This is a genomic window from Bifidobacterium favimelis, assembly GCF_037963085.1.
Lineage (GTDB): Bacteria > Actinomycetota > Actinomycetes > Actinomycetales > Bifidobacteriaceae > Bombiscardovia > Bombiscardovia favimelis.
Genome location: NZ_JBANDZ010000002.1, coordinates 1 through 57,671, shown reverse-complemented (window position 1 = coordinate 57,671; position 57,671 = coordinate 1). Strand labels below are relative to the sequence as shown.

The following is a 57,671-nucleotide window of genomic DNA, read 5'->3' as shown; positions in this document are numbered from 1 at the left end:
CTTCCGACCCCGGCCGCAGATGACCGACCTCAAGCCTGTGTGCGCAGGCTGGGGATGGCATCGAGCAGCTTGATCGTATAGTCGTTCTGCGGGTGCTGGAGAACCTGTGCGGTCCCTCCCCGCTCCACCACCACCCCCTGGTTGAGGACCATGATGGAATCCGTGATCAGACGGGCGGACAGAAGGTCGTGGGTGATATAGAGCATGCTCACGTTCAATCGGATTCGCAGGTCGTCCAGGAGGGCGAGGATTCCGGCCCTCAGGGTCATGTCCAGCATGGAGACCGGTTCGTCGGCCACGAGGACGTGAGGGTTGCTGGCCAGGGCACGGGCTATGACCACCCGCTGACGCTGGCCTCCCGACAACTGGTGGGGGAGCTTGGCCGCATACTGCTCCACAGGGGTCAGGCCGACCGTGTCCAGAAGCTCCAGCATCCTCTTCCTCGCATCGTCACCCCTCAGATGGGTGTAGTTGAGGATGGGCCTGGTCAGGATGTACTCCACCGTGTGGAGGGGGTTCAGGGCCGAGTATGGGTCCTGGAAGATCATCTGGATGTCGGAACGCAGGGAGGTGAGATCCTTGCGCCGCCTTATCCGGTCCACCCGCCTGTCTCCCAGGGTGATGGTGCCCGATGTGGGCCTCTCCACGCCGGTGAGCATCTTGGCTATCGTGGACTTGCCCGACCCCGAGGCCCCCACCAGGGCCAGCGACTGGCCGGGGGAAAGCGTGAAGGAGACATCGTCGACGGCCGTCACAGGGGATTCGCCCCTCTTGCGGGCCGGGTAGATCTTGGATACGCCGGTAACCGTCACCGTCATGTCTTCACCGTCATCGGCCCCGGTCGCAACCCCTCCCGCAGCCGGACCAGCCTGGCCGGAGACACCGGCGGAACCTGATTCCCCCCTGGGTCTGAGGCCGGGCACGGACACGTGTTCGGCCCTGGGATCGCCGTAGTGGCTGAGGAGCATCTTGGTGTAGTCGTCCTGCGGATCGGTCAGGATCCGTTGGCTGGGCGCATCTTCCACAATCGCGCCGTTGTGCATGACCAGGACCCGCTGCGTGGATTCGAGGACGACCCCCAGGTCGTGACTGATCAGGATGGCCGTGAAGCCCTCCTCCCTCTGTAGCTCCCTGATCGTCCCCATCACCTCGTGCTGGACCAGGACGTCAAGGGCTGTGGTGGGTTCGTCGAAGACCATGAGTTTGGGTTCCAGGGACAGGGCCAACGATATGGATACCCTCTGTCTCATGCCGCCGGACAGCTCGCCCGGGTAGGCATCGAGGACCGAGGCCTGCAGTCCCACCTTGTCCACCAGCTGTCTGGAGTGGGCCTCGTAGTCCTTCTTCTCCACGTTGCCGTGGGCCCGGTAGATGTCCACAAAATGCTTGCGGACCGTCCTCACCGGGTTCAGGGCGTTCATGCCAGACTGGAGGACCATGGCGAATCCGCCGCAGCGCTGCCTTCGCAGCTCCTCCTGACTGAGGGTGGTGATGTCCTTGCCCCCGAACAGGACACGGCCCTGGCTGATCCGGGCAGGCGGCTTGGACAGGCGGGTGACGGCGAAGCCCAGTGTGGACTTGCCCGATCCCGACTCTCCCACCAGGCCCACGAACTCACCCTGGTCCAGTGAGAAGCTCACGTCCTTGACGGCCTTGACCGGTTCCTGGTCGGGTGTGTCGTATTCGACGGAGAGGTTTTCGACACGTAAGAGTTCCATCATGCCTTCCCTTCACGCAGGCGGGGGTTGCTCAGACGGTCCACGCCGAAGTTGATAAAGGTCATGGAGACCGCCAGGAGGGCGACCATGAGACCGGGGGCCAGGAGCAGGGCCCACTGGCCGGTCAGGATCACGTTGTTGTTCTGGGCCCAGTAGAGCATGGTCCCCCAGCTGACCGTGGTGGAATCACCCAGACCCAGGAACTCCAGGCCGGCCTCGGACAGGGCCCCGGAAGTGGCCGCCCCGAAGAAGTTGTTGATGATCAGGGAGAGCATGTTGGGAAAGATCTCATGGAATATGATCCTCCATGAGCTGTCCCCGCTGAAGGCGGCCGCGATCACGAAATCCCTGGAGCGCAGGGATTGGGTCTGCGAGCGCAGGACGCGGGACCCCCAGGCCCATCCGGTCAGGACGATCACCAGGATGATGACGCTCATCCCCCCGTTCTGAAGGTAGGCGGCGATGATGATCATCAGGGGGAGGGAGGGGATGACCAGGAAGAGGTTGACGATGAAACCGACGAACTCGCCGGCGAAGGACCTGATGTACCCCCAGCTGAGTCCCACCAGGACCGCTATGCAGGTGGACAGGAGCCCGGAGACCATGGCGACCATGACCGAGACCCTGCCGCCCCACAGGAGCTGTGAAAGCACATCCTGCCCGTTGCTCGTGGTCCCCAGCCAGTGCTCCGCCGTGGGACCGATGCTGGCTTCGAAGTCCCCCGCCTTGGGATCGTAGGGACTCAGCCAGGGGGCGAAGATGGCCGACAGGAGGATCAGGCCCAACAAAACCAGGCCGAATCTGGCCTTGGGCACCTCCCACACCGTCTTGAAACCCTTGCCTATCACCTCAAGCGCTCTCATGATGGGGTTGGGCCCGTCCGACGGGCGGGTCTGCGGGCCATGCGGACCATGCCCCGCCTCTGTTCCGGGAGACTGCTTCCCGCTGCCGACGATGCTGTTCGTCATCGTCCTCACCTCCTCGTCCTCGGGTCTAGGACCCCGTAAAGAATGTCCACGATGAAGTTGGCCACGAGCACGCTGATCGTGATCATCAGGAAGATGGCCTGCATCAACGGGTAGTCCTGGTTGGTCACGGCCTGATAGAGGAGGAGGCCGACCCCCGGGTAGCTGAAGACCTGCTCGACCAGGAGGGAGCCGCCGACGACACCGCCCAGGACCAGTCCGAAGGAGGTCAGGTTGGGCAGGAGGGCGTTGCGGGCCGCGTATTTGAGCATGACCGTCCGCTGGCGCAGGCCGTTGGCCTCGGCGAAGGTGACGTAGTCATCGCCCAGGGTGCTGATCATGGTGTTCCGCATCCCCATCACATAGCTCCCCAGCGAGGTCAGCAGGATGGTCAGGGCCGGGAGGATGGAGTGCTCCAGTGCATCCGAAAGGAAGTCCAGCGAGAAGTTGGGTATCGAGGTCGACGAATAGGCGCCCGAAGTCGGGAAGAGACCCGCCTTGTAGCCCAGGAAGAAGAGGAGCATGAGGGCCAGCCAGAAGGAGGGGAAGGCCGAGAGGAAGGAGCTGGAAATCGTCCCGGTCACATCCACCGCCGTCCCCCTCTTCCAGGCCATGAGGGCCCCGAGGGCCGTGCCGATGATGAAGGAGATGATCGTGACAAGTCCCACCAGGGTCAGGGTCCATGGGAGGGCGGCCCCCACCAGATCCGACACGTTCTGCGGGAAGTTGCTGTATGACACACCGAAGTTCAGGTGGGCCACGTCGCCCAGATACTGCCAGTACTGACTGAGCAGGTTGCCCTTGGGCATTCCCAGCTGGGCCTCTATGGAGGCCCTGACCTCAGGGGTGACCGGCCCGTTCTGCGAGAGCTTGGCTATGGCCGCGTCGGCCGGGGAGCCCGGCATCATCCTGGGCAGGAGGAAGTTTACGGTTATGGCCGCCCAGAGGGTGACGAAGAACAAACCTATTTTCCCGATAAAATATCGCACGTGACGACCTTTCATCCGCGAGGGTGGAGGGCGGGGGCCGGGGTGTGAGAGGGGGCAGGGCAGGAAGACCGGGCCGGCAGACCCATAGGGACCGCCACCGGCCTTCCCGCCCTGCCCGGTCACGCCGGGCCGGACCTCTCAGGCCTTCTTGATATGGGTGACCACCATGAGCACCGACTGGGTCCAGGTGCTGGGAGAGGTGTAGGGGTCGTCCTTGCTGGGCCATCCCGTGTAGTTCCGGGTGCTGAACAGGCCCCACAGACCGCCGTAGAAGAGACCGATCACAGGCACGTCGTCGTAGACGATCTGCTGGAGCTGGTCCACGATGGCCTTCTGGGACTTCTCGTCCGCAGCCTGCTTGAGCTGGGCCAGGAGGTCATCGGCCTTGGGGTTCTTGTAGCGCTCGAAATTGGCGTTGGCCGACTGGCCCACCGGGACCGCGAACTCGCTGTTGAGCAGGCCGTTGTAATCCTGGAAGACGCTGCCGGTCCCGCCGAAGGAGGAAACCAGAAGGTCGTAGTCACCGTTGTTCTGGGCCTGCGTGTAAGCGGCAGGCTGGGGCTGGGTGAGCTTGACGGCGATGCCCAGCTTGGTCAGCTGCCCCTGCATGGTCTGCACACCCCTCAGCCAGTCGGTGTAACCACTGGGTACGGTGATGTTGAGCTCGAGCTGCTTGCCGGTTGAATCCACCAGCTGGTCGCCCTGCTTCTTGTAACCGGCCTTGCCGAAGTACTCCAGGGACTTGGCCTCGTCCTGGGTGATCCTGCCCTTGTCGGGGATGGACTCGTTGACCCACTTGTCGTGGTTGGGCAGGATGAGGCCGGTCTGGGTGGCCCCGTCCACATAACCCTCTTCGGCGTCCTTGGCTATCTTCGTGCGGTCAAGCGCGTAGCTCAGACCCTTGCGGAAGTTCGCGTCGTTGAAGGGGGCCTTGGTCAGGTTCGGGTAAAGGGAGACCGTGCCCCCCGGAGGGAACCAGTAGTGGTTGTGCTGCTTGTCGGCGCCGACCCAGGTCTTGTCCACGTTGTTTATGAAGGAGTAGGCCCAATCGTATTTCTTGTTGACCAGGTCGAGCTGCTTGTTGGAGGCGGGCAGGACGATGGTGTCTGCCGCCACCTTCTCCGCCTGCCAGTAGTCCTTGTTCTTGACCAGGGTGTACTGGTTGGGGGCGAAGGTCCCCAGCTTGTAAGGGCCGGTCCCCACGGGGTTCTCATTGGTCCACTTGAGGGGGTCCTTCACGCCCTTCCAGACGTGCTCGGGGACGATGTTCTGCTGGCTGACTATCGAGACGGCCGGCACATCGTTGTTCTTGAAATGGAAGGTCACCTTGGAGCCTGAGGCCTCCAGGGAGGAGATGTGCTGCCAGACCCCCAGGGAGTCCAGGGCCACGTCCTTCTTGACCAGGTTGAAGGTGAAGACCACGTCCTGAGCCGAGAAGGGCTTGCCGTCGCTCCACTTGACCCCGTCGCGGATCTGGAATTCAACCGTCTTGGGATCCACCACCTTGTGGCCGCTGGCCAGGAAGGGGGTCGACGTGCCGTCCAGGCTGTTGACCACCTCGAGGGGCTCGTAGATGAAGTTGATACCGATTCGCTTGCTGGTCGAGAAGGGGTTGAAATTGCGGATGAAGGTGGGGCTGCCACCGTCACCGCCGAAGAGTATCTGATTGCCCGCACCGGCCTGTTGCGCCGTGCCGGACTTGCCTCCGCACGCCCCCAGTCCCAGCAGGGTGGCCCCTGCGACCAGGGCTGCGAGGATTCTCACCGCCACTGTTTTCCGTCTCATATGTCTCCTTTGTCCGCACTGACATCCACGGGTCGATCCCGTCCTCTTCCATCGAGGTCAGGCGACACGTGCATGCACGGGTGGGTCCCGCACCTGCACGGCGTCCTGTGACGGGCCCGGGTCAACCATCGCACCTTCTTAGTGTATGCGCTTACATTCAAATGCGCAAATCCTATCCGTAAGATGCAGACAGAACCTGAAACTTTGACCGTTTACATACATATTCACAGGGGGTGCCACATTTTCGGAAGTGATGTCAGCGCTATCAAAAATAGCCAGACTGGGATGGTTTCGATGATATGCTGAATGAAATGAATGAAAGAAAGGAAACCGGATGGCGAGGAAACCGACCGTCTACGATGTCGCCCGTGAAGCCGATGTGTCCATAGCCACAGTCTCCAGGGTCCTGCGCACCCCGGAGAGGGTGAGGCCGCAGACCAGACAGACCGTGCTCAACGCCATAAGCCTGCTGGGGTATCTCCCCAGCGGCAGCGCCCGGAGCCTGGCCGCACGAAAGACCAACAGCATCGGCCTCTTCCTGCCCAACATCGACCAGCTTGACCAGATAGGCGAGTTCGAACTGACCAGCGACGACGCGGCCGACATGGTCATCGATCCGCCCCAAGGCCAGGAGGACAACACCGATTCCCTCTACTTCGACGAGGTCCTCAGGGGGTGCGAGCTGGAATCATGGCGCCAGGGGCTCTCCCTGATGGTCAGCATCGGGCTTAGGGGGAAGGGCGACGACATCCCCCAGTTGATCAACAGCATGTCCGAAAAGGTGGACGGACTGATTGTCCTGGCCCGTTCGGTGCCGGATACGGTCCTGGCCTTCCTGCGCAAGCGGCTGCCGGTCGTCATGATAGCCAACGCGCCGGCCAATCAGGAGAACGAATTCGACCTGGTCAGGGTAAGCAACCGCAAGGGGATGTATGTCCTGGTCAGACACCTGGTCGAAGAGCACGGGGTGACGAGCATGGCCTACGTGGCCGGCACGGATGACTCTCCTGACAACGGCAAGCGGTATGAGGGCTTCTGCGAAGGTCTGAGGTCCGAGGGTCTGGAACCCTCGGCAGCCCCCATATATCGGGGGCAGTTCTCCCAGTCGTCCGCCTACCAGATCACCGGGAGCCTGGTCAGACAGGGCACCCTCCCCCGGGCACTGGTCTGCGCCAACGACCAGATGGCGCTGGGTGCCCTGAGAGCCCTGTCCGAGGCAGGGGTGGACGTGCCGGGCCAGGTGATCGTGACGGGGTTCGACGGAATCAAGGAGACTGCGGTCTCCCGTCCCCGGCTGACCACTGTCAGGCAGCCCATGGTGGACCTGGGACGGGCCGCCGTGAGCACCCTGGTAAAGCGTCTGGAGGACCCTGACAGCCCCCCCATCTCCACCGAGCTGCCTGTCAGGGTCGAACTCAGGGAGAGTTGCGAGGGGGCCATGGACTGATTGCCCGCCCCCTTCGGAACGCTCCAAGAGGACAGCGGCATTCACGGCGCAAAGAGGCGACCCTCACAGAGGGCCGCCTGGAGGCACCGGCCTTGGAAGGACCGGCCGCCGTGACAGATGAAGGTCAGCGGGTCCTGGCCTGGCGGAAGGGGCTGGAGTCACGTCTCCGCTTGCCCCCGCCGCGCCTGAATCCGCCGTCGCGGTAGGAGGAGGGACCTCCCCGCCGACCGTCCTCCTCGGAGTGGCCCTCGTTGCGGCGGCCGTATCCACGGCCCCCCTCGGCACGGCCCTGACCGCGGTGGCCACCGCCGCGGTTGAAGTCGGCATGCCCGCTCCGTCTGCGTCCGTCGAAGGGGCCTTCCTCCTCGAAGCCGTCAGACTTTCCGAAGGGGGAGGTCCGCCGGTTTCCGTCGCGTCCCTTGCGGGAGCCGCCCGAGCGCGTGTCGGAACGGTCGTACCTCCTCCTGCGTCCGGAACCGCCTGAGCGCCTCCCGCGGGAGCCGCCCTCACGACCGCTGTCACGCTTGCGGTCCTCCGCCAGGGCTGCATCCAGGGACCAGCCCTCGACCAGGGGGGCGTGGGATCCCACAAGGTCACCCACCTCCTGGGAGTTGGCCGTGACCCCCACAGGTTTGGCGTCGATGTGGGCCATGCGGAGCATCCGCCTGGTGTCCCGCCTCTGCTCGGGCAGGACCACCGTCACCACATCGCCGGCGTGCCCGGCCCTGGCCGTACGGCCGGAGCGGTGGAGGAAGGACTTGTAGTCGGCCGGCGGATCCACCTGGACGACCAGGTCCACGCCGCTGACATCCATACCCCTGGCCGCGACGTCGGTGGCCACCATGACCCTGACCTTCCCGTCTGCGAAGGCCTTGAGGTTCCTGTCACGCTGCCCCTGTGAGAGGTTGCCGTGCAATTGGGCCGCGGGAATCCCGTTGTCGATGAGGTTCTTGGCCAGCTTCTTGGCCTGGTACTTGGTCCGTGTGAAGAGGATCCGCTTGCCCTGGCCGGCGGCCAGCTTGCGGACAAGGTCATGCTTGGCGGCCTGGGTGGTCTCGAAGATGTGGTGGGTCATCTGGTCCACATGCTGGGTGGCCGAGTCGACCTCGTGGATCTTGGGGTTCTTCAGGAAACGCTTGACGACCGCATCGACCCCATGATCAAGGGTGGCCGAGAAGAGCATCCGCTGGCCACCGGGCCGAATCTGGTCGAGGATGCGTTCCACGGCGGGCAGGAAGCCCATGTCGGCCATCTCGTCGGCCTCATCCAGGACGGCTATGCTGACCGACTCCAATGTGAGAAGCTTCTGGTGCAGGAGGTCCTCCAGACGGCCGGGGCAGGCCACCACGATCTGGGCGCCGCCGCGCAGGGCGTCGACCTGGCGGCTCTGCCTGACCCCCCCATAGATGGTGCAGGTCTTCAAGCGGTATATCTTGGCCAGGGGGGCCAGGACCTCGTCAATCTGGTTGGCCAGTTCACGGGTGGGGGCCAGGACCAGGCCGCGCGGACGGGGAAGGTCCCTCTTGCCGGACCTGCCGGCCGACTCGGAGGCGGTGTCCGCCGTGGCCTCATCAAGGGCCAGCCTTGCCACCAGGGGGACGGCGAAGGCCAGGGTCTTGCCGGAACCCGTCCTCCCCCTTCCCAAGATGTCACGGCCAGCCAGGGAGTCGGGCAGGGTGTCGGCCTGTATGGGGAATGCCGTGGCCTTGCCTTCCGCCTCCAAGAGGGAGGCCAGGGGGCCGGGTACGCCCAGCTGGCGGAAGGTCTTGCCGGCGGGGGAACCCGTACCGGCAAGGCCGGCGCCCCCTGCCTGCTCGGCCTGGAGGGCCTGGTCGGAACGTGAATCATCATCAACAAGGGCGCGACGGTCAGGTCGCACCGTGCCCTTTCCGGGCATGGAAGTGCTTGTCAAACAAAAGCCTTTCAAATGGGATATCATGCAGACTCGCCGGTCAGCGGTCCGCGCGGCCGCGAGCAAAGCAAAGAATCCGCGGAAGCATCCCGTCAATCAAAGCAATCAGGCGACAACTGGCCGGCCCGTATAAAAGGGCATTCGGCCAACCCGCTCATACTAGCACGCAGGGGTCACCGGGAAGGGAACCGGCACTCCCTCCCCCCCCCCGTGATTTCTGCCCCGCCCAGGCAGGCGACCGGGTGGTGGACGGATTCTCACCACCCCATGGCATCCACAGACTGGGGGATATATGGTTGGCACCAGGTCAGCCCCTCAGAGAGGCGGCATGGCAAACGGGCGGCAAAACCGCCGGAGGAGGTGGGTCCGATCAGACAGGAACTCCTCGATCTGATGGCGCAGAAAGCTCGGGAGCATACGGCCCGCGACCGCGAGCGAATACCCACCCAGACCCGACCGACCGCCGTCCTCTCCCTGTGGGACATCCCCTATGCGGACGACGGTCACCCCCTTCACCGCCTGGACATACACCTGCCCAAGAGCAGGGATGCCGGTCATCTCCTGCCCACGGTCGTCGACTTCCACGGGGGTGGCCTCTATCACGGGGACAAAGCCAACAACACCTGCCGGGACATGTACCTGGCCGACCGCGGTCTGGCCCTTGTCAACGCCGATTACCGTCTGGTCCCACAGGTCTCCTTCCAAGACCAACTCCATGACTCCATGACCGTCCTTGCCTGGGTGGCGGACCATGCCGGGGACTACGGGATGGATGCGGAACGTGTCTTCCTGGCCGGGGACTCGGCCTCCACCCTCCTGATCATCTACGCCTGCGCCTTGTTGAACTCAGATGCAATCGCCTCATGCCTGGGGGCCTCCGTCGGCGATCGGCCGGAAGTCCCCTCCCCAGTCGGCCTGATCGGGACCAGTGGAATGTACCGTTTCCAAGGAGGGGTGCATGCTGCAGCCCTCTCCTTTTACCGGGAGGCTTTCTTCCCCACGATGAGGGACCAAATCGAGTTCGCCCCCTATCTGGACATGGATCGGGTGGTCGTCGACGGGGACCTGCCGGCTTTTTACCTGGCGACCAGCTGCGAGGACTACCTGGCTGACAACACCCTGGAATTCGCCAGGATACTGACCCATCGCCATCAGGATTTCGACCTCCACGTCTACCCGAAGAGGGCCGGCCGGCCTCTGGCCCATAACTTCGCCATCCAGGAGTGCGGCACCCCAAACGGCCGGGAGGCAATTGAGGTGGTGGACCAGGTTGCCGGCTTCTGTCGGCGTCCCGGCCGGCAGGAACGCGCCGGGAGAACCTGATAGACCAGGCGGCCGGACAGGCCGGTCCGCCCGTCGCAGAGGAAACTCAAGGCCGCCGGGATCAGGCGTCCATTCCGAGGAGAAGCTCGGCCATCCCCTGGTTGGTGGCCAGGCCGGTGATCAGACCACCGACCAGACAGGCGTGAAGGGCCACGGCCCGCCACTTTTCCCAGACGGCTCCGATGACCAGGGGTATGCGGCGGAAGCGGTCGAAATCAATGCTGATGGTCCGTTCGCACAAGGAGGTGTGCACATGATTCCCTCTGGCATCGATGTGGTGGCCGCAGATGTGGCCCACGACCCCCTTCTCCTCCAGCTCCCGTGCCATGTCCGGACCTTCGAACCTGTCGAAGATACGGCCAGAGTGGCCATGGCGTATGGCCCCAACCCCGACCAGGGCGATGTCAGCCCGGTCTCCCAGGGCCAGAGTGGCCGCTATCAGCCTGTCCTCCTTCAGAGCCCTTGCCGTGCGAGAGGAGTCCATGACCAAGGGGGCCGGCAGAAGGGAGTATCCGCAGCCCAGGCGTTCGGCCAGCATCCGGCAAATCTCGGGAGAGTCGGTCAAGGAGCTCTTCGGGGCCATGGAACCTAGCATCTGTGTCACATGGGCATGGGGGTAGTCCAGGATGGGGACCATGCGGACCGTGGAGACCATGGGCGTGCCTGTGGAGGTAACCACCAGGGAGTCAGGCCTGAGGTGCTCCACCAGGAGGTCGGCCGCCGCCTGGGGAACCAGTGTGGAGGCTATGTCGTCGTCGTAGGACTGTGCCACCCTCACGCATGAAAGCGAGTACTTTCTGCGCAGCTCGTCCTCCAAAGTCATCAGCCGTTGGAGAGGGTGGCCTACGGAGATACGCACGATTCCGTCCTCCCGGGCCTGGGAGAGCATCCTGGAAACCGTAGACCGGGAGAACCCGACCCGGCGGGCCACCTGCTCTTGGCTCAGCCCCTCCAGGTAGTAGAGGCGGGCCACCTGTATCAACCCTTCAATCCTCTGACGGGTCCGTGCCGAGGACAGGGATGCTGAGGGGATGCTGTTGGTCATATGTGCATTGTAGCCAAGGGATTCTGACGGCATCTAATCGCCAGCTCTCGTTTTCATCGGCTTATCGTTGCTATCCCTACCAATTCCCCAGGCTGCTTCCACTGCATACTCTTCATTTCTGCTGCACATATTCCCATTACACCCCTTGGAGACCCCACTGCCACCCGCATAGCCTGGGGAAGGAATGTCCGCATGAGACCCGGAGGGACCAAAGGAATGCTTCTTCCGGAAAAGGAGAGAGACATGAAGCGACTATTCCCCACGAAAGCCCACAAGTGGCTGTCTGTATCCTTGATCCTCTGCCTGATCAGCGCCATTGCCACAGCGGCCATCCAGTGCGACTTCGGCAGGGTGAAGGTGGAGCACGTCACCATGGAGAGCATCAGCGGCCACCGCCTTGCAGGCAACCTCTATATCCCTTCCTCGGCCACCAAGCAGCACCCGGCCCCGGCCATCGTCGTGGCCCACGGGGGCAACAACACCAAAGAGATGCAGGACGTCTTCAACGTGGAGTATCCCCGCCACGGGTACATCACCTTCTCCATCGACATGTACTCTCATGGAGAGTCGGAGAGCCTGCCGGAAACCGAATGGTTGGACGGTGGCAGAGGCCTGTACGATGCGGCCAGATATCTGACGACCCTCCCCTTCGTCGACTCCGACCAGATCGGGCTCTCCGCCCACTCCAGAGGCGGCAAGGGAGCCAGCGAGACCGTACAGTTGGACAACAAGGCCGACAGGCGAATCATCAGGAACGTCTTCCTCAATTCCAGCGACCCCATCTACAAGGACGACGACGGCAAGTACACGGACGTGTACCAGGATAGGAACATCGCCGTTTTTTCGGACCGTCTGGACTCCTTCTTCTTCACCGAGAAGGGCTTCGTCGGCGGCACCTACAACAACAAGGTGGCCCGCCGGCAGCGACCCCTGACCCAGGCCAGGAACTACATCAAGACACGCAGCGCCCAATCCTTCCTCAATTTCGGCCTGGACCCCAAGGAGGGAGGAACCGAAGAACGGGGATTGGACAGGGTCTACTCCAAGACCTACGAGGACGGCGGCAAGGGTACCAGGCAGATTTTCTCCTCCATGCAGATACATGGGATGGGAACCTTCTCCATCAGCACTGCCCGTGACGCCCTGATCTTCTTCAACCGAGTGGCCCCCACCTCCCTGTCCGGCGACCCGAACAACCAGATTTGGCTCTGGACCGCCCTCTTCGCCCTGGTGGGCTTCGTAGGCATCGTCCTCTTCCTTATCTACTTCGTGCTGGTCATCGTGCAATATGGGGCATATAAAAAGGCAATCGTGGCCGACGAAGTCCAGCTTGCCCCGATTCGGAGGGGGGACAGGTCATGGTTCTGGATCTGGCAGATCCTTGGTATCGCCTTCTCCATCTTCGTGGCCTGGTCCCTGTCCATGCTCCAGGTCAACTCCTTCCACAATGGGTTCTTCCGCCAGGCGACTCCATTCTTCTACGGCATGTGGGGCCTGCTCAACGGAATTTTCAACATCGTCGTCTTCACGGCTTGGTACCGCACCCGGGGGCGCAAGAGGAATTTCGACCTGAGGCAGACCGGGGTGGTCATCCCCCGCCGGGCCGTCTGGAGGACCATTCTGATCGGCCTGCTGGGCATCCTGGCCCTGGTCGGCATCATCTTCGCCGCCGACTACCTCTTCCACACCAAGTACGCCCTATGGCAGTGGAACTTCTTCTACTTCCCGGCCGGCAAGATTCCTGACATGCTCAAGGTCCTCCCCCTTTTCCTGGGCTTCTTTGTGGTCAACTCCCTGGTGGTCAACTCCTTCAACTACAACACGACGCTGGGCAGGAGCAAGACGGCCAACACCATTTGGATGTCACTCCTGACCGCCGCCGCCCCGGCCATCCTCTGCCTGGGCTGCTACGGGTACTTCTATCTGACAGGCTGGAACCCCTTCTTCGGGGGCAACTCCTGGACCTCCGAAACCATCGTCACGATGATTCCCGCCATGTTCTCCGCCTCCTTCGTCTCCCGCAAGATCTATGAGAAGACCAAGAACCCCTACCTGGCGGGCATCCTTATGGGTCTGGTCATGACCCTCCACTCCTGCCTGACCACCGAGACCCTGCCCATGTGAGGGCGATGGGCCAGGCCTGGTGCGGGCCCATCCCCGCACCAGGCCTCTGCCCTCGGCATCACCTGTGATCCCGGATGATCCGCGCATACTCGTCGGCCGCGGCTGTCCTGACCCTGTCGAAGGAACCTTTTCGATTGTCCGCCAGGTCCCATAGGCCCATCCCGGACAGGTAGGAGACTGCCGGGTCTTTCCCATACCGGTAGGACCAGTCGATCATGTCGAAGAGGGACCACCAGGTGTACCCGACCAGGTCCATCCCCCCTGCCCGCAGGTCATCGACCGCTTGGACCGACTGCTTCAGCCAATCAATCCGCTCCTCCACCGGACCCGGCCAACCGGTCTCGGTCAGGTAGACCGGCAGACCGTAGCGGTCGGCGAAGAGGGTCAGGACCTCCGTAAGACCGGCCACGCCGTCGTTGCGGAAGGGCATGGGGTCCAGGGGGCTGCCGCTGTGGGGGTGGCCGGCCACGTATCGGACCGTTGAGACCTGGGGGTAGTAGTTGACACCAATCACGTCCGGCCGCACGGCGTGGGCCTTGTACCAGTCCAGATCCAGGTCGCCGAACCCGTGAGCCTGCAGCCAGGGCAGGAGGGGGTGATCACCGCCCACCTTCCCCATGATCAGGTCTTCCACCAGGAACCGTCTGCGGTCGGCGAAGGCCACCTGGTCCGGGTAGGCGTCCCTGTCACCTACATAGCGGAAGGAGGCCTCCACGTTTACTAAGACCGCCGAGGGGTCCGCCTCCGACAGAGCCTCATATGTCAGCACCATCCCCCGGGTCAGGCTGCGCAGGATGGCGGCGAAGCCCTCCTCCCCCTTGAAATACGGGGGCCAATATCCGTACTGGCCGCAGTAGAGGGCGTTGAGGAGGGGTTCGTTCATGGGGGTGTACACCCTCAGCCGGCCCCGGTAGCGGTCGGCTACAGCCTTGGCGTATTCCGCCACCCAGGAGGGGTAATCAGGATTGGCGAACCCCCCCTCCAGCCAGGTCGGGGTCCCGTAGTGCATCAGATCCACGATCGGTTCCAGATTCAGGGCGCAGAAGCGGTCCACGACCTGGTCCAACCAATCGAAGCGGAAAGCGTGGGGGGCGGTGTTGATCCGGTACCAGGGGATCCCCCACCGCACCTGGTCCACCCCCAGGGCGGCGGCCAGGCCCAGGTCATGAGACCAGTGCTCATAGTGGCCTGTCAGGGCGTACTCATCGAGGGGCCTCATGCCCGGCCCGGCCTGGGGGATGAAAGTGTCCTCGAACCCCACCGAGAAGTTCAGTCTCCTACCTGCAAACAAACGGTCCGCCATCCGGCGTCCTCCTTTTCCATTCCACCCTTCAGGGCGTCCTACCTGCCTCTCGGCCCTCATCTGCATCCCGTCTGCGCACAGCCTGGCGGGCTCCTCCTCACCCCTTCATCCCGGTCATGGCCACCCCCTCCACGAACTGCCTTTGGATGAAGGCGAAGACGATGACCAGGGGGATGGCGGCGATGACCGAACCGGCCATCATGATTCCGTAGGGCACGGCCCCGCCGACCGATCCGTTGAGCATGGACAGGCCCGCTATGAGGGTCCGGTCCTCCGTCCGATTGGTCATGATCAGAGGCCACAGGAGGTCATTCCAGTTGTTCATGAAATTGAACAGGCCAAGTGTGAAAAGGCCCTGTCGGGCATTGGGAAGGACGATGGACCAGAAGACCCTGAACTCTCCGGCCCCGTCCAACCTGGCGGCGTTGTCCAAATCCCTCGGCAGGGACACGAAGAACTGGCGCAGGAGGAAGATCCCGGCCACATCCGCCATCCGGGGCATGACCATGGCGACCATGGTGGAGGAGGCCATGACCCCCAGGGAGGCCAGCATCCTGTAAAGGGGGATGAGAAGGGCCTGGTAGGGAATCATCATGCTGGCTATCAGGACGACCAAGAGGGTGTTGCGCCCTCTGAAATCCAGACGTGCAAGGGCATAGGCCGCCAGAGAGTCGAAAACCAACGAGCAGACCGTGACCGCCGATGCAAAAATCAGCGAGTTGAGGAACTGCCTGCCCACGGGCACCCGCTGGAAGAGGGCCAGGTAGTTGGCCATGGTCCAAGAGGAGGGGATGAAACGGGGTGGCCAGGAATTCACGTCACGATCCGGCGCGAAGGACGTGATCAGACAGACCAGGAAGGGGAAGACCGTCACGGCCGCCGTAGCCGCCAAGACCAGGCAGACGGCCACCCGGCCGGCCAGGTGTCGCAGGAGGGAGGGTCTCGTCATAGGTCCTCCTTTTCTCGGCGTGCGTTGAGGACCAGCTGGATTACCCCGACGAGGAAGGTGACCAGGAGGAGGACGTATGAGAGTGCGGACGCCCCCGCCAGATGGAAATTCCTGAACCCCTCGGTGTAGATGCGGTAGACCATGGTCTCCGTCATGTGGTCCGGCCCGCCCGAAGTCATCACGTATATCTGGTCGAAGGCCTGGAAGGCCTGTATCAGGGCCATGATCACGACGTAGGTCATCGTCCCTGACAATCCTGGCAGCGTGACGGCCCGGAAGCGCTGCCAGGGGCCGCAACCATCCAGGTCGGCCGCCTCGTAGAGCTCGCGCGACACCCCCTGCAGACCCGCCAGGAAGATGACCATGAAATAACCGAAGTTCTTCCAGATTCCCACGGCGGTCACCGTAGGCAGGGCCCAGGCTGTGCTGCCGAGCAGGTCACCCATGTGGATGCCTACCTTCGACAGCCAATAGGGCAGGAAACCCAGATTGGGGTCAATGATGAACTTCCACGCCATGGCGGCGACGGCCATCGAAATGACAAAGGGAAGGAAGATGACCGACCGCAGGAACCCCCTGAAGGGCAGGTCGTCGCGGTTGAGGAGGATCGCCACCCCCAATGCGACGGCCACCAGAACCGGGACGTAAATCAGTGTGTATATGGCCGTGTTCAGCATGGCCCTCAGGGTCACTGGGTCGGAGAAGAGACTTCGGTAGTTTGCCAGACCTACCAGCGAGGGGCGGTTGAACCCCGTGGCATCGGTGAAGCTCAAATAGAGGGCGCTGAAGGCCGGGTAAAAGACAAAGGCCCCGATGATGATGACCGCCCCGGCACAGAAGACCCATGCCAGCCTGGCCTGGGACCTGCCGGGCGATGGTCTGCGGCGGGCCGGCGCGTCGGCCGTCACTATCTGCCTTCTCGGTCGGTATGGAGGCCGGATGCGTCCGGCCCTCTGAACTGACGGGTTCATGGATGGACTTCCTTTCATCCTCCTTTGGCTCACTTGTCAATCAGCGACTGGATCCGGTCGTTGGAAGCTTTGAGGATGGGTCTGATATCCCCCTGGGAGGCGGAGATCTTGGGCCCCAGGGCGTTGAGCTCGGACTGCACGTCGGCGAATCCGGTCTTCAGGCTGCCCAGGAGCAGCTTGGCCCTGTCCATGTATGGGGAAATCTGGGCGATCAGGGGGTTGCCCTTCAGCTCCTCACCCGTTATGTCCGTCCTGTTGGGAGGATAATTGGCCTCGGTGGCCCAGGTGATCTGGTTGCGGTGGTTATTGAAGAAACGCATGAACTCGTAAGCCCCCTCCCGCTTGGACTTGTCCTGGCCGACCTGGGAGGTGACATACCAGTAGAGGGAAGCCGCCTGGGTCACCCGGGCAGCCGGCCCGGCGGGAAACTCGAATGTACCGACGTCAATCCCTTTGTCCTTTGCAGTCTGAGCCACCCAGGGACCGATGAAGAACATGGCGGCCTTGCCGGAGACGAAGAGGGTCTGGGCATCGGTCAGTGAGATGTTGGAGGGGGAGAACCGGGGGGCGTAGACCTTGTCACGCCAATACGTCATGGTTTTCACGGCCTTGTCTCCATCCAGGGTGGCCTTGCCCCCCTCGACCAGGTCCGAGCCTGCGGCCTGGAGGAAGGTTGGGATGTAGCCGCTCTCCTTGTCGGCCAGTGCGATGCCGTACTGCTCGGGGGTGCCGTCCTTGTTGGCATCCACGGTCAGCTTCCGGGCGAGGTCTACCAGGTCGTCCCAGGTGGCGGGAGCTTGCCCCGGGTCGATCCCCGCCTTCCTGAAAGCCTCTTTGTTGTAGTAGACGGAGTAGGGGGCATGGCCCATGGGCACCCCGTAGTGCTTCCCGTCCAGCATCCCGTCCTTGACCACGTTGGCCCGGTAGACTTTTGTTTCATTGGCGGGATCGGCATAGAAGTCGTCGGTGGGCAGGAAGGCGCCCTGGGTGATGAAGCCCCTGGCCGAGTCTGCCTGGTAGGTCAGGATGTCCGGCCCGTTCCCGGCCGACAGGCCGGACATGAGTTTGTCGTTGATGACATTCCAGGGGTTCTTCTCCGCCTTGACCCTGTAATGCTTCTGTGAGGCGTTGAAATCCTTGATGATGGCCTGGAGGGTATCACCGTCCTTTTCCGTGAACCCATGCCATAGGGTGATGGTTGTCACCTTGTCTGCGCCCTGTTCGGTGGACTGGCCGCCGCAGCCCGTCAGTCCCACACCCGCAGCCAGGGCAAGGACCGCAGCCAGGACCCTGTTCGCCTTTTTCGTCATGATGATCGCTCCTGTCTTCATTGACCGGCCGACAGCCTGCGAGGGGTGCCGACCCGTTTTCTCCTGGAACCTATGTGGAACCGGCACGGCACCTGCCGCCGGCCGATTTCATCGATGAAATCTAACTCGGTTCTTTTTCATCGATGAAACCCATCATAGCACCCTTTTCTACGATGAAAACTCGGCGTTTCCAGGTGACCCAATCAGATGACAGAAAGGTCAGGAGACCTTCCGGGTGGACTGACGCTCCACAAGCCGAAAGTCGACCTCGACCACCTTCCGCGGAAAATCCGTCTGGGAGGACAGACGACGGACCAGGCCCTCCACAGCATACTCGGCAATCTGCTCGATGCCAGGGTCGACCGTGGACAGTGAGGGAATCAGGTACTGTGATTCGTCGTTGTCGTCGAATCCGATCACGGCCACGTCACCGGGGACCGACAGGCCCCTGATCTGGAGGGCGGTCATGGCCCCCGCCGCAACCTGGTCGGTGAATCCGAATACGCCGTCGAACCGGATTCTCCTCTCGCAAAGATCATTGATCGCCCGGAACCCATCCGACCGATGCCAGGCCCGGGTGACGACCTCCAGGTCGGGGTCCGGCTGCAGGCCGTGCGCCGCCAAGGCCTGACGATATCCCAGGAAACGCTGGGCGGAAGGACCCACCTTCTGGCCCGCCCCCAGGCCCAGGGCCACGATTCGGCGGGATCCCCCCCGGATGAGGAGGTCCGTGGCCGCCTGGGCGGCATCGGTGTTCCGTATCATCACATGGTCGTACTTGGGCCTTCCCTCGCACTGGGCCAGGACAACGACCGGAATCCCCAGGTCCATCCTATCCAGCTCCTCGGGGTTGATTTCCAAGGGGCAATATATGACCCCGTCCGCCAGCTGGCCGCGGACCCGGCGCAGGGCCTGTCGCTCCGTGGTGGGACTGGACAAGGTGGGTTCGATGATCACACTCATGCCGTGGGCCTGGGCCTGTGTGATGACGGCGTTGGCCAAGTCGGCGAAATAGGGCATGGTCAGGTCGGGCAGGGCCAGGGCGATCAAGCCGGCCTTGCCCTGCTTGAGTCCCCGTGCGGACAGGTTCATCGTATATCCCAGTTTGTCGATGGCCTCCCAGACCCTCTTGCGGGTCTCTTCACGGACAAAGGGATAGTCGTTGACCACGTTCGACACCGTTCTGGCAGTGACGCCAGCCACATCGGCGACATCCTGCATCGTCACCCTGCCTGAGCCCTTTCCCACAGCGCCTCCAACCTTCTCGGGTGATGACGGACCGGCATTCAACCGTTTCCGGCCCCGACCCCTGTTTTCACAACCATCGTAAACGCAGGGGGTGCTTCAGCGGCGGCCGCGCCCCTTGACCCGGCATCGGGGAACCCTGGCCCGGGCCGACCGCGTGTATTCGATCCGCCGGGACTCCTGAGCTCTGCCGGGCCGTCGATGGGGTCCCTGTCCGGAATCCATACACGAGAGGGCCCGGAAGGTGTGGTCTTCCGGGCCCTCTCGATGTTCAGGCATTGGCGCGAGGGGCCCTGCCGATAAAGGCAGGCCCCCTCCGATCAGTCTTCGTCCTCGGCCACGCGGGAGCGGCTGTAGATCATCTTCATCGAGCAGATGAAGATGACCAAGGCGGCCAGGATGACCACACCGCCGACCAAGAAGACATTGGCATAGGTCGATGCCAGACCGGGCTCTGTGCCAGCTGGACTGCCTGCACCCATGGATCCGTTGGCCATGAGCTGGCCGAACAGGGCCACACCGACGGAACCGGTGATGGCCTGGATGAGGTCGTTGAAGCCCAGCACACGGCCGGACTCTTCGGGCTCCACGGTCAGTGTGGCCGTGTCGACGATGGGCTGGTAGAAGAAGGAGGTGCCGAAGTAATAGATGCAGGGGGCAACCGCCAGGGCCCAGATCTTCCCGGCCGGGATGAGCAGGGCGATGGCGATCAGGCCGCCGCCCATGCAGGCAAGGGCCAGGATGACCGATGCCTTGCGGCCGATCTTCTGGATGACGGGACCTGCGGCGAAGCCCATGACGCCGGCAAGGATGATGGACCAGACCAGGAGGTTGGACACCTTGGAGGAGTCGATCCCGTAGACGTTCAGACCGATGGCGTTCACACCGGCGTTCAGGGTGTAGCTGAAGAAGTAGCCCACGAAGATCACGGTCATGGTCATGGCGAAGGCCGGGTTGGTCAACATCTTGGGAGTGATGAAGGGGTTCTTGGCCTTGTTGATGTAGATGACGAAGGCCGCCAGGGTGACCAGGCAGGCAATGCCCCAACCCCAGTTCATGTCGGTGAAGAACATGGTCACGGCGGCCGCGAACAGGCCGATCAGGGTGAAACCGACACCGTCGATGTGGGCGCCTGCCGCATGCTGGTCAGGCAGGTTCTTGGCCAGGACGGGCAGGAAGAAGACGGCCAGCACGCCCACGCCGAAAAGCCAGCGCCAGTCGAGCAGGGTCATGTAACCGGCCAGGAAGACACCCAGAGCGGCGGCGAAGCGGAAGACTGCAACGAAGACCCCATACCACAGGACCCTCTTCCTAGTCTCCACATACTTGGAAACCAAGACCAGGAATATGGAGCCGGACACCTGCCAGCCTGCCGACTGGATGACGCGGGCGGCGATGACGATCCAGATGCTCAAGGTCCCGAAGCATCCCAGGACGGAACCGAGGACGAAGACCACGGTGCCCATCAGCATCATCTTCTTCAGGGAGACGAAGTCGCCCAGGGACCCGTAGATCACGCAGACGATGCCCAGGACGATGCCGGGCAGGGAGGTGATCAGGGGGGCCAGGTTGGGCTGGTTGAGCTGCTTGCCGATGTTGACGTAGATCATGCCGAAGGCCTGCTGCTGCAGGACACCCAGGGTGAAGATGATCAGGACGACCGGAATGGCGACACGGGCCATCTTGTTCATCCTGGCGAATTCCGGAGTCCCCTCCTTGGGAACGGGTATGCCGTTGCCCTGGGTCTGGGAGACTGTTGTGTCGGTCATTGCTTTCCTTTCTTTTCTCTTTGGGGGAGCTTTACCGGCGCCGGACGCGGCTGATGCGGTCCACGAAGTGTCTGCGGAAACCATCCACGTTCACATCGACGCAAATATCCATGTTCTTGTTCTCGGAGAGGATGCCGTCGTAATCCACGACCGTGGCCCCCATCGTCAGAGGGCTGGAGATCTCCACGTCGGCGAAGGCCTCGCGCATGGTGAAGAGGTCGGGTTCGATCAGGGCCAGGGCTGCGGAGGGGTCGTACATCTTGATCCCCTCTTCTATGTGGCCGCCGTCGTAGGACCTGAAGAGTGAGCTGACCATCGTCCCTACCTCACCGGCCGCGTCGAGGGCATCCAGGTCGGAGGCGACCAGGTGGGCCTTGCGCCCGATGTCCAGTCCGACCATGGTCATGGGCAGGCCGCTGCGGAAGACCATCTTGGCGGCCTCGGGATCCACGGATATGTTGAACTCCCCGTACACGCCGATGTTCCCGCGCCCGGTGGAGCCGCCCATCATGACGATCCTGTCTATGCGCTCACGGACTTCGGGGAAGGTGGCCAGGAGGAGGGCGATGTTGGTCAGGGGGCCAAGGGTGAGTATGGTGACCGGCTCCTCGCTCTCCATCAGGACCCGGCGCTCCTCCAAGACCGCGCTGCCTTCCGTCAGCAGGCCCCGATCGGGCTCGGGGAATTCGAAGGACCCCATGCCCGATTTGCCATGGGCCTCTGTGGCGAAGCGGTTCTCCCTCATGAGGGGGGCGGCCGCACCACGTGCCACGGGAATCCTGCGGCCCAGGAAGGTCAGCAGCTTGAGGGCGTTGTCCGTGGTGTGCCCGATTCCCACATTGCCCGAGACCGATGCGACCAGTTTGATGTCGACATCGGGTTCATCGACCAGAAGGGTGATGGCGGCCGCGTCGTCGATACCAGGGTCGGTGTCGATGATGAGAGGTCTGGTCATTCTTTCACTCCTTTTCCTGTCTGTCTTCACATGCTTCACTTGTCCGACAATCCTGGTTTCGCGCCCTCGCGGCCTTAAGCGCCTGCACGAAGGCGGGAACTGTGAAGACGGCCCCATCCAGGCCTGCCTTCTGCGCCACCCTCGTGATGGGGGGCGGGGTCACATAGGCCTGCCGCAGTACGTCGGCCTGGGTGAAGACCTCCTCCCGCGGCCCGTCCATGAGGACCCTTCCCCGGTGCATGAGGACAACACGGGGAAAGTTCCTGGTGACGAACTTCATGTCGTGTGAGATGGTGATGCAGAGCCGTCCCTCACCGCTCAGACGGGAGATGATGGCGGCCAGGCGCTCGTTGCCTGCCCGGTCCTGGCCGCAGGTGGGTTCGTCGAAGATCAGGGCGCCGGTATCCATCATCAGGACGGAGCCTATCGTGCAGAACTTCTTATCGGTGGGGCTCAGATCGAAGGGATGGGTGTCCAGCCGGTCCTCCAGGCCTACAAGACGGGCCACGCGATCCATCCTGGCCCTGGTCTCATCGGCGCTCATGCCGATCTGACGGGGCCCGAACTCGAACTCCTTGCGGACGCTGTCGAGGAAGAGCTGGTCGTCGGGGTTCTGGAATATGTAGCCCACCTTCCGCGACCAATAGGAGGTGGGGGCGGTGCGCACGTCCTCCCCGTCCACGAGGACCCGGCCCGATGTGGGTTTGAGAATCCCGTTCATATGCTTGGCCAGCGTGGTCTTGCCCGCCCCGTTCTGACCGATCAAGGCCACCGGGCGACCACCCTCCAGGGTCAGGTCGACCCCGTCCAAGGCCTTGTGACCGTTGGGGTATACGTGTCCAAGGTTGTCGATGACGATCTTCATCCGATCAGCCCCCTGACCGCCCGGACCGCCTGGTCCTCGCGCAGGGGCAGGCCTTTCAGGTCGAAACCGGCTTCCCGCAGACCCAGACCCAGTCTGACGTAGTCGGGGAGGTCTATCCCCCACTGTCCGGCCCTGGGATCGGTGAAGACCTCTTGGGGAGTGCCCAGTGCGGCCACCCTCCCCTTGGACAGGACCATCACCCGGTCTGCGCACCTTGCCACCCGCTCCATGTCATGGTCCACCATGACGACTGTGATTCCATCGGCGTTCAGATCCTTGACGATGTCGAATATCTCCTCGCTGCCCAGGGGGTCCAGCTGGGCGGTGCACTCGTCCAGTACCAGGATCCGGGGTTCCATGATGAAGGCGGACCCGAAGGCCACACGCTGGACCTGGCCGCCCGACAATTCCAGAGGGTTCCTGTCCAAGAGGGTTTCGATGTGCATGAGGGAGGCCACATGGGCCACCTTTTCATGCATGGTTTCACGTGGAACGCCATGGTTGCCCAGGCCGTAGGCCAACTCCTCGGCCACTGTGCCAGCCGTGTAGGAAAGCTGGTTGAAGGGGTTCTGAAAGACCAGGCCTATGGTCTTGGAAAGCTCGGCTATGGTGGAATCTGCCACCGGGTTGCCAGCCACGCTCACCCCTCCCCTGGACCTTCCGGCGAAATAGTGGGGAATCAACCCGACCAGGGCATTGCAAAGGGTGGACTTACCGGCCCCGTTTGCGCCTATGATGCAGAAGAAGCTGCCCTCCTCCACCTGGAAATCCAAGCGTTTCAGGGCGCTTGATCCGGCATCGCGATAGCGGAAGGAAAAATCCTCCACCTGGATTATGGCGCTCATGCCCGTCCTCCCCACTGGATCGCCAGGCGGAGCAGTCCCGCCCTGTCCATGAGGCAGGCCGCCAGGACCAGGACAAGGAAGGCCAGGAAGAAGACAGTGACCAGGGTGTCCGAGACCCCCCATCCGGCCTTCAGATAAGAGGTCCGGCGGACCCCCTTGATGCCGAACCCCCGGGTCTCCAGGGTCATCCCCCTCTCTTGGGAGTCTGTCAGGGAGGAGAGGACGACAGGCCCCAGAAGGGGGATGAAGGCCCTTGCCCGTGACAGGAAGCCGCCTCTGGTTTCAAGACCCCGGGCGTGCTGGGCCTCCTCGATGACCTTGACCCTCCGCTGCATCTGAGGGACCACGTTCAGGGTGGCCAGGACCAGGTAGCCCACCTTCGAGGGGATGCCGACCTGCGTCAGGGCCGCCACCAGACGGCCCATGTAGGTGGTCTTGCCGGTCAGGTAGAAGCCGCCCAGGAAGACCATGAGGGTGACCACAATCTTGGCCGCATAGAGGCTGCCCTCAAGTCCCAGCCTGGCGAAGCCCAAATCCGCGATGACCACGGTGTTCCTCGGGCTGAAACAACCCTGGATGAGTAGGAGCATGGCCGTCACCGGCAGGCCGAACCCCAGCATGACCTTGGAGAAGCCCGGCAGGATCCCGGCCAGGGCCGACAGGGCGAAAAGGACCACGATCAGGGCCAGTCCCAGCATGAAGTCCGGCCACAAGAGGGTGGCCAGACCGAAGGAGACGATGCCGACGACCTTGGCCAGGGGATTGACACGGGCAAGGGGCGAGTCGGAACAGTCGGTCTGCATGGAACCGGGCATCACTCGCCCGCCTCCGTCACGCCGGACCGACTGGCGGACGGGCGGCAGTCACCCGCCCGGGTGCCTCCGGACCCTTTATCGCCGTCCGCTCCTTCATGATCCGGATCGTCGGTGCCTTCCAGGTCATCCAGGTCATCCAGGTCATCCAGATCATCCAGATCATCCAGATCATCCAGATCATCCAGATCATCCAGATCATCCAGATCATCCATGTCGTCTTCATCCTCATCCCCCTCCAGGGCATACTGGCTGAGGAAACGCCTGGGTATCCGCCTGACGATGATGCAGGCGATGAGGACGGTGATTCCCTTATCCACCAGATTCTCCAGCATGGAGGAGGAGAGGACGGAGAAGAGGATGTTCTTCATGGTCACGACCAGGGCCGCCGTCAGCACGGAGGTCCCGTTGACCCCGGTGGCGCCCCCATAGACGAAGACGGTGATCAGGGAGGCCGTGACGGTATTGACCAGGGCGCAGGCCAACCAGACCAGGACCACGCCCCAGACCTTTTTGAAGAGACCGGCTTTGACCATGTAACCGACGACCAGGGCGCACAGGACACTGGAGAGGGCATAGGGCAGATAGACCGGATTGGCCACAAGGGCCAGGAAGAGGTTGGTGAGCAGACCGCACAGAGCGGCCACCCAGGGGCCGGAAAGGCAGGCGATGACGGTGGTCCCGATCATATCCAGGAAGAGGGGGAGCTTGAGGGTCGAGCTCAGGGTGCCGCCGATCAGGTTGATGCCTACGGCTATGGGTACAAGGACCAGGGACTTGGTCGAAAACTGCGCGGCGATCCCCCTCAGGAACGCCCTTCTCTTAGCCATCTCTTGCCGCCTTTGGTCCTCGACTGCATGCCTTTCGTTTCCGCACTGGCGCGGATAACGGACAGGAACCCGCACTTTGAGAAACAAGTTTCCTAAAATGTTTTCGCAACGACGATATCAAGGCCTCCCCAAGGTGTCAAATGGGCGCGGACCAGGCCCTGCAGGTAGTATTGGATGGCGACGACTCGGGAGGCAGGGTGAGCATGAACATCAAAGACATCGCCGGGCTGGCCGGCGTCTCCACCTCCACCGTCTCGAAGATCGTCAACCACAAGGATGCCGACATCACCGACGCCACCCGTCAAAGGGTGTTGGACCTGGTCAGACGGTACCATTACGTCCCCTATTCCTCAGCCAAACCACAGACGGCCAGCTGGCGGATCGGGGTCCTGCTCAGGTCGTCCATCTCCATGGACACCACCCTGGACGGGATCATCAAAACGGCCCAGGCGGAGGGCTACGGGACCCTCGTCTTCGACAGCTTTTCAGACCGGGACCAGGAGGAGGCCAATCTCAAGGCCGCCCTGGAACAAAAAGTGGACGGAATCATATGGGAACCGGTCGGTCGTGAAAGTCTGACCCTGAAGAAACTCATAGAGGAGGAAGGGGTGCCGGAACTGACCATCGGCCCCCTGGGCGACGACCGCTCATCACTCCTGTCATACGAAGAGGCCGCCTACCGCATCACCCGGGAGTTGGTCGACCGCAAGCACGCCAGCATCGCCTGCCTGGTGACCCCGGGCAGGCGGATGGACAGTTTTCTCAGAGGCTACCGCCGCTGCCTGTTCGACCACAATCTGGAGTTCCACGAAGACCTTGTCTTCAGACAAGTGGACGATGAGACCTCAAGGATCATGGACGGCCGACAGGTCACAGGCGTGGTTGCCTCCCACTACCGTCTGGCCCTGGAACTCCTCCAGTACGCACAATCCCTCCACTACCGCATCCCCCAGGACTTCTCCCTGGTCTCCCTCAAGAACGACACCAGCGAGCCGCTCCGCTACCCGGGCAGCCCGGTGGTCTCCTCCTATACGATGAGAAACGCCGATTTCGGCTCTTACCTGTGCGGACGGATCATCGACACCATAGGGCACCGGACCACCAATCCCGAGACATTCGATCAGGCCTTCCACCTGGACGGGGAGAGCACCGTGGCCCCGCCTCCCCTCATGCGTCGCAAGAGGATAGTGGTGGTCGGCAGCATCAACTTCGACACCTACCTGACGGTGCCCGACCTTCCCAGGGCCGGCATGACGGTCAGCACCCACACCTATGCCTCCACGCCAGGGGGGAAGGCGGCCAACCAGGCCATCGGGGCGGCGCGTCTGGGGCACAGGGTCTCCCTGATAGGCAATGTCGGCAACGACGCCACGGCCGACAAGATCTACGGATCCATGAGAAGGGCCCATGTGGACACGACCGGAATCAAGAGGGTCACGGGACGAGACACCGGCAAGGCCTATATCTTCGTCGACGACAGGGGTGAGTCGACCATATCCCTGGTCGCAGGGGCCAACGCCACACTCACACCGGCCGACATCCGCGGCAGGAAAAGGCTCTTCGAAAACGCCGCCTACTGCCTGGTCCAGACGGAAATCCCCCTGGATGCCGTCCAGGAGGCATGCCGCACCGCCCGCAGGCACGGGGCCAAGACCATAGTCAAACCCTCTTCATGCACCTCCCTGCCCGGAGGAATCCTTGAAGAGACCGACATGCTGATACCCAACCTAAGCGAGTTGGAGACCATCTGCCCCGGTGGCGGGACCAAGGTGCAGAAGGCCGAACGCCTGATAAAGGCCGGAGCCGGCATGGTCATCATCACGGAGGGCGAGCGCGGCTGCACCCTGGTCACCGGAAAGGGGCACCGGACCTTCCCGGCCCGGAAAACGCGGGTTGTGGATGACACGGGTGCCGGGGACGCCTTCATCAGCGCCCTGGCCGCCTGCCTCCTGGACGGTGTGGACCTGGAGAAGGCCATCTTCATGGCCAACCAGGCCGCGGCCTTCAGCGTCTCCCAGGAGGGTGTCATCCCATCCATGGTGGACCGTCAACAGCTTGAATGCCTGATGAGCCGGAAGGAGGCCCCGGAGGGACGGGGCCGGGCGGGGGTCAGCCCCGTCTGACCCCCCAAACCACAAGGGACCTGGAGTGGGAGATCGTGGCCGGCATCCTTCTCCCGTCGGAACCGGACCGTCGCGTCACCGCGGAGGACTCCCGCCAACTCCTGGCCTCATACCTTTCCACTTCCGAAACCTCTCCGTCGGAGTCGGCGGCGAATACGACCGAGCCCGCCGGCCGCCTGCTGCGCCTCAGCTGACGCCTGAGCTGACGGTTCTCCTCGGCCAGGGCCAGTATCCTGGTCACCCCGGCCAGGTTGATTGACTCGTCCTGGCTCAGACGCTGGGCCTGACAGAGCCGGTCCACGTCCCGCAGGGAGTAACGCCGGGCGCCGCCATCCGTCCTGCGGGGGACGATCAACCCCAACCGGTCGTACTGGCGGAGGGTCTGGGGGTGGATGTCGGCCAGCCGACCCACCTGCCCCACACTGAAGACGGGGAGGTTGATGTCCATGCCGTCGTCATCGGCCGCGTCCAGGTCGGCCCGCTGGTCGACCAGGGCACGCGCATAGGCCAGATACATCTGCCTGACCTGTCTGTCCACTTTCACCATGTCCATCACTCCTTTCCCCGTATGCGGACACTCATTCACCCATCACCGCCCGGTCATAACGGCCGGAGCGGCAGCATCAGATCTTCAGGCGATCTTCACGGACCTGACCGTCGAACTCCTCGCTGGCCCTGGCGAACTCCTTGACGGCCTTTTTCTGGGCCAGGCCAAGCCGGCCGGGCAGGCGGATCTCGATCCGTCCGATCAGGTCCCCGCTGCCCCGGCGGTCCTGCACCCCGTGCCCGGCCAGACGTATCAGGTCGCCGCCGGAAGAGCCGGCCGGCACCTTGAAGGTGACCACCTGGTCGTCCACATCGCGCACCTGGACCTTGGCACCCAGGGCGGCCTCGGCCACCGTGACCGGCAGGGTGGTATGCACGTCCCTGCCCTCCATGGTGAAGCGGCTGCTGGGCTTGACGTTCACATGCAGATAGAGGTCCCCGTTGGCACCCCCGTTGGAGCCGGCATGTCCCTTGCCGGGCAGGCGGATCTTCTGTCCGTCGTGCACACCGGCCGGGATGTGGGTCTTGAACCTGGAGCCGCCCACGCTCAGTGAGACCGTGGCCCCCTTGACCGCCTGGCGGAAGGTGAGGGTTATGTCGGAGTTCCTGTCCTCACCCCTGACCGGTCGGGCCTCTTCACGGCTCTGATAACCCTCGTAGCCGGAGGGGCCTGCCCCCCGGCCGCCGAAGGCAGTGAATATGTCGGAGAAGTCCGGCTGGCCGCCGCCCGTGCTGAACCGGACCCGGCCGCCCGTGGGCGCCCCTCCCCCGAACATGGAACCGAAGATGTCGGAGAAGGCATCGGTGTTGAAGCCACTGCCGCCGGAACCCCCGGCGAACCTGGCGCCGCCCATGCCGAACTGCCGGATGGCGTCGTACTTCTTCCTCTGCTCCTTGTTGCTGAGCACGTCATAGGCCTCGGAGATGTCCTTGAACTTCTCCTCGGCCTCCTTGGTCTTGTTGAGATCGGGATGGTATTTGCGGGCAAGCTTGCGGTAAGCCTTGGTGATCTCCGCATCGCTGGCGTCCTTGGAGACACCAAGGACCTTGTAATAGTCCTTGCTCAGCCATTCATTCTCAGCCATCCATGTCTCCTTTCCTCATGAAGTCCAAATATGTTCGGATACGGACCGATATGCCGATATGTGACGGGTCGGCGGCGGGGACGGGATACGCCCACCCCGCCGCCGACCCGTACGGCACCGGTCCGCTAATGCGATTGATGCAAGATCACACAGCCGCCTACTGCTCGGGCGAGGCCACGACCACCCGGGCCGCCCTGATCACCCTGTCACCGATCCGGTAACCGGCCTCGACCACCGTGTCCACGGTCTCCTTGGAGGCCGAGGGGTCGGGCCTGTGCAGGATGGCCTCGTGCTTGGTGGGGTCGAAGTCTTCGCCCTTCTGGCCGAACTTCTCAACCCCGAACTTCTGGAAGGCCTTGTCGATCTTGGTGGCCACGGCCTTGAAGGAATCGTCCAGGGCGCCATGCTCCTCTATCCGGTCGATGTCGTCCAGGGCGGGCAGGAGGGCGGTCAGCACATCAATGATTCCGTGCTGGCGAAAGCGCTCTTGCTCCTTGGCCGACCGGTTGCGGTAGTTGACGAACTCGGCCCGTTCGCGCTGGAGGGCCTCCAAGTAGTCTGCGGCCTCCTTCTTGGCCTGTCCCAGGGGTGTCAGACCATCCTCGGGACCGGAGCCGGCCTGCGGGCCATCAGTGGCGGCGGAACCACCAGCCTCATCGGATCCGGCAGCCCCGGCAGAGCCTTTCTCCTCAGGGCCGGTCTCATCCTGGTCGGCGCCGTCCGTGCTGGAACCGGTACCGTCAGCCTGATCCTGAGCCTGGGTCTGGGTCTGGTCGGATCCGGACTCGGAGGAAGTGGGGGACGAAGACGAATCCGTCCCTCCGCCATCCCGGCCGTCGGCCGGACCGGGGCCGGCGGTGTCCCGGGACTCGGCCCCGGTGCCACCGCCCTTCCCCGCCTGCTCAGCCCCGGCTGCCGAATCGCCTTTCAGCGACTCCATGTCAGCCATGCTGCGCAGGTAATCATCCTTGTCGAAGGCCGGCATGTCACTCGCCTTCCTTCTTCTTGTCATCGTCGTCAACGACTTCCGCATCCACCACATCGTCATCCGACGCTGAGGCCGAGGAGGAGCCGGTGCCCGAAGCCTGGCCAGCGCTGCCGGCATCCTGGGCCGAAGCCTGGGAATACAGGGCCTCGCCGATCTTCTGGGCGGAGGTCATCAGCTCGTTCTGGGCGGACTTGATCTTGTCCATGTCCTCACCCTTCAGGGCCTCCTTCAGGGCGTTCACCTTCTCGGTGACCTCCTTGGCCACCTCGTCGGAAATCTTGTCCTTGTTGTCGTTGACCAGTTTCTCGGTCTGGTAGGCGGCGGCCTCGGCGGAATTGCGGGTGTCGGCATCCTCACGGCGCTGCTTGTCCTCGGCCTCGTGGGCCTCGGCCTCCTTGACCATGCGGTCGATTTCGTCCTTGGGCAGGGCGGACCCGCCGGTGATGGTCATGGACTGCTCCTTGCCGGTCCCCTTGTCCTTGGCGGAGACATGCACGATGCCGTTGGCATCGATGTCGAAGGTGACCTCGATCTGCGGGACGCCACGGGGGGCCGGGGCGATGCCTGTCAGCTCGAAGGTGCCCAGAGGCTTGTTGTCACGGGCGAACTCACGCTCACCCTGGTAGACCTGGATCAGCACGGAGGGCTGGTTGTCCTCGGCGGTCGAGAAGACCTCGGAACGCTTCGTGGGGATGGCCGTGTTGCGGTCGATCAGCTTGGTCATGATCCCGCCCTTGGTCTCGATGCCCAGGGAGAGCGGGGTCACGTCGATCAGGAGGACATCCTTGCGGTCGCCCTTGATCACGCCCGACTGCACGGCTGCACCCACGGCCACGACCTCGTCGGGGTTGACGGTCTGGTTGGCCTCCTTGCCTCCGGTCAGTTCCTTGACCAGGTCCTTCACGGCGGGCATACGCGTGGAGCCGCCGACCAGGACGACGTGGTCGATGTCCTTGACCGAGATGCCGGCATCTGCCAGCACGTTGTTGAAGGGGGTGCGGCAGCGGCCCAGCAGGTCGGAGGTCATCTCCTCGAAGTGGGCCCTGGTCAGTGTCTCGTCCAGGTGGACGGGGGTACCGTCAGGTGTCATGGCCAGGTACTGCATGGAGATGCTGGTGGAGGTGGAGGAGCTCAGCTCCTTCTTGGCCTGTTCGGCGGCTTCCTTCAGCCTCTGCAGGGCGATCTTGTCCTTGGACAAGTCCACCCCGTACTTGTTCTTGACCTCGCCGACCAGCCAGTCGATGATCTTCTGGTCCCAGTCGTCGCCGCCCAGACGGTTGTCGCCGTTGGTGGCCTGCACCTGAATGGTGGAGAAACCGTCCTCGTCCTTGCCGATCTCCAGGAGGGAGACGTCGAAGGTGCCGCCGCCCAGGTCGAAGACCAGGATGCGCTCATCCTCCTTGCCCTTCTCCAGTCCATAGGCCAGGGCCGCAGCGGTGGGCTCGTTGATGATGCGCAGGACGTTCAGACCTGCAATCTTGCCTGCGTCCTTGGTGGCCTGGCGCTGGGCGTCGTTGAAGTATGCGGGGCAGGTGATGACCGCGTCGGTGACCGGCTCACCCAGGTAGGATTCGGCGTCCCTCTTGAGCTTCATCAGAATCTGGGCCGAAATCTCCTGAGGGGTCCACTTCTTGCCGTCGATTTCGACGGACCAATCAGTGCCCATGTGACGCTTCACCGAGCTGATGGTCCGATCCACGTTGGTGACGGCCTGACGCTTGGCCACCTCGCCCACGAGAATCTCGCCGGACTTGCTGAACGCCACGACCGACGGAGTCGTGCGGGCGCCCTCTGCGTTGACGATGACGGTGGGTTCACCGCCTTCAAGCGTTGCGATGCAGGAATTGGTGGTCCCCAAATCGATGCCAACTGCACGTGCCATATTCTTTGCCTCCTGATGATGCCTGGCGTGAGGTCTGCACCTCACGTCCTCGTTTCGTTACGTTTTCCGCTTCAGCTTCTTTCGCGGTCCACGGCCGACTCCCGTCGGCCCCGGGCGGCAGCCATGACGACCGCTTCCGAAACTTGAGCCTACATCACTCAACTTCGTGAGGCAAATATTATTCCCGAACCAGACGGAAATCTTCAAAGGCCGGCCGCGGCCCACCGGCTCCGGACGAGGACGGCACACGGGGCGAGCTGATGACGACGGCCGGTGGGCAGGCAGGGGCCATGAATGTCCTCAGACCGGTCTCCAGAACATCCTGTGATTCCAGGAGAACCAGGTGCGGCACTGACGGTCGCACACAAGGATGCCGTCTTCCCCCCCTATGGAACCGCCTTCTGCACCGGGTAGTTGAAGGCGGGCGCCATGAAGCACAGGAGCCGGCAGAGGCTGCCACGATGAAGGTATTAGGTCTGACCCGGATGGGGCTGGAGGGCCTCCGCGCTCCTTGGGCGGAGGCCGTTTTCACCAGTGGGAAGACGCACCCATTAACCTTTGATGGCCCCAATCATGACCCCCTTCTCGAAGTACTTCTGCAGGAAGGGATAAATGACGATCAAGGGGAGGCTCGAGATAATCATGGCTCCGTACTTGATCTGGTCGGCGAACTGCTGCTGCTCCTGCATGGCCTTGCCCGAGAGCATCTGCCCGGTCTGGGTCTGATTGGTCAAGAGCATGTCGCGCAGGACCACCTGAAGTGGCTGCCTGCCATAGTCGCGTATGAAGACCAGACCAGTGAAGAAGTCGTTCCAATGACCCACGAAGTAATAGAGGCCAATCACCGCGATGATAGCCGTGGACAGGGGCAGCGCAATCTTCATGAAGAAGCCGAAGTAACTGACCCCGTCAATCTGCGCAGCGTCGAAGAGCTCCTCGGGTATGGTGGTCTCGAAGAAGGAGCGGGCGATGATCACGTTGTAGACACTGACCGCCCCGGGCAGGATGAAAACCCACATGGAGTTGAGGATTCCCAGCTGCTTGTACAGGAGGTAGGAGGGGATGAGCCCCCCGCCGAAGAACATGGTGAAGGTGAACAGGAACATGATCGCACGCCGTGGTCTGAACTCCCGTCGCGACAAGGCGTAGGCGACCGGCATGGTCACGGCCATGTTGACCACGGTCCCCAACACCGAATAGATGATTGTGTTCCTGTAGCCGGTCCAAATCCTCGCGTCGGTGAGGACCCTCGAATAGCCCTTGACGTTGAACCCCTGCGGCCACCAGACCACGCTACCCAGAGAGACCAGCTTCTGGTCCGAGATGGAAGCTATGACTACAAAGTAGAGGGGATAGATAATTACCAGAACCACCGCGATGATCAGGAGCCAGACCATGGCCGTTATCAGCCGGTCGGCCGGCCCCTGTCGCATGGTGCCAGACCTGCGAGGGGCGGACCCTGTCGAGGATGCTCTTTCTGCCGTCATGAATCCGTCTTCCTTCCCTGCTTCCTGATACCACACACGACCGCCCCCTTAGAAGAGGCTGATGTCCGACACCCGCTTGGCCAACGTGTTGGCAAGGAGGATGAAGAAGAAGTTCACGACCGTATTGAACAGGCCTATGGCCGTGGAGTAGCTGAACTGGTTTGACAAGATGCCGATTTTATAGGTGTAAGTGCTTATCACCTCGGACACGGGCAGGTTCATGGCATTCTGCATGAGGTACACTTTCTCGAATCCGACCCCAAGGATGGAACCCATGTTGAGGATGAGGAGGATGGCACAGGTCGGCATGATGGTGGGTATGTCGATGTAACGGATAAGCCTGAGCCGACCGGCACCATCCACCTTGGCGGCCTCGTACAGGGATGGGTCGGCCGAGGACAAGGCTGCCAAGTAGATGATGGCGTTCCAACCCACGTGCTGCCAGACCTCGGTGATCCAGTAAATCGGGGTGAAGAAACTCGGGGACGCCAGAAGGTTGGCATCGCCGAAGAACCTCCCCACTATGCCGGTGCTCGGCGTCAGGAAGATGTTGATCATGGAGACGATGACCACCGTCGATATGAAGTGAGGGGTGTAAGTGAGCGACTCCACAAACTTCTTGGTCCTGGGACCGCTTATCTGGTTGATCAGGAGGGCCAGGATGATCGGGGCGATGAATCCCATGACCAGGGTCCATAGGCTGATTCGAACGGTGTTGACTATCAGCGACTTGAACATGGGGTTGGCGAAGAACTGACGGAAGTAGGCAAAGCCCACCCAGTCCCCTCCGGTCAGCCCCTTGCTGGCCTTGAATTTCCGAAAGGCCAGCTGGATTCCATACATGGGGACGTAGGAGAAAAGAGCGATGAAGCAGATGGCCGGCAGACTCATCAGCCAGAGCTGCCAGTAACGGCGGAAGTGCGCCACCAGGCGTGCCGTGGGCCCCGGCCGGGCCCCCTCAGGCCCGGCCGGCAATTCCCTTCGCCCAGGCCAGACGCGCCTGACGCCTGGCCGCACCGACCGCTTCCGTTCATCGGTGCCCGCCGGCACCCCCCTGCTGTGCCCGGAGGGGATGCGACCGCCGCCGTGGGCTTCGACTGAACCCTCTTGTTCTGTCATGCTATGCAACCGTCCCTTGTCCCTTGCCAGCCCCATGACTCTTCCCGGCCCGGCACAGCCCGTCCAATCCTCCCCGTGCCGGGCGCGACTTGAAGAGTTCAGAAGGTCTTGTACTTGGCCTTGTAGGTGTCGTAGGCCTTCTGCCAGATTCTGTTGTTGGAGTCCGCCCCCAGCTTGCCGACTTGACCGGTGAAGGTCTCCCAGTCCGCCTGAGACACCCCTTCGGCGATCCACTTGGCGATGACCGGGACCGCATAATTGAAGACGGCGGTGGTGTTGTTGGCGAAGGTGGCCTGATCCTCGTCTGGCAACTGGACATAGGAAGGCATGATCATGGTATTGGTGTCCACATTGTCATAGTTGGGTTTCTGCGCCTTATCTTCGACCGAAAGGAAATCCATGGCGTTATGCGTCTTGACCTCCACGTCCTTGCGCTGCCAGAAGAGGCCGTTGTCATCGAGGAAGGGCGTGTAGTTGATATCGGTCTTGACCTCCTTCTGGGAGTACTTATGCTGACCTGTCTCCTCCGTGTACTTGGGGATGTCGCCGAAGAGCTGCTCCACCGATATGCGCTCGTCGTACATGGCGTTGAGCACCTTGTAAGCGGCATCCTTGTTCTTTGCGCTCTCGGCCAGGGCCGCCCGTCCGGTGATGAAACTCTGGGGGGCGTAATCCCACGTGGGCTTGACCCCTTCTTTGGACCTGGGGGCGGCAATGGACTCATACTGCTTCTGCACATTGGTCCCGAAAGAGGTGCTGTCCCAGGCGACGGCGAAGCCGACAAGCGCCGCTTGGCCATCCCCCTGAAGGGAGGCTTCATACTTGGAATCGTCTTGGGTCATGGCATCCTTGGCAATCAAACCAGCCTTGTAGCATTTGTTGAGGAACCCAATCAAATCCTTGAACCTGGGGTCGGTCAATATGCTTCCGACCTTCCCCCCCTCCACGAAGAGGCCCTGGTTGCCGATTCCGCCGGATAGCTGCGTGGCCATCCCGGTGGAGTTGAGGAGCACGAAGGGGCTATACCATCCCAGTGCTCCAGACTCCAGTTTCTTCATGGCAAAGGGGATTTCATCGGCCTTGCCGTTCCCATTGGGGTCCTTCTCTTTGAAGGCCAAGAGGACCTGGTAGAGCTCATCCCAGGTTGTGGGAACCTTCAGCCCCAGCTTGTCCAGCCACTGCTTGTTGATATAGAGATGATGCCCGGACTGCACGTATGTCTCGGAACCGGGCAGCCGGCGAGCCGAGGGGAGGGTATAGAGCTCCCCCTGCAGGTTTTCGCTGTTCTTCCTGGCATCAGGGTACTGCCTGAAAAGCTCCTTGACGTTGGGCATGGCATCCAGGTGATCGCCCAGATTGACGAACTGATCCTTGTTCTGAGCCACGTCGCTCAAGCCGAAAGCACGGATGGATATGTCCGAGAGGTCCTGGGATCCCAACACGGAGTTCTTCTTGTCATTCCAGGTGGTGTCCTTGGATTCAGTCACCTTGATGTTGCATCCGCATTTCTTCTCGATTTCTTTGATCCAGCCCATTTTCTCAATCGGCTCCGTATCCTGCCGCTTGACGAAGAGGATCTCGACCACAGGCCTTCCGTCAGCGTCGACAGCCTTGTCCGACCCCCCGCAGGCGACCAGAGGCGTCAGAAGGGCGATTGCCAGGAGGGCTCCAGCCCCCCTGATCATCTTGAGGCGGCCATGTCCGCGGCCGACACTGGCCGCTTCCTTCCATACGATTGTCCCCACTTCGAACTCCTTTATTCGACCGACAATTTACTTACTAACTTGTTTGTAAGTAAAAGTCAGTATAAAGACGTAGGGGACATCTTGTCAATTTCAACACCCTCGTGATGGGCGCAGCAGCAGAGCGACCGTTGGAAGCGTGTTCGGACCCCGGCCCGCGAACCCGGAAAACCTTCTAAAACTCCTTCTCGGAGTCGTCATGGACGACGGCATGGACGATAGCCCTGAGGGCGAACCCGGTCACCTCACCCAGGTTCACCGCCTCGGGCTCCAGGAGCCACTGGAGTTGGAGCCCGTCCATCACGGCCAGGACCGAGGCGGCCGCACGGTCCACTCTACGGTGCAGTTCGGGTGACAGGCGATTCGGATCGTCCTGACCGGTCATCATCAGGGACAGCGCGTTCATAATGGAACCTCGCAACATCCGGTAGCGATTTTTGAAGTATCCGCGGCCGGGGTTGTCCTTCGTGACCGATTCTGAGGAGAGGGCCACGAAGGTGAGGACCGCCCCCTTCCTGTCCATGTTGGCAAAGGCCGTCTTGACCAGGTGGCGGAAAAGATCGATTCCGTCAGGCAAGTGGTGGCTCTCGTATTCATCCAGATCCCTCTCGTCGCGGTACTTGAGGACCTCCATGAGGAGGTCCTCCTTGGAACCGAAATGGTGGAGAATGCCGGCGTGAGTCATCCCCATCTTGTCCGCTATGTCCTGGAGGGTGGTATTAGCCGTCCCCTGTTCCCCGAAGAGTTCAGAGGCCGCCTTTATTATCGCCTCGTGCTTTCTTGCTGTCTCCGGGCGGTGTCTGGTCGACCCTCGCTTCCGTTCTCCCTGAGTCATTTGCCGGCCCCCTGTCGTCGAAACTGAATGAGTCCAAGCATAGTTGAAGGCGGGTGCCGGCCATCAGCCCCGCACCCGCCAAGTGAATCAGCCCCGTTACCGGCGCAGGCCCTTGGCCACGCTCATCCCCGTGGCCTGAAGACCGCCCTCGGTCACGTAGAGTCCCAAGGCCCGGCCCGGGCGGTAGGTCCTGGCATTCAGGGCCACCCCGTCCACATAGAGGGTGGCGATGGTGTCGTCCACCACCAACTGGAGGTGGTAGGTCCGCCCTGCCTCTAGGGCGATCGGGCGTTCCAGGCCTATGTTCATGACCGTGAACCAGGGGTCATTTGGTGACCCTTCGAACCGGTAGCGCCCCTGACCCACCTGGAAGTCGTACTGATAGGACCGGCCGGCCCCGGTATCCTCCTGGATGCGCAGGCCGAAGGAACGGGTGCCAGGCGCGAAGCGGACATCGGCCTCGAAGGAGAAGAGGTCCCCGCAATCAGGGTCGATGACCACCTCACGCCTCTCGTGCGGGGCCTGAATGTCGACATCGTTTATCGGGGTACGGGTGTTGAAGGCCGCCCAGAGGGTGTCCACCGGCCGCACGCCCAGAGATCCGTCCTCCCGCTGGTAGACCTCATGGGGGACGAAGGTCCCTCCCCACTCGTAGTTGTTCCGGTCATCGTTGCCGGCCTTGGTCCCCACCCAGCCGAAGAGGACCCGCCTGCCTCCCAGCTCGAAGGTACGGCCCGCGTAGTAGCCGCTCCCGTCAAAGGCATCGTCCACGGGGGCGGTCCAGGGGCCGTCCAGGCTGTGCGACATCCGGTAGGTCATGCCGTGCCTGTCGCTGTACTCGGTGACGATGTGATACCACCAGTCCCCGATTCTGAAGAGGTCGGGCATCTCATGCATGGTGTAGAGGCCGGGGGCCCAGAAGTCCCCTTCGAACCGCCAGTGGACCAGGTCGTCGGAGGTGAACTTCACCGTCCTGCCGGTCTGCATGGTCTTGGGACCCTGCTTACGGGCACCCAGGATGAGCAGGTAGTTGCCGGCCTCCTCGTCCCTGACCACCAGGGGATCACGCCAGTCGTCGGGGTCGTAGCCGGGCTGGGGGGCGATGGCGGGGGCCTGGTCCAACTTCCGCCAGTGGTAGAGGTCCTGGCTGACCGCCTGCATGAGGACCTGGGAGGCCTTGCCCTGGGCCGGGTAATCCCGGTTGAAGCCCGTGTAGAAGGCGTGGTAGCCGTCCGGCCCTTCGAAGACGCTGCCGGCGAAGATGAACTGGTCCTGGTCCCCGTCTGCCCCCCTGGGGATGGCCGTGCCGCAGTCCTTGTAGTGGACGAAATCCCTTGTGGTGGCCAGGTCCCACCCGAAGGGCCGGCCGAAGGGGACCGGGTCGCGGTCATCCCGCTGGTGGAAGAGGAAGAACTCGTCGCCCTTCCCATAGGGCATGCAGTCCCCGAACCAGGTGCCGGGGAATTGATAGTAGAGCTTGTTCATGCTGCGCCTTTCACATCGTCGACGATCTGCGCGCCCGGATTTCCGCCTCTCCCCCACTCGGGTTCCCGGACGGCCGGCCGCCCGCTCGTTGTTTAAGCGGTTAAGCAACCATTATAAAAGCACCCGCCATGATGTCAATCGGGGCGGCGGGCCTCAGACCGCGGTCACACCCGGGATATGGAATCCCGCAGGACGACGGGGCAGGCCACCAGCTGTGGGCCATGGGAGCCCGTGCGGACGGCGGCGGAGCGGACGGCAGGTTCGGCAGGCGGTCCGGTGGCGGCACCGGGCACCGGGGAATCGCCGTCACGCTCCGATGGAGAATCAGCCCCCGCCTGGGAACCGGAGCAGGCCCGGGTACCGTCCGAGAGGTCAGCGGCCGCACCCCCTCCTGTCAGGAGGGTACGTATCCCCATCCTGCCCAGGTCGTACTGGGGCAGACCCACCGTCGTCAAGGCCGGGTGGAGGTGGGCGGATATGACCTCCTGGTTGTCGAAACCGACAACCGATATGTCGTCGGGAACCCTCAGCCCGTGTTCCCGCAGGGCATCATAGAACCCCATGGCTGTGCGGTCGTTATGGCAGAAGACAGCCGTGGCTCCGGTCGCCATGACCGCCCGCATGGCCCGGTAACCGGACTCCTGATCGGCCTCCTTCTCCCGGATGACCAGGGAGGGGTCATAGGCCACGCCCGCCTCGGACAGGGCCTGGCGATAGCCTTTCAACCGGCCGACGGAGGCCGGCGTCCTGGCACTGGCGTTGATGAACGCAATCCTCCTGTGGCCCGCCTGGAGGAGGAGCCGGGTGGCACTCCTCCCTCCCCCGACCTCATCGGGAACCACAGCGGGGAAACGGCCCTCCCGGTCATAACAGTTGACCAGCACCGTGTTCACGCCGGACAGACCCCGAGGGGCCTCGACCCTGCGGTGGACCCAACTGGAATAGGCGACACCCTCCACCCGGCGTTCCAACATGAATTCGAAGGCCTTCTCCTCCATCCTCCTGTCACCGCCCGTATCGACCACGAGGAGGATCTTCCCGTTTTTCCAAGCCTCATCCTGGGCCCCCCGGATCACCTGGCCGGCAAAGGGGGAGGTGGCCACCCCATCGCTGATGAAGCCGATCAGGTCGGACCGTCCACGGGCCAACCCCCTGGCCAGGGCGTTTCGCCGGTATCCCAGCCGGTCCGCCGCCCTGCGGACCCTGTCACGGGTGGCCTGGGGTATGCGGGCCTTGGGGTCGTCATTGATGGCCCATGAGGCCGTGGCAACCGACACCCCGGCGGCGTGGGCGACATCCTGAAGAGTGACCATGGCCACTCATTCTAGCCGGGCCCGACCTCAGGAAGGTCGCCGCCCCGGATTGCAAACGTGGTCAGTAAAACGCGCACAATTCCAATCATCACGTGACAGAACGGCGGGGCGGGGTAACATCAATGGAAGGGTTATATCAAGACCACGCAAGACGGCAGAGACTACAATGGTCCTGTTCCGGCGGCGGGAGCCGGACATATGCGGGTGAGTGCCATCGTTTTCGCCGATGCCGGATGGTCGACAAGGTCACGGGCAGGCGGGCAAGCGCCGGTCAGACGGGCCGGCGGGCAGCGAGGAGAGAACAGTGAAATCCACGATACATGATGTAGCACGCAGGGCCGGCGTATCGGTCTCCACGGTGTCCCGGTCCTTCACCCGCCCGCAGCTGGTCTCGGCCAAAACCCGTCAGAGGGTGCTCGATGTGGCCGAAGCCATGGACTTCAGGATCTCACGTTCAGCAGCTGCCCTCAAGACAGGCCAGTCCATGCGCATAGCCATGCTGATCAGCGACAGCATCACCACCTGGTTCAACAGCCATGTCTTCGCCGGCCTCAACAACGTCTTCCAGCCGGCCGGATACGACCTGTCCATCTACACCATGAACACCGTCCAGGCCCGTGCGGAGTTCTTCGCCAGCCTCCCCGTGCGACGCAACGCCGATGCGGTCGTGGTCTGCTCCTTCAACATCGTCCCCAAGGAGATAGCCAAGCTCGGCAACATGGACGTCCCCGTCGTCGGAATCAACATCCCCAACACCGACCGGTTCGATGCGTCCGTCAACGTGGACGACCGGCAGTCCATGAAGCTGGCCGTCAACCACCTGACCTCCCTGGGCCACCAGCGGGTTGCCTACGTGAGGGCCAGCCACGGCTCCCCCTTCCGCTATCGGGCCGACGAACGCCTGGAAGGGTTCGAAGAGGCCGTCAAAGAAGCCGGAATCGCCGACATGACAACCTCCCTGCGTTGCCCCCCGGGTATGGATGCGTCCAACACGGCCCTGGCCCAGATACTCAGTCTGAACCCGGCCCCCACCGCCGTCTGCTTCCAGACCGACGGCCTTGCCATACCCGTCCTCTACGGCCTGCACCACTACGGGCGTGAAGTCCCCCATGACATATCCATCGTGGGATTCGACGACAGCACCTACAGCGAGGAGATAGGCCTGACGACCATCCAGCAGAAGCCCTATGAGATGGGGGTCGAGTTGGCCAGGAAGACCCTCTGCCTGATTGAGGGCGGCCGGCCGGACCAACCCTTCGAAATGTTCCCCACCCACCTGGTGCTCCGGGAGACCACCCAGCCACCTGCAGACCGCTGACGACCGCACCGGGGCGGGGACCGGACCGTCCCTGAAAACCGGGCGGGTGCCGGGCGGACCTTTCATCGACCCGCCCGGCCCCATTCCGACCCGTGGGTCCGGCCGCCTTCTTCGGCCCGGCGGCATGCCCGGCCGGCTTGCCCGCCGTCAGGTCTGGCCGCCGGCTCGGCCGGCCCCCACCCGGTCACTCCTGTCCGAGCGGCCCCGTGTGCCAGATCTGTCGCAGGTAGTCCTCCACGGCCCGGTCGGAGCTGAAGTAACCGCTGTTGGCCACGTTGAGTATGGCCTTGCGGGCCCACCCCTCCTTGTCGCGGTAGGCGTTCTCTATGGTGGACTGGATGTCCATGTAGGCGCTGAAGTCGGCCATGGTCATGAAGTAATCCTTGTTGAGCCAGTCCTGGACGAGCGGCTTGTATGCATCCCGGTCGCCGTCCGAGAAGACCCCTGAGGCCACCATGTCGACGGCGGTCTTCAGCCTGCGGTCGGCCTCGTAATAGGAGCGTGGGTCGTAGCCCTCCTCGTAGAGCCTGGTCACCTCGGGCACCTCAAGGCCGAAGAGGAAGAAGTTCCCGGCACCCACCCTCTCGCGGATCTCCACGTTGGCCCCGTCCAGCGTGCCCACGGTCAGGGCCCCGTTCAAGGCGAACTTCATGTTGCTGGTCCCGCTGGCCTCCTTGCCGGCCTGGGATATCTGCTCGTCCAGGTCGGTGGCGGGGATCAGGTGCTCGGCCAGTTCGATGTTGTAGTTCCGAGGGTAGAAGACGCTGAGCAGGCCCCTTGTTTCCGGATCGGAGTCGATGACCCTGGCCACGTTGTTGATCAGGCGGATGGTCAGCTTGGCCATGGCGTAGCCCGGGGCGGCCTTGGCGCCGAAGATGACCGTGCGGGGCAGTATTCCGGCCGGATCGGCGGTCCCGTCCTTGATGGCGGCGTACTGGGCTATGACGGCCAAAATCTTCAGCGACTGGCGCTTGTACTCATGCAGACGCTTGACGATCGAGTCGAACATGGTGTCCGGATCGGGTTCGAAACCGTAACGGCGGCGGGAGTAGGCCGCAAAGTCCTCCTTGTTTTGTCTCTTGACCTGTATGAAACGGTCCACGAAGGCGGGGTCGTCGGCCAGGGGCTCCAGGCCCTTGAGCAGGTCCAGGTCGGCCACCCAGGCATCCGTGCCCAGACCTTCGGTGATCAGGTCGGACAGGCCGGGATTGGCCAGACGGACGAAACGGCGGGGGGTCACACCGTTGGTCACGTTCATGAACTTGTCCGGGAAGACCTGGCTGAAGTCCTTCAGCGTCACCTCCTTGAGGAGGCGGGAGTGGAGCTCGGCCACCCCATTGACATAGGAACCTCCCACCGTGGCCAGGTAGGCCATGCGGACCTTGGGGTCCGGCCCGGCCGTGACGATCCTCATCCTGTCCACCTGGTCCGTCCCCGTCCCACGGGAGGCCAGATCGGACACAAAGCGACGGTCTATCTCGCGGATGATCTCCAGATGACGGGGCAGGAGGCTGCCGATCAGTTCGGCCGACCATTCCTCCAGGGCCTCCGGCAGGAGGGTATGGCAGGTGTAGTTGAAGGTCCTGGTGGTGATCGACCAGGCGGCATCCCAGTCATAGCCATAGTCATCGATCAGGACCCTCATCAGCTCTGGAATCCCGATCACCGGGTGGGTGTCGTTGAGCTGGAAGCAGATCCTGTCGGGGAGGGTGGCCAGGTCCGGGTGGTCCTGACCGGGGTAGAAGGTGGCGATGGCATCGGCTATGGAGGCCGCCACGAAGAAGTACTGCTGCTCCAGACGCAGGGTCTTGCCCTCGAGGGTGGAGTCCTCGGGGTAAAGGACCTTGCTGATGGTCTCCGCCTCCACCTGCGGCTTCACCGCACCGAGATAGTCAGAACGGTTGAAGGTCTCCAGGTCGAACTCATCGTACGAGCGGGCCTCCCACAGGCGCAGGGTGTTGACCCTTCCGGACGCATAACCGGGGACCAGGTAGTCCACGGGAACCGCCTTGACGCACCATGCGGGCTCCCAGACCCTGCGGCCGCCCTCCTGGACCACCCGACCGCCGAAGGAGACGCGGCGGGAGCGGTTCAGGTCCTCATGACCCCAGGGATCGCCCCCGGCCAGCCAGTAGTCGGGATGCTCCACCTGCCGGCCCTGCCCATCGAAGGACTGCTCGAAGATGCCGTACTGGTAATGGATCCCATAGCCGAAAGCGGGCACACCCAACGAGGCCAGGGAGTCGATGTAGCAGGCGGCAAGGCGGCCCAGTCCGCCATTGCCAAGGCCGGGTTCGTGCTCGGCCTCGATCACCTGCTCCGGATCGAATCCCAGCGAGCGCACCCCCTGTTCGAACTGGTCCGTCAGGCCTGCGTTGAGCAGGGAGTTGGGCAGCTGGCTCCCCAGGAGGTACTCGGCGCTCAGGTAGCCCACGGCCTTGGTGGACCCATGGACCATCATGTCCTTGGTGGCCAGCCAGGAATCCATCAGGTGGTCGCGGACCACGGCGACCACGGCCTGGTAGACATCGTCCACGCAGGCGGATGAGGGGGCGACCCCCTGCATATGCTCCAGCCGTTCGCGTACGGCCCGGGCGAACTCCTCGGACGTCATCTGGGAACGGGGTGCGGTTTTCTTGACCATCGCTGGCAACTCCCTTGTACTTTCTGTATCCGTCTTGCCTGAATCAAGTCTGGCATGACCTGTGGGTCCTGCTGCGGACAGGGCACGATGCACAGCCGTCATCGTCCGCTCCTCCTGCATTGGCCCAATATTGCATACGTTATCATACACACGGCAAACCAAGGTGGCAATCCGGTGCCGTCATACCATTCAACCCATTGCCTTCCTTTGCAAACAGCAGGCTCAGCCAGCCTTCTGCCGGGAGTTCATGCCGGTCGGGAGCGTCCGGCCGGATTCCGCCATCGTTGTCATCGTCGGTCCCTAGCATGGGCATGGTCCATACTGACAGACCGACGAAGGTCGGGCAAGGAAAACGGAGCGCATATGCACCAGACACCCTCATGGCTGGACGAGGCCGTCTTCTACGAAATCTACCCCCAGAGCTTCTACGACAGCAACGGCGACGGCATCGGGGACATCCCCGGCATCACCGACAAACTGGACTACATATCCTCTCTGGGCTGCAACGCCCTGTGGATCAACCCCTGCTTCGATTCACCCTTCAAGGACGCAGGCTACGACGTGCGCGACTACACCCGGGTGGCCCCCCGCTACGGCACCAACCAGGACCTGGTCGACCTCTTCGAGCAGGCCCACCGGCGGGGCATCCACGTCCTCCTGGACCTGGTCCCCGGACACACCAGCGAAGAGCACCGCTGGTTCGCAAACAGCGGCCAGGCGGGGCGCAACGAGTACTCCGACCGCTACATCTGGACGGGAAGTTCCTTCGAAGGATACCCGGGCATGCCCTTCATAGGGGGTGAAGCCCCACGCGACGCCGCTTACATCCTCAACTTCTTCAAGTGCCAGCCGGCTCTCAACTATGGGTTCGCCTCCCGCGACCGCTCCTGGCAACAGTCACCAGACGACCCCGGTCCCACAGCCACCCGGCAGGCCATGGTCGATGTCATGCGTTTCTGGCTGAGCCGGGGCTGCGACGGCTTCCGGGTGGACATGGCCGACTCCCTGGTCAAGAACGACGACGAGGAGAAGACGGCCACCACAGACACCTGGCACCGTCTCTTCGAGCCGATCAGGGAGGAATTCCCCCAGGCGGCCTTCGTCTCCGAGTGGGGCAAGCCATGGCAGTCGCTCAAGGCAGGCTTCGACATGGACTTCTACCTGAACTGGAGGTGGGAGGGCAAGCCCAACGGCTACAACCGCCTGGCCAGGAACACCGAGGACGAGCTGGCAGGGGGCGATGACTCCAGCTATTTCAAGGCCGACAGCGGCACCGGCATATCAGGCTTCCTGGCCGACTACATCCCCCAGTACCTGCGCAGCCGGGACCTGGGAAGTTTCTGCTTCATCACCTGCAACCATGACACCCCCCGTCTGGCCCCGCGCCTGACGACGGAGGAGATCAAGGTGGCCTATGGCATGTTCCTGACCATGCCGGGCGTCCCCTTCATCTACTACGGGGACGAGATCGGCATGCGATACAGGGACCTGCCCACCAAGGAGGGCGGCTACAACCGGACCGGATCCCGCACCCCCATGCAGTGGGACGGGTCCGCCAACAAGGGGTTCTCGCAGGCCGACCCGACCGACCTCTACCTGCCGGTGGACCTGGAGCCCGGCGCCCCCACGGTGGCGGAGCAGGAGGGAGACCCCGACTCGCTCCTGACCTTCGTCAGGCAGCTGACGGCCCTGAGAAAGGGGAACAAGGCCCTCCGGCCCGGCGCCGACTTCGCCGTCGTCCACGCTCCCCGTCAGGGCCGTTCCTTCGCCTACACCCGCTCACAGGGAAGTGACCGCCTCCTGGTGGCCCTCAACCCGGGCCGCCAGGAGGAAACCCTCCCCCTGGACCTGGTCGGCGCCGGGGCCGACGGCCGGACGGCCCGCCCCTTGATCACGCTCAACACCGGCCTGTCCCAGGACTCCCTGATTCTGAAGGGGCAGAGTTTCGCCGTCATGGCCCTGTAGGGAGCCGGCGGGGCCAACCCCGCCGGCCGGCCCGACAATCGGGGTCTCACCCCGCCCGCCGGGCCAGGTCCTCCCCTCCCCGCATGACCTTTGACAACGATTGCACTCGCGGGGATGAAAAAACGTCCTCGGCATAGACCGGGTTCCTGTCCCCGTCAGCCAGGGGGACCCTCCAGTTGGGGTACTCATCCACGGTCCCGGGCTGGTTCTGGGTGCGCCTCTCTCCGACACCGTCCGCCAGTGAGGCGGCCAGAAGAAGGGAGGGCGAGCGCAGGAGGGCCCGGTGCATGGCCTCGACGATCTCCTGCTCATGGGCCCGTTCATCCTCCAAGGCGGAGGCGTCCAACCAGCCCCCCTTGACCAGGAAGTCCATCATCCCCTCGTGCTCCCTCCTGGCCGCCGCCTGGAACTCCTCCACAGGCTGGGTCAGGAGGTGGAGACGGTCACGGACCTTGACCTGCTCATAGTCCAGGTAGCCGGCGGTGGGAGGCATGTCGTGGGTGGTCACGGCCGCCAGGGCATAACGGCGGTAGGTGGCCGGGTCCCGGAAGACGCCGTCCTCCTGCTCGAACCACTCGATGATGGTCCCCAGAACCCCCCTTCCGGCCAGGGCGCTGGCCACATGGGGGGGCACCACGCCCAGGTCCTCCCCGATGACCACCCCATGGGCCCGGGTGGCTTCGATGGCCAGGACGGCCAACATGGCATCGTGGCGGTAGGTCACATAGGTGCCGCGGGCAGCGCTCTGCCCGCGTGGAATCCACCAGAGCCTGAAAAGCCCCAGCGCATGATCCACCCTGATGGCCCCGCAGTGGGAGAACATGCCATGCACCAGGCGGCGGTACGCCTCATAACCGGTCTCCTCCAGGGTGATGGGGTTGAGGGGGGGCTGGAGCCAGTTCTGCCCCTGCTGGTTGAAGAAATCCGGCGGGGCGCCCACCGTGGCCCCTCCGGCGAAGAGTTCCGGGTGGGACCACACGTCTGAACCCACTGGATCCACGCCCACGGCCATGTCCTCCATGAGGCCGATGGACATGCCCGAGCGGCGGGCCGCCAGCTGGGCCTGCCCCAGCTGTTCCTCGGCCACCCATTGGAGCCAGCGGTTGAACTCGACGGTCTCCGGGTGCTCCCGGGCCAGGGCTTTCACCCTGGGCGACGAGGGACCGTACCTGGTGAACCAGGAGTCACCCTCGTCCCGGGGGGCTCCCCACCACTGGTAGGCGGTGCACCATAGGGCATAGGCATCCAATTCGGCCCCGCCGGCGCGTTTGAAGGCCTCGAAGCCCTCCCGCCTGCCGGCATCCGTCAGCCCCTGGGAGAAGACGATTTCAAGGGCCTGTCGCTTGGCCTCCCACATGGCATCGCGATCCAGGAAGTCCGGGTTCCGGTTGCCCGCCGCCGCCTTGTCTTTCAGGGCATCCACACGGGATCGGTCCTCCGGGGCCAGACCGTCGTATTCAGGTATCTCCTCGGGACGGATGTAGGAGGCGTTGAGGAACTCACGGGAGTCCGGGAAGTAGGGGGAGGGGGTCAGGGGGGTCACCGGTTCTGCCGCATGGACCGGGTTGATCAGCATGAAATCGGCTCCGGTCTTCTCCCCCGCCTCGCTCAGGAGGAGGGAGAGGTCGGCATAATCGCCCACCCCCCAGGACCTGTGCGAGCGCACCGAATAGAGCTGGACTGTCCAGCCCCACCTGCGGTGGTCCAGGAGACTGTCGGGAAGGGGGATCCGCCGGGGGGAGACCATCAGGGTCGCGTCGGCCATCCGCTCGCCATCCTCGATGTGGATGATGTGATAGCCGATGGGGATTCCGACGGGCAGGGTCAGCGCCAGGGGGGCTGACGGACCGCCGGCCCTTCCGACCCCCAGCTTCCCCCTGTAGGTGCTTCCATCTTCCAGGGTGAGACCGACCTTGACCTGGTCGGATGCGCCCGGCAGGGTCACGGAGGTCTCCTCCCCCTCCACTTGGAGGACCGTGGGCGGGCAGAGTCTGGTCGCCCCCACCTCCTCGGCCCTGTTGACGGCGGCATCAATCTTCTGCGGGGTGGAGGCATCTATTCCGAGGGCGGCCAGGACACTGACCAACACGTCATCGTCTATACGGTGGAACTCCCCCTGCTGTCCCGTGTAGGAGGTGGCCACCCCGTATGCCTTGGCCAGCCTGATCAGGGGGCGACGCAGCCTTTCCGGACCCTCCGACTCACCCCCGGCATCGACCTGTTCGACATCGGGCGTCCCGTTCACATCCATATCCAATTCCTTTTCACATTGATCCTGTTGGGCACCTGGAAGCGGCCGCCCTTATATGAGGGCGAACACCAGCAGGTGCATGGGGTAAAGCAGGTAGAACACCCACTTGGCCCATGAGGGCCAACTCCCAAGCTTGTCGTTGCGGTAATGCACGGCCAAGAGCCCCATGGAGGGGATCATCAGGCCGGCCAGCCCCACCAGGGTGGCAGCCAGCATCATCGTGTTCTCGTTCCGGTCCAGGTACCGGAAGGCCAGGCAGTAGAGCAGGAGGAGGACCCCCTCCTGGACCAGGCCCAGACGGACCCCCACCTTGAGGAGCCACATCCAGGCCAATCCGGCGGCGATGACGGCCACCTGGGCCGCCGCCCCCTTCCATCCCCCCATGGTGTCCTGCAGGTAGTCCAACATGCGCAGGACCACTAGGGCGCACAGGACGCCGATGACCGGGTTCTGGGAACCCATGTCCCACGGTCTGCCCGAGGTGGCCAAATCGTAGGGGACCTCGCTGACCAGGGCCAGCAGGGCCACGCGGCCGACGTAGGCCGGGAACCCGGTGGTCTTGCGCATCCCCGTCCAGGCCAGCCAGGCATAGATGGGGACCGCGCACCAGGACAGGGCCTCCAGGGCCAGGGCCAGGGTGAGTCCGCCCACAGGGGCACTCTCGAGGGAGGGCCCCAACGAGGGCAGGACCATGGCGGTCGACAGGGTCCCCGCCAGCAGGAGGCAACCGGCAACCACCTTGAGCCCCCAGGTGGAGAATCCACCGAATCGTCTTCGCGGCCTCTCTTCCGTCACGATCTTGCGGCACCTCCCGTGACCAGGTCGAAGACCCGGCCGTAGTCGGCCCCTACCAGGGAAAGGTCGGCCTCGGGGGAGAAACCGCCGTCGCCCCCCGGCGATATCTCGGTGGCCAGGTAGACCGTGGTCAGACCGCTCCGGTTGCCGCCGACGATGTCGGCCCCCCGGTCGTTGCCGACCATGACCGTCCTGCCGGGGTCCGCGCCCTCCTCGTCCAGCGCCATGCGGAAGAAATCCGGATCGGGCTTCTTGACCCCACAGTCGCTGGAAAGGAAGATCCTGTCCAGGTGGGGGCGCAGGCCCGTCAGATCCAGCTCCGGGTCCGTATAGGAGGCCTGGGCGTTGCTGACCAGGACCACCCGGCATCCGGCCGCCCTCAGGGCCTCCAAGAGCTCGAAAGCACCCGGGTAGGGTCTGAGGAGGGTGGTCGTGGCCTTCCTGAAGGACCAGGCCAGGTCATCCACGTCCTGCCGGCTGTGGGCCAGACCGGCCTGGTCGAAGAGGCCGGCGAAGACCTTGCGGACATCCACCTCCCCCACCTCGTGACGCCTGTCCGCCTCGGCCTGAAGGGGGGCCAGCAGACGTTTGAAGTCCCCCCTGACCGAGGCAGCGTCGTCCCAGATGCGGCAGCGGGTGTGGAAATACTCCCACAGGCGGCGCCACCCCTCAGGGCCGTCCTCGTCTGTCCTGATGTCCAGGAGGGTCCCATAGAGGTCGAAGAAGACCGTGCTGAATCCGTTTGGCATGATGTCCGCCCTTTCTCTCATGCAGACGGCACCCGGCCGGACCGGGCGGTTTGCGCACGGGGCCCCCGTCCGATTGCACGCAACCGGCCATCAGGCTGAACCGGGCCTTCCGTCAGCCCTTGACCGACCCCGACATCGATTCCTGATAGAACCTCTGCATGACTATGAAGAGGATAGCAATCGGGATCGAGACGCAGACGGCCCCGGCCGCGAACCGGGCGTACCAGTCGCTGATGTACTCCTTCTGCAGCATCATCCACAGACCCAGTGAGACCGTGTAGTTCTCCTGGGTGCGGGCTATGGCCTTGGCCAGGACGAAGTCCAACCAGGGCGTCAGGAAGGAGGTGATGACCTGGTAGACGATCATGGGCCGGCAGATCGGCAGGATGATCTTGGTGAAGACCTGCCAGCGAGTGCAACCGTCCAGGTAGGCGGCCTCATCCAGGGACATGGGGATCGTGTCCATGTACCCCTTCATCACGTAGAAGCCCGCCCCGCTGCCTGCCGAGTAGACCAGGATCAGGGCCAGGTTGGTCATCCCGCTGGTGGTCAGACCCAGGGCCTTGAGGATGAAGTAGATGGCCACCACCGACATGATGCCGGGGAACATGCCCAGGATCAGGGCCCCGTTCATGAAGACCCTGCGGAAGCGGAAGCGCAGCCGGCTCATGCAGAAGGCGACGCTGAGCACGAAGAAGGTCGAGATCAGGCAGACGAAGATGGCGATGATCAGGGTGTTCAGGAACATCTTGGGGAAGTTCAGGACGTCTCGCTGCCGGAAGAGCTGGGTGTAGTTGTCAAGGGTGTATTCGGTCGGGAAGAAGGTGCTGGAGAAGGGGGCCGGGTTGGCGTTGAAGCTCTCGGCCAGGACCCAGGCGATGGGCAGGAGCCAGATGACCGCCATGACCGCCAGGAAGATATGGGTGGCCACGTCGCCCACCCTCCTGCGCACCGTCATGGACTCCATGGCACCGGTTCCGCGCCCAGGGCGTGATTTCCCCGATTCAAGGGGCTTGCTCATGCTCACCGGAATCCCTCCTCGTTCTTATAGGACCCGCTGTTCCTGTAGGTGATCAGGGAGACCACCGCCAGGACGATGAAGGTCAGGATGCCTATGACGGCCCCGAGGTTGTAGTTGTTCTTGTCGACCGTCAGCTTGTAGAGCCAGGTGATCAGGAGGTCCGTCTTGCCTGCGGAGGCCCCGACCGGTGTCGGGGAGCCCCCGGACAGGAGGTAGATCACGTTGAAGTTGTTCACGTTGCCCGTGAAGGTCGTGATCAGGTAGGGGGTCATGACGAAGAGCATGTAGGGCATGGTCACGTTCATGAACCTCTGCCAGGCGTTGGCCCCGTCCAGCTTGGCGGCCTCGTAGAGCTCGGAAGGTATGTTCTGGAGGATCCCGGTGACCTGCATGATCGTGAAGGGGATGCCCACCCAGAGGTTGACGACGATGACCGTGACCCTGGCCCAGGTGGCATCCGTGAAGAAGGGCAGCGGCCCGGAGATCCAGCCCCACCCCTGCAGGAGGCGGTTGACCGCCCCGTTGGGCTGGAGCATGGTGTGCATGACCAGGAGGGAGACGAACTGGGGCACGGCGATGGACATGGAGAAGCAGGCCCTCCAGAAGCCCTTCCCCCTGGTGCCCGGCCGGTCGATCAGTATGGCCATGAACATGCCGAGGAAGTAGTTGAGGAAGGTCGCGAAGAATGCCCAGATCAGGGTCCAGGCCAGGACGGACATGAAGAGGCGGAAGTTGACGTCGCCTGCCCCGTTGCCGAAGATCTTGGCGAAGTTATCCAGCCCCACCCAGTTGAAATGGAGGACATGGCGGGAATCATAGCTGGTGAAGGCCATGCTGATCATGAAGATCAACGGCAGGACCGTGAAGACCAGGATGCCCACGACCGGCAGGAACATGAGCGAGGTCTGCGCATGCCCATCGGTGAGGTCGTGCAGGTCCTCCCGCAGGGTGGGAGCCCTGCCCTTGCTCCGGGCCAGCACCTGGGCCTTGTAGGCGCTGCGGACCGCCAGGGACCACCAGTAAAGGAACACCAGGCAGAGGACCACGGTCGCTATGCCGTACAGGAGGAGGATGACCGAGGATTGGCCGGCCTTGTAGACCCAGAAGCCGTCCACCTTGACCTTGGTCTGCTTGTTGCCCTCCAGCTTGAACAGGCCGCCTATGTTGGCGGCCCCCTTGTCCACCATGAAGTAGATGAAACCGATCTCCCCGGCCAGGAAGAGCACCCCTTTGAGGTACTGACGGCGCACCAGGTTGCCCAGGCCGAAGACCAGGAAGGACAGGTGGGTGAAGAGGTCACCCCGTGTCAGAGCGGCACGGAGGGTGTAAGGCGATGGCCTGCCCTCTCCCTGCACCACCTTGCGCCGGACCGCCGGTCCGGCCGCATGCAGATGTGATTTGTGTGTCATGATCGTAAAGCCCGCAATCCCGGCCGGGGGAGGGAGCCGCATGGCCCCTCCCCCGGTTCCGCATCGTTCAGGTCCGATCCGCCAGGGGCGGAAGGGTCCTTACTTCTTGTAGGCGGCGTTCCAGTCTTCCGTCTTGGCTGCCGCGTTGTCGGCGTTGACATCGCCGTTGACGATGGCATTGCCGAAGTTCTCGCAGGGGGTCCAGAAGTTGGCCATGCCGGCCAGGGTGGGCTGAAGTACCGAGGTGTCGTTCAGAGTGTCGTTCTGGGCCACGGCCACGGCATCAGAGCTGATTTTGGAGTCCTTCATCAACTCCTGGTCGGTGGGGATGATGTCACGCATCTCGTAATGGGCCTTCTGGGCCTCGGTGCTGCCCAGGAAGGCGGCGAACTCGGAGGCGGCCTTGGGATTCTTGGTGTTGGGGTTGTAACCCACGGCCTTGGAACCGGCCATGGCCTTCATCTGGACCTGCTTCCCGTTGAGGTTGTAAGTGGGGAGCTTGGCCACGGCGAAGTTGTCGCCCAGGGCCTTCTTGACGTTCTCGGCGTCCCAGGAACCGGAGAAGAGGACATCCACGCTCCCGTTGCCCAGGCCGGCCAGTCCGGCGCCGTCCTGGTCGAGCACGAAGTTGGGGTTGGCCTTCAGGCCCACCAGGTACTTGGTCACATCAGCGGCCTTTGCGCCGCCGAAGTCGATGCCCGCCGACTCATCGGTCCCGTTGGGTCCGAAGAGTGTGCTCCCGTTGCCCGTATAGAAGGCGGGGAGGTACCAGGAATTGTTGAGCTGGAAGGAGACCTTGCCCTTGCTCAGGAGGGTGTCCAGGGACTTGGCGTCCTCGGCGCTGAATTTGCTCTTGTTGTAGTACATGAACCAGACGTTGCCGGTGTAGGGGACCCCATACTCCTTGCCCTTGCTGGTGACGGAGTCGATCATCTCCTGGTTGTCCTGCTTCTTGATCTGGGCCTTGGCGGTGTCGCTCAGCTCGCCTATGGCATCGGACTCCACCAGGGTGCCCAACTGGTCGTTGGCGAACATGAAGACGTCGGCGGCGGCGCTGGGGTCCTGCTTGACCGTGGTGCCAGCGTCACCCTCGGCGACGACCGCGTTCTTCCAGGTGATCTTGTACTCGGGATGGGCCTTGGCGAAGGCCGCCTCCATCTTGGGAAGCCAGGAGGATGAGTCCTTCTGGTCCTCCTGGGGGCTCCACACGGTCAGCTTCACGGCCTGTGCGCTCTTTTCGCCGCCGCCGGACTCCTTGCCGGAGCCGGAACCGCCGCAACCGGCGAGACCGCCGACCAAAAGCGCCACCGCAGCCGAAAGACCGATTACTCTCTTGTCAATAGTCATCGTTGACCTCTCCTGTTTCATTTCCTCTCATTGCCGATTCCATCAACCGGCCTCCGATTAATGCAATCGTTGTCATTATAGCGCAACATATCGGGGTGGCGCAAATCGGGGTGGCGGACGGCCCGCCTGAAAAACGAAGCCGGCCAAAGCCCATCCCGGAGGCCGCACCACACCTGCGACCGCAACGGTCACCGGCAGACAGGCCTGAGGCAGTCCGACAGATCAGGCGGTCGCAGATAAGGGGGAGGAGGGAGGAACGCCTACTGCCGACTCGGCAAAGAGGGAACCGGCCCCCTGGTGGGAAGCCTGCGGCCCTGGCGCTCAGACGGGGGCCTCGCCGGAGCCGAGTACGGCAAGAAGCCGGGCGGCCGGTGATCCGACCATTCAGGAACCGCCGCCGGAACCTGTCCGGGCGGGTCAGAAACCGGAAAATCGAACGAATGCAAACATTGTCATACAGAATCGTACAAAGCGTCCCGCCGGGGGGCATGCGCAGGGGCGTCAACAGGGCTGGCCGACGGCGGCCAATTGTGCCGTGTATGCGGGCTTCAGCAGTTCCAGCGCTCTATGACCCTGTCGCCCTTGTACCGGGAGAGGACGCCGAAGTGGGCCGTGTCCAGACGGAGCTTGCGGGCATCGGCCGCCTGCAGGCTCAGCCATTGGGTCGTAAGGATCCTCAATATATGGGCATGCCCCACCAGGAGGACCTGGCACCCCTGATCGACCAGGGGCTCCAGCCTGGCCACCAACCTGCCCGCGCGTGCGGCCACCTGGTCCAAAGTCTCCCCCGGCCCGTTCCTGACGGTCACCCGCTCGCCCGAAGGGAGGACATCCTGCCAGGTCCCATCCAAGTCGGAACCCAGGGCTTCGGTCCCATCACGCCAGAGGTTCCACTCCCGCCCCTCCAACCTGGATATCTCCTGCCGGGTCCTTCCCTCCGCCCGGCCGTAATCCCACTCGGCCAGGTCGTCCCATATGATCGGCTGGTCGAAGCCGGCCAGGCGGGCCGTTTCCTGCGCCCTCCCCATGGGGCTGGCGTATACGAATCCAGGTTTGAACCCCGCCGGAAAGGCCTGTCTGAGGCGTTCGCCCGCCTCCAGGGCCTGAATCCGCCCTTCCTGGGTGAGAGGAATGTCCGTTTTCCCGGTGTGCTGGCCCGACAGGCTCCATGCGGTCTGACCGTGACGCAGCAAGACCACGCTTCCCTTGCGCCGAGCTTCTTCGCTCGCAGTTGGCTGTGAAACTGTCATGCCTCCACTTTACCCTTCTGACTCCAGGCCGACCGACTGCATCCGCCACGTCCGGAACCGAAACGGCCGGGAACCCCGCCAATAGGCCATCAGGGGCTGCCGTGTGGGATAATGGGACCATGACCGATACAGGTGGATTTTCCAGCGACGGTGCCGATGCCATCGTCGAACGTTTCCACGCGATAGATGACAAGGTGCGTGACATGACTTCTTCAGCAGAATCCGATCCCGATTCCCTTACAGACAAAATCATCAAGGTCGTCCTGCCCTCCTTGGCCGGCTACCTGGCCGGCAAGATCTTCCAATCGGTCTGGGACAGGGCCCAGACCAAGCGCAACGGGGGCATCCGGTCCGAGGAGGAGCAGAAGCAGGGTACCGTGGCCAGCCTGGCCTTCGCCGTGCTCTCCGCCGCCCTGACCGCGCTGGTCTCGGGCCTTATCGATCGGGGTTCCCAGGCCCTGGTGGACCGCCGCCATCAACGCAGCAAGGACTGAAAACAGCTGACAGCGATAATGTGATTCGTGCCGCTTGTGCCAACCGGCCCCTGACGGCACAATGAGCCCCATGACAACCGCATCTTTCGCAAACGAGAACACGCCGGGCGGGGCCAGGGCCGCCATGGCGACGAATGAGACCATCCGGACCCTGATGAAGAGGAGGTCCATCAGGGCTTTCACCGACCAGCCCGTCAGCGAAGGCGAGGTCGAGGCCCTGGAGAGGGCGGCCCAGCATGCGGCCAGCAGCCGTTACTTCAACGACTGGTCCGCAATCAGGGTCACCGACCCCGAAGTGGCCGGAAGGCTCGCACAACTGGGCCATCAGGACTACATCGCCCAGGCCCCCCTCCTCTACGTCTTCCTCATCGATGAAAGGCGCAACGCCCATCTGGCGGGCGCCCAGGGGGTCGACACCTCCTCCGATCGGTTCATCTTCAACACTGGGTACGTCTTCCTCCAGGGACAGAACGATGCCATCCTGGCCCTCCACGCCATGGAGACTGCCGCCAACTCGCTGGACCTGGGTTGTGTCATTCTGGGCAGCGTCATCAACGACGTGGACGCCCTGATCGACCTCCTCCATCTGCCGGCGCTGGTCTACCCGGTACTGGGACTGGCCATCGGCCACCCGGGACAGGAACCTGACCTCAAACCCAGGATGGACCCGCCGGCCCAGATCTTCGAGAACCGTTACCCCGAGTTGGACGCAGAGGGGAGGACACAGGACGAGCGGGCAGGGCGGGCCCTGGCCGATTTCGACCAGGTGGTCAAGCGCTACTACATGGACATCCGGCACATGGACGCACCCCGCAGGTCCTTCAGCGAAATCATCGCCGACCAGGCCGTGAACCCTGGGGCAGCCCACGAACCCATGCTCCCCTCCATACAACGGCAGGGCTTCCACTTGGACCGTTGAGCACGGTTCATGGACCCTGTTCCCAGGCCCTGGCGCTTCCGTCCACGGCATTCCCGGTTCCACGGGAACCGCCGGGCGGCGCGGAGCGGCATCAGCGACGGCGTGGCTTGTAGCCCCGCTTGCGTGAACGGGGCTTGGCCCTGCGCCCTCCTTCACGGATGGCAGGGTCATAGAGGGAGGGGTCATGACTGGTCAGGTGCCAGCTCCCGCAGATTCCACAGCGGTAGACCCAGAGCCTGGTCCCCCTCTCGATGTAACTGCGCTCCGCCGCCTTGGCGGCCTTGGCCTGATCATGGTACATGATCTTGGCGCTGCCGGGGCAACGGCGGGGAGTGAAATAGTGCATCGTGGCTGACCTTGAAACTATGGGGACGTCCTTTCCCCATCAGTTATATCAGTCCTCCCGACCGGATCCCCGGCAAGAGGCCACGATTCGTCCGACCCCACACCTGTCGGCGTGGAGCCGAACGGCTCCCGGGCCCGGCAGGTGCCGGAGCCCGGGAGCTTTAAACTTTAGAAGACATCGTTGCCGGCGCTCACGTAGAGCTCATACCACTCTTCGGCGGTCAGCTCCACATCGGCGCCAGAGGCCATCTCCTTGATTCTGGAGGGCGTCATCGACCCGATGATGACCTGCATTCCGGCCGGATGGCGGAGTATCCAGGCGACGGCGATCGCATTCTTGCTGACCCCATGCCTCTCGGCCACCCTCCCAAGGCAGTCGTTCAGTTCGGGGAACTTCGGGTTGTCGATGATGACCCCGTCGCCCTTCCCGCTCTGGAAGGGGCTCCAGGCCTGAATGGTCATGTGCTTGAGCCGGGAGTAAGCCAGAATTCCCCCGTCATGGTCCAGGCTGGCCTCGTCCGCCATGTTCACATGGATTTCCTGACGGATCATGCCCGTATGACCCAGACCGAACTGGAGCTGGTTCACCTGCAGCTTCTGGTCCAGACCGCTCTGAAGGAGCTCAACCTGCATGGGGTTGACATTGCTGACGCCGAAATGCCGGACACAGCCGGAAGACTGGAGTTCGTTGAAGGCCTCCGCCAGCTGGTCCAACTCGACCAGGGTGTCCGGCCTGTGCAGGAGGACGAAGTCCACATAGTCCGTCTGCAGATTCTCCAATTCCTGTTCAATGGCCTCCATGAGGTGCTTTTTGGAAAAGTCATAGCGGGTGACCTTGTTGGTCTCCTGGTCACGGTAGATGCCGAACTTGGTCTGGATGCCGACGTCCTTCCTGTCCACCCCGCAGTCCTTCAAGGCCTGGCCCAGCATGGTGCTGCACAGACCGTCGTGGTAGCAGTCTGCGGTGTCGAAATAGTCGATGCCGGCATCCAGGGCCGTACGTATGATCTCAGCCGCCTCCTCGCGGGACTTGTCGTCGATTCTCATGGCCCCCAGGGCCACCCGGGATGCCTTGACACCGGAGGTGCCCAATTCAATACTCTTCACAGTCGTCTCCTTCGATTGTTGCGTCCCCTCAAGCCTAACAGGGGGCATGGGTCTTCAGCCGGGCGTGCCGATGTAGGCGGCTCCGGTCTCACAACATGAAAGGGACTGAGATGAAACAGACTGCAATGAAACAGACTCAGATGAAACGCGAAAGGAAGAATCCTAAGAAGAAGCGGCATCACAAGTGACCGCAGAAGTTCGAGATAATCAGAGTTTGTGTGTGGGTGTGGTTGGGGGCCGGGTCCGCGTGTGGCGGGCCCGGCCCCCTTGTTGTGAGTGTTGGGGCGGCG

At 63.2% G+C, this 57,671-nt stretch carries 44 protein-coding genes and 1 pseudogene; 8 read left to right on the top strand and 37 right to left on the bottom strand.

Annotated features, from left to right (window positions below):
* Nucleotides 1-29 precede the first annotated feature (29 nt).
* The 4 genes from V6584_RS06640 to V6584_RS06625 form a co-directional block, all read right to left on the bottom strand.
* Nucleotides 30-1,721 carry an ABC transporter ATP-binding protein gene (locus V6584_RS06640; protein ID WP_340469948.1) on the bottom strand — a complete coding sequence of 564 codons (1,692 nt, stop codon included), beginning with the start codon at nt 1,719-1,721 and terminating at the stop codon, nt 30-32.
* Complete coding sequence (locus V6584_RS06635; RefSeq protein WP_340469950.1) at nt 1,718-2,686, bottom strand: ABC transporter permease; 969 nt, start codon at nt 2,684-2,686, stop codon at nt 1,718-1,720. Before V6584_RS06635 ends, V6584_RS06640 begins: the two co-directional genes overlap by 4 nt.
* 5 nt (nt 2,687-2,691) lie before the next feature.
* The gene (locus tag V6584_RS06630) at nt 2,692-3,672 is read right to left on the bottom strand and encodes an ABC transporter permease (protein WP_340469951.1); all 981 of its coding nucleotides are present in this window, start codon (nt 3,670-3,672) and stop codon (nt 2,692-2,694) included.
* A 138-nt stretch (nt 3,673-3,810) separates the two neighbouring features.
* Complete coding sequence (locus V6584_RS06625; RefSeq protein ID WP_340469952.1) at nt 3,811-5,457, bottom strand: ABC transporter substrate-binding protein; 1,647 nt, start codon at nt 5,455-5,457, stop codon at nt 3,811-3,813.
* Between the two features lie 334 nt (nt 5,458-5,791).
* On the opposite strand from V6584_RS06625, the gene V6584_RS06620 reads away from it, so the two are divergent.
* Entirely contained in the window at nt 5,792-6,904 is a 1,113-nt protein-coding gene (locus V6584_RS06620; RefSeq protein WP_340469954.1) for a LacI family DNA-binding transcriptional regulator, read from the top strand.
* Between the two features lie 124 nt (nt 6,905-7,028).
* On the opposite strand, the gene V6584_RS06615 is transcribed toward V6584_RS06620, so the two are convergent.
* Complete coding sequence (locus V6584_RS06615) at nt 7,029-8,816, bottom strand: DEAD/DEAH box helicase (protein ID WP_422678592.1); 1,788 nt, start codon at nt 8,814-8,816, stop codon at nt 7,029-7,031.
* A gap of 393 nt (nt 8,817-9,209) precedes the next feature.
* On the opposite strand from V6584_RS06615, the gene V6584_RS06610 reads away from it, so the two are divergent.
* The gene (locus V6584_RS06610; RefSeq protein WP_340469955.1) at nt 9,210-10,139 is read left to right on the top strand and encodes an alpha/beta hydrolase; all 930 of its coding nucleotides are present in this window, start codon (nt 9,210-9,212) and stop codon (nt 10,137-10,139) included.
* A gap of 61 nt (nt 10,140-10,200) precedes the next feature.
* Here the strand turns inward: V6584_RS06610 and V6584_RS06605 are convergent, their stop codons facing one another.
* A complete protein-coding gene (locus tag V6584_RS06605; protein WP_340469956.1) occupies nt 10,201-11,184 on the bottom strand; it encodes a sugar-binding transcriptional regulator in 984 nt (327 codons plus the stop codon).
* A gap of 243 nt (nt 11,185-11,427) precedes the next feature.
* On the opposite strand from V6584_RS06605, the gene V6584_RS06600 reads away from it, so the two are divergent.
* A complete protein-coding gene (locus V6584_RS06600; RefSeq protein WP_340469957.1) occupies nt 11,428-13,308 on the top strand; it encodes an alpha/beta hydrolase in 1,881 nt (626 codons plus the stop codon).
* 58 nt (nt 13,309-13,366) lie between these two features.
* On the opposite strand, the gene V6584_RS06595 is transcribed toward V6584_RS06600, so the two are convergent.
* The 11 genes and pseudogenes from V6584_RS06595 to V6584_RS06545 form a co-directional block, all read right to left on the bottom strand.
* Nucleotides 13,367-14,611: a family 1 glycosylhydrolase gene (locus tag V6584_RS06595; RefSeq protein ID WP_340469958.1), complete on the bottom strand. Its 1,245-nt coding sequence runs from the start codon at nt 14,609-14,611 to the stop codon at nt 13,367-13,369.
* Between the two features lie 97 nt (nt 14,612-14,708).
* Nucleotides 14,709-15,560, bottom strand: a complete 852-nt coding sequence (locus V6584_RS06590; protein WP_340469959.1) for a carbohydrate ABC transporter permease — start codon at nt 15,558-15,560, stop codon at nt 14,709-14,711.
* Complete coding sequence (locus tag V6584_RS06585; RefSeq protein ID WP_340486314.1) at nt 15,557-16,531, bottom strand: carbohydrate ABC transporter permease; 975 nt, start codon at nt 16,529-16,531, stop codon at nt 15,557-15,559. Before V6584_RS06585 ends, V6584_RS06590 begins: the two co-directional genes overlap by 4 nt.
* 29 nt (nt 16,532-16,560) lie before the next feature.
* Nucleotides 16,561-17,841 carry an ABC transporter substrate-binding protein gene (locus V6584_RS06580; RefSeq protein ID WP_340469962.1) on the bottom strand — a complete coding sequence of 427 codons (1,281 nt, stop codon included), beginning with the start codon at nt 17,839-17,841 and terminating at the stop codon, nt 16,561-16,563.
* Nucleotides 17,842-18,060: 219 nt separating this feature from the next.
* Complete coding sequence (locus tag V6584_RS06575; protein ID WP_340486311.1) at nt 18,061-19,089, bottom strand: LacI family DNA-binding transcriptional regulator; 1,029 nt, start codon at nt 19,087-19,089, stop codon at nt 18,061-18,063.
* Nucleotides 19,090-19,406: 317 nt separating this feature from the next.
* A complete protein-coding gene (locus tag V6584_RS06570; protein WP_340469963.1) occupies nt 19,407-20,855 on the bottom strand; it encodes an MFS transporter in 1,449 nt (482 codons plus the stop codon).
* A gap of 31 nt (nt 20,856-20,886) precedes the next feature.
* Nucleotides 20,887-21,810, bottom strand: a complete 924-nt coding sequence (locus tag V6584_RS06565) for a nucleoside hydrolase (RefSeq protein WP_340469964.1) — start codon at nt 21,808-21,810, stop codon at nt 20,887-20,889.
* Nucleotides 21,811-21,814: 4 nt separating this feature from the next.
* Nucleotides 21,815-22,675 carry an energy-coupling factor ABC transporter ATP-binding protein gene (locus V6584_RS06560; protein ID WP_340469965.1) on the bottom strand — a complete coding sequence of 287 codons (861 nt, stop codon included), beginning with the start codon at nt 22,673-22,675 and terminating at the stop codon, nt 21,815-21,817.
* Nucleotides 22,672-23,520 carry an energy-coupling factor ABC transporter ATP-binding protein gene (locus tag V6584_RS06555; protein WP_340469966.1) on the bottom strand — a complete coding sequence of 283 codons (849 nt, stop codon included), beginning with the start codon at nt 23,518-23,520 and terminating at the stop codon, nt 22,672-22,674. The genes V6584_RS06560 and V6584_RS06555 overlap by 4 nt, the downstream gene beginning before the upstream one ends.
* A complete protein-coding gene (locus V6584_RS06550; RefSeq protein ID WP_340469967.1) occupies nt 23,517-24,335 on the bottom strand; it encodes an energy-coupling factor transporter transmembrane component T in 819 nt (272 codons plus the stop codon). Before V6584_RS06550 ends, V6584_RS06555 begins: the two co-directional genes overlap by 4 nt.
* A 185-nt stretch (nt 24,336-24,520) precedes the next feature.
* Nucleotides 24,521-25,162: pseudogene (locus V6584_RS06545) on the bottom strand (ECF transporter S component); the annotation flags it as partial.
* A 140-nt stretch (nt 25,163-25,302) separates the two neighbouring features.
* On the opposite strand from V6584_RS06545, the gene V6584_RS06540 reads away from it, so the two are divergent.
* Nucleotides 25,303-27,285 carry a PfkB family carbohydrate kinase gene (locus tag V6584_RS06540; protein WP_340469969.1) on the top strand — a complete coding sequence of 661 codons (1,983 nt, stop codon included), beginning with the start codon at nt 25,303-25,305 and terminating at the stop codon, nt 27,283-27,285.
* Here V6584_RS06540 and V6584_RS06535 read toward each other — a convergent pair.
* From V6584_RS06535 to V6584_RS06490, 10 genes are all read right to left on the bottom strand, one after another.
* Nucleotides 27,272-27,832, bottom strand: coding sequence for a heat shock protein transcriptional repressor HspR (locus V6584_RS06535; protein WP_340470011.1), 561 nt, complete (start codon nt 27,830-27,832; stop codon nt 27,272-27,274). The two genes, V6584_RS06540 and V6584_RS06535, sit on opposite strands and share 14 nt — an antisense overlap.
* A gap of 76 nt (nt 27,833-27,908) precedes the next feature.
* Nucleotides 27,909-28,916: a DnaJ C-terminal domain-containing protein gene (locus V6584_RS06530; RefSeq protein WP_340469970.1), complete on the bottom strand. Its 1,008-nt coding sequence runs from the start codon at nt 28,914-28,916 to the stop codon at nt 27,909-27,911.
* 157 nt (nt 28,917-29,073) lie between these two features.
* Nucleotides 29,074-29,901, bottom strand: a complete 828-nt coding sequence (gene grpE, locus V6584_RS06525; protein ID WP_340470012.1) for a nucleotide exchange factor GrpE — start codon at nt 29,899-29,901, stop codon at nt 29,074-29,076.
* A gap of 1 nt (nt 29,902) precedes the next feature.
* Complete coding sequence (dnaK, locus tag V6584_RS06520) at nt 29,903-31,786, bottom strand: molecular chaperone DnaK (protein ID WP_340469971.1); 1,884 nt, start codon at nt 31,784-31,786, stop codon at nt 29,903-29,905.
* 551 nt (nt 31,787-32,337) lie between these two features.
* Nucleotides 32,338-33,219, bottom strand: coding sequence for a carbohydrate ABC transporter permease (locus V6584_RS06515; RefSeq protein ID WP_340470013.1), 882 nt, complete (start codon nt 33,217-33,219; stop codon nt 32,338-32,340).
* A gap of 102 nt (nt 33,220-33,321) precedes the next feature.
* On the bottom strand, nt 33,322-34,392 hold the full coding sequence (locus V6584_RS06510; protein WP_340469972.1) for an ABC transporter permease: 1,071 nt from the start codon (nt 34,390-34,392) through the stop codon (nt 33,322-33,324).
* Between the two features lie 98 nt (nt 34,393-34,490).
* On the bottom strand, nt 34,491-36,137 hold the full coding sequence (locus V6584_RS06505) for a type 2 periplasmic-binding domain-containing protein (protein WP_340469973.1): 1,647 nt from the start codon (nt 36,135-36,137) through the stop codon (nt 34,491-34,493).
* Between the two features lie 172 nt (nt 36,138-36,309).
* Nucleotides 36,310-36,969, bottom strand: a complete 660-nt coding sequence (locus tag V6584_RS06500) for a TetR/AcrR family transcriptional regulator (RefSeq protein ID WP_340469975.1) — start codon at nt 36,967-36,969, stop codon at nt 36,310-36,312.
* Between the two features lie 96 nt (nt 36,970-37,065).
* Nucleotides 37,066-38,454 (bottom strand): glycosyl hydrolase family 32, encoded by a 1,389-nt coding sequence (locus tag V6584_RS06495; RefSeq protein WP_340469976.1) that lies wholly within the window; start codon nt 38,452-38,454, stop codon nt 37,066-37,068.
* 164 nt (nt 38,455-38,618) lie between these two features.
* Nucleotides 38,619-39,767, bottom strand: a complete 1,149-nt coding sequence (locus tag V6584_RS06490) for a LacI family DNA-binding transcriptional regulator (RefSeq protein WP_340469977.1) — start codon at nt 39,765-39,767, stop codon at nt 38,619-38,621.
* A gap of 304 nt (nt 39,768-40,071) precedes the next feature.
* Here V6584_RS06490 and V6584_RS06485 point away from each other — a divergent pair, with 304 nt between their 5' ends.
* A complete protein-coding gene (locus V6584_RS06485; protein WP_340469978.1) occupies nt 40,072-41,085 on the top strand; it encodes a LacI family DNA-binding transcriptional regulator in 1,014 nt (337 codons plus the stop codon).
* A 184-nt stretch (nt 41,086-41,269) separates the two neighbouring features.
* On the opposite strand, the gene V6584_RS06480 is transcribed toward V6584_RS06485, so the two are convergent.
* Complete coding sequence (locus tag V6584_RS06480; protein WP_340469979.1) at nt 41,270-43,729, bottom strand: glycogen/starch/alpha-glucan phosphorylase; 2,460 nt, start codon at nt 43,727-43,729, stop codon at nt 41,270-41,272.
* A gap of 363 nt (nt 43,730-44,092) precedes the next feature.
* Here V6584_RS06480 and V6584_RS06475 point away from each other — a divergent pair, with 363 nt between their 5' ends.
* Nucleotides 44,093-45,694, top strand: a complete 1,602-nt coding sequence (locus V6584_RS06475; protein WP_340469980.1) for an alpha-amylase family glycosyl hydrolase — start codon at nt 44,093-44,095, stop codon at nt 45,692-45,694.
* A 46-nt stretch (nt 45,695-45,740) separates the two neighbouring features.
* On the opposite strand, the gene malQ is transcribed toward V6584_RS06475, so the two are convergent.
* The 7 genes from malQ to V6584_RS06440 all read right to left on the bottom strand — a co-directional run bounded on the left by malQ (nt 45,741) and on the right by V6584_RS06440 (nt 54,516).
* Entirely contained in the window at nt 45,741-47,945 is a 2,205-nt protein-coding gene (gene malQ, locus V6584_RS06470) for a 4-alpha-glucanotransferase (RefSeq protein ID WP_340469981.1), read from the bottom strand.
* 51 nt (nt 47,946-47,996) lie between these two features.
* The gene (locus tag V6584_RS06465; protein ID WP_340469982.1) at nt 47,997-48,740 is read right to left on the bottom strand and encodes a TraX family protein; all 744 of its coding nucleotides are present in this window, start codon (nt 48,738-48,740) and stop codon (nt 47,997-47,999) included.
* Entirely contained in the window at nt 48,737-49,489 is a 753-nt protein-coding gene (locus V6584_RS06460; protein ID WP_340469984.1) for an HAD family hydrolase, read from the bottom strand. The genes V6584_RS06465 and V6584_RS06460 overlap by 4 nt, the downstream gene beginning before the upstream one ends.
* Before the next feature lie 112 nt (nt 49,490-49,601).
* Nucleotides 49,602-50,456, bottom strand: coding sequence for a sugar ABC transporter permease (locus V6584_RS06455; protein ID WP_340470015.1), 855 nt, complete (start codon nt 50,454-50,456; stop codon nt 49,602-49,604).
* A gap of 56 nt (nt 50,457-50,512) precedes the next feature.
* A complete protein-coding gene (locus tag V6584_RS06450; RefSeq protein ID WP_340469987.1) occupies nt 50,513-51,919 on the bottom strand; it encodes a carbohydrate ABC transporter permease in 1,407 nt (468 codons plus the stop codon).
* Between the two features lie 99 nt (nt 51,920-52,018).
* On the bottom strand, nt 52,019-53,266 hold the full coding sequence (locus tag V6584_RS06445) for an extracellular solute-binding protein (RefSeq protein WP_340469988.1): 1,248 nt from the start codon (nt 53,264-53,266) through the stop codon (nt 52,019-52,021).
* A 548-nt stretch (nt 53,267-53,814) separates the two neighbouring features.
* Nucleotides 53,815-54,516 (bottom strand): histidine phosphatase family protein, encoded by a 702-nt coding sequence (locus V6584_RS06440; protein ID WP_340469990.1) that lies wholly within the window; start codon nt 54,514-54,516, stop codon nt 53,815-53,817.
* Nucleotides 54,517-54,635: 119 nt separating this feature from the next.
* On the opposite strand from V6584_RS06440, the gene V6584_RS06435 reads away from it, so the two are divergent.
* Together V6584_RS06435 and V6584_RS06430 are read left to right on the top strand one after the other, a co-directional pair.
* A complete protein-coding gene (locus tag V6584_RS06435; protein WP_340469991.1) occupies nt 54,636-55,010 on the top strand; it encodes a DUF4235 domain-containing protein in 375 nt (124 codons plus the stop codon).
* 70 nt (nt 55,011-55,080) lie between these two features.
* Entirely contained in the window at nt 55,081-55,929 is an 849-nt protein-coding gene (locus tag V6584_RS06430; RefSeq protein ID WP_422678591.1) for a nitroreductase family protein, read from the top strand.
* 91 nt (nt 55,930-56,020) lie between these two features.
* Here V6584_RS06430 and V6584_RS06425 read toward each other — a convergent pair whose 3' ends face one another.
* Together V6584_RS06425 and V6584_RS06420 are read right to left on the bottom strand one after the other, a co-directional pair.
* Complete coding sequence (locus tag V6584_RS06425; RefSeq protein ID WP_340469992.1) at nt 56,021-56,275, bottom strand: hypothetical protein; 255 nt, start codon at nt 56,273-56,275, stop codon at nt 56,021-56,023.
* Nucleotides 56,276-56,442: 167 nt separating this feature from the next.
* Nucleotides 56,443-57,381, bottom strand: a complete 939-nt coding sequence (locus V6584_RS06420; protein WP_340469993.1) for an aldo/keto reductase — start codon at nt 57,379-57,381, stop codon at nt 56,443-56,445.
* Nucleotides 57,382-57,671: the final 290 nt, after the last annotated feature.

Coding starts and splice junctions, on each gene's coding strand:
- V6584_RS06435 (WP_340469991.1), top strand. CDS start 54,636: ATGACCGATACAGGTGGATTTTCCAGCGACGGTGCCGATGCCATCGTC.
- V6584_RS06560 (WP_340469965.1), bottom strand. CDS start 22,675: ATGAAGATCGTCATCGACAACCTTGGACACGTATACCCCAACGGTCAC.
- V6584_RS06460 (WP_340469984.1), bottom strand. CDS start 49,489: ATGCCAAACGGATTCAGCACGGTCTTCTTCGACCTCTATGGGACCCTC.
- V6584_RS06500 (WP_340469975.1), bottom strand. CDS start 36,969: ATGACTCAGGGAGAACGGAAGCGAGGGTCGACCAGACACCGCCCGGAG.
- V6584_RS06570 (WP_340469963.1), bottom strand. CDS start 20,855: ATGACCGACACAACAGTCTCCCAGACCCAGGGCAACGGCATACCCGTT.
- V6584_RS06530 (WP_340469970.1), bottom strand. CDS start 28,916: ATGGCTGAGAATGAATGGCTGAGCAAGGACTATTACAAGGTCCTTGGT.
- V6584_RS06625 (WP_340469952.1), bottom strand. CDS start 5,457: ATGAGACGGAAAACAGTGGCGGTGAGAATCCTCGCAGCCCTGGTCGCA.
- V6584_RS06480 (WP_340469979.1), bottom strand. CDS start 43,729: ATGGTCAAGAAAACCGCACCCCGTTCCCAGATGACGTCCGAGGAGTTC.
- V6584_RS06595 (WP_340469958.1), bottom strand. CDS start 14,611: ATGGCGGACCGTTTGTTTGCAGGTAGGAGACTGAACTTCTCGGTGGGG.
- V6584_RS06600 (WP_340469957.1), top strand. CDS start 11,428: ATGAAGCGACTATTCCCCACGAAAGCCCACAAGTGGCTGTCTGTATCC.
- V6584_RS06565 (WP_340469964.1), bottom strand. CDS start 21,810: ATGACCAGACCTCTCATCATCGACACCGACCCTGGTATCGACGACGCG.
- V6584_RS06620 (WP_340469954.1), top strand. CDS start 5,792: ATGGCGAGGAAACCGACCGTCTACGATGTCGCCCGTGAAGCCGATGTG.
- V6584_RS06640 (WP_340469948.1), bottom strand. CDS start 1,721: ATGATGGAACTCTTACGTGTCGAAAACCTCTCCGTCGAATACGACACA.
- V6584_RS06425 (WP_340469992.1), bottom strand. CDS start 56,275: ATGCACTATTTCACTCCCCGCCGTTGCCCCGGCAGCGCCAAGATCATG.
- V6584_RS06635 (WP_340469950.1), bottom strand. CDS start 2,686: ATGACGAACAGCATCGTCGGCAGCGGGAAGCAGTCTCCCGGAACAGAG.
- V6584_RS06430 (WP_422678591.1), top strand. CDS start 55,081: ATGACAACCGCATCTTTCGCAAACGAGAACACGCCGGGCGGGGCCAGG.
- V6584_RS06455 (WP_340470015.1), bottom strand. CDS start 50,456: ATGGAGTCCATGACGGTGCGCAGGAGGGTGGGCGACGTGGCCACCCAT.
- V6584_RS06440 (WP_340469990.1), bottom strand. CDS start 54,516: ATGACAGTTTCACAGCCAACTGCGAGCGAAGAAGCTCGGCGCAAGGGA.
- V6584_RS06475 (WP_340469980.1), top strand. CDS start 44,093: ATGCACCAGACACCCTCATGGCTGGACGAGGCCGTCTTCTACGAAATC.
- V6584_RS06540 (WP_340469969.1), top strand. CDS start 25,303: ATGGGCGCGGACCAGGCCCTGCAGGTAGTATTGGATGGCGACGACTCG.
- V6584_RS06610 (WP_340469955.1), top strand. CDS start 9,210: ATGGCGCAGAAAGCTCGGGAGCATACGGCCCGCGACCGCGAGCGAATA.
- malQ (WP_340469981.1), bottom strand. CDS start 47,945: ATGGATGTGAACGGGACGCCCGATGTCGAACAGGTCGATGCCGGGGGT.
- V6584_RS06585 (WP_340486314.1), bottom strand. CDS start 16,531: ATGAACCCGTCAGTTCAGAGGGCCGGACGCATCCGGCCTCCATACCGA.
- V6584_RS06580 (WP_340469962.1), bottom strand. CDS start 17,841: ATGACGAAAAAGGCGAACAGGGTCCTGGCTGCGGTCCTTGCCCTGGCT.
- V6584_RS06490 (WP_340469977.1), bottom strand. CDS start 39,767: ATGGTCACTCTTCAGGATGTCGCCCACGCCGCCGGGGTGTCGGTTGCC.
- V6584_RS06495 (WP_340469976.1), bottom strand. CDS start 38,454: ATGAACAAGCTCTACTATCAATTCCCCGGCACCTGGTTCGGGGACTGC.
- dnaK (WP_340469971.1), bottom strand. CDS start 31,786: ATGGCACGTGCAGTTGGCATCGATTTGGGGACCACCAATTCCTGCATC.
- V6584_RS06550 (WP_340469967.1), bottom strand. CDS start 24,335: ATGCCCGGTTCCATGCAGACCGACTGTTCCGACTCGCCCCTTGCCCGT.
- V6584_RS06445 (WP_340469988.1), bottom strand. CDS start 53,266: ATGACTATTGACAAGAGAGTAATCGGTCTTTCGGCTGCGGTGGCGCTT.
- V6584_RS06605 (WP_340469956.1), bottom strand. CDS start 11,184: ATGACCAACAGCATCCCCTCAGCATCCCTGTCCTCGGCACGGACCCGT.
- V6584_RS06515 (WP_340470013.1), bottom strand. CDS start 33,219: ATGCGACAGGGGCCGGCCGACCGGCTGATAACGGCCATGGTCTGGCTC.
- V6584_RS06590 (WP_340469959.1), bottom strand. CDS start 15,560: ATGACGAGACCCTCCCTCCTGCGACACCTGGCCGGCCGGGTGGCCGTC.
- V6584_RS06555 (WP_340469966.1), bottom strand. CDS start 23,520: ATGAGCGCCATAATCCAGGTGGAGGATTTTTCCTTCCGCTATCGCGAT.
- grpE (WP_340470012.1), bottom strand. CDS start 29,901: ATGCCGGCCTTCGACAAGGATGATTACCTGCGCAGCATGGCTGACATG.
- V6584_RS06450 (WP_340469987.1), bottom strand. CDS start 51,919: ATGACACACAAATCACATCTGCATGCGGCCGGACCGGCGGTCCGGCGC.
- V6584_RS06510 (WP_340469972.1), bottom strand. CDS start 34,392: ATGACAGAACAAGAGGGTTCAGTCGAAGCCCACGGCGGCGGTCGCATC.
- V6584_RS06535 (WP_340470011.1), bottom strand. CDS start 27,832: ATGGTGAAAGTGGACAGACAGGTCAGGCAGATGTATCTGGCCTATGCG.